The sequence below is a fragment of the Halobacteriovorax sp. RZ-2 genome (assembly GCF_043196685.1).
Classification (GTDB): domain Bacteria; phylum Bdellovibrionota; class Bacteriovoracia; order Bacteriovoracales; family Bacteriovoracaceae; genus Halobacteriovorax_A.
The window spans coordinates 518,509-566,639 of sequence record NZ_JBEBMR010000003.1 but is presented as its reverse complement, the minus strand read 5'-3'; the positions used below and the strand labels follow the sequence as shown (position 1 = coordinate 566,639).

Sequence of the window (48,131 nt, the reverse complement as noted above, 5' to 3'; positions counted from 1 at the left end):
GTGGCAATTGACGCCTCCAAAACCAGCACGCCTACGGCTTGCTTTTAACTAAGCAAGTTATGTATTAAAAAATGATATTTGGAATTTGTTTTGGAAATGGTGCCTAGAACTGGACTTGAACCAGCAAGCCTTGCGGCACACGGCCCTCAACCGTGCGTGTTTACCAATTTCACCACCTAGGCACATTGAAATCACTTGAATTCTTTAGATATATTAATCACTTAGAATTTAATTGGCAACGAAAAATCTTGCTTGATATTGACCCGCTGTGGCATTGTGCCTTAAGCTTATGATATGAGAGTTTTTCTTCTATTTGTGCTGTTTGCACTATCATCTACCGCAGCTGCGCGAGAGTACACGAAACCCGTTGATTACGCTGAGTATACAGTGGTTATCGAGGCCCCTATTGATGTGGTGTGGGACTATAATTCTAAAAATGAAAATGCCCGCCAGTGGTCGACTTATTTCTACAAAATTGTATCTTGCCCCATTTCTGAGTGTCCTTGGAATGCAAATTTAAAGGATAGTGATATTGGTTTTACTCGTCGCTGTTATCGACGAGAGAGCGAGAAGGGGACTTTCTGGGATGAAACGACCACCAAAGTCACGAAAGCTCAAGGAGAGTACTATAAGCAAATTAGGGCCTATAACTTCAATGAGTTTATGGACTTTATGAACTACGATGAAAAGGGAGAGTTTCTTGTGGAGCAATTCTATAAGAAGCTTGATGAAAATAAGACGTCTCTAACGTTTCGCTCTGGTTACATAGACCGTCTTGAGCTTGAGAGTCCGCCCTCTAAATTTGAATACTTTTTTTGGAACCAGATCTTTAATTTTATAACAAAGAGAAGTGTTACCAATACCTTTAAGTGGAACTTGATTAATATAAAGGCGCATATTGAGCAGGGAGAAAATTATAAGAGAATTCACCCGTATAGCTCAAATAATGCTGACTTCTATTAGTCTTTTAGGTGAAAGCGGTAAAACTTGTTAAGGTTTTCGTAGATCGTAGGCCTTGAGCTCGCAAGCTCTGGTGCTCTTTCAAAGTACATCAGAGAGAGCTTGGAAAAATCACCATTCATCTCTTTTAAGGCAAGCTTTCCAAAATCAATTTCAAATTGTTTTTCATTGAACTTCAACCATTTTTCAAAGGGCCACGCACTATCGATGGACTTTATGCCTGGGTAGAAATTTGTCTTTCTTTTAAAGATTGGTAGACAGGCGTAGTATGAAGTCAGAATACGTTGCTCTTCTTCGATTGATTCGTGCCACTTTTTCTCACTGTAAAAAACTAAGATTGAATTTAATATTTTATCTTTTTCTGAGTTCGTGAGCTCATTAAATAGAGAGGTTTGCGATGTAAGAAAGTCACTCCAAAATAATCGATTTTGCTCGTATTTCTTTTTCAAAAGATTTCTTCGTATTTTATGAGAATAGTGCTTATAGAAGAAATAACCAAATAGGAGAATAAAGAATATAAGAACTGGGGCGATAATCATGATGTCAGCATAACATAAAAAAGCGGCCAATTGAATTGACCGCAAGTTATTAGATAACAATTAGATTACTTTAAATACTTCATCGAAGCTAAAGCGGACTTTTTCAAGATCCTTGTACTTGTCCTCATCTGACCTGTAGCCAAGGGCCACAGTTCCAAGAGTTTTGTACTTTGTACCTTCAAGACCTAAGATTTTGTCGTACTCTTCAGGAACAATCCCTTCGATAGCGCAAGTATCAATTCCTTGAATCGCTGCTGTCATTAGAAGCTGTCCCATGGCAATATAAGTTTGGCGTTGTGACCACTCTGGAATCGTTTTTGAGCGAGGCCCATCAATAAGGGCACCTTTCATGACATCAAAGTAGCCCTGTAAACTTTCACGTTCAACATTTCTTTGCTGAGCAATTGATTGGACAAATTTTTCAACGTATTCCTCGTCGAGCTCTGTTAGGTAAGCAAGTACAACATAGTGAGAAGCATCAGTTACTTGAGATTGTCCCCAAGAATGCTCTCTTAATTTTTCGCGTGTTTCCTGATCGTTTACTAAAATAAACTTCCAAGGTTGTAGGCCAAATGAGCTGGCCGCAAGCCTTAAAGATTCATTTAATACATGTAAATCCTCATCTGAAATTTTCTTTGTTTTATCAAAAATCTTTGTAGCATAACGCCAATTAAGTGCTTTTATAATTTCTTCATTCTTCATGTGTGCTCCACTGGTTATATATCTTATCCGCTTCAGCTTTAAGTTTTTGGATCTCTTTTAGATCAACATTATTTGAACATAGAAGCTTCTGCGGGATTGTTTTTGCTTTTTTCTTTAATTTCTTCCCACTTGTCGTGGTTGTAATGTAGACAATTCTTTCATCCTCAAGACAACGTTTCTTCTCAACCATTCCTTTTTCAATAAGGCGCTTAATTAATGGAGTTAAAGTCCCGTTATCAAGGGAAAGCTTTTCACCTAGTTGAGACATATTCATCTTGTCATTTTCCCATAAGGCAAGCATGACAAGGTATTGTGGGTAGGTGAGGTTAATCTCTTCAAGATATGGCCTATACTGACTTGTAATTAACTTACTCAGTCTGTAGAGACTAAAACATACTTGATTGTCGATTAATAGAATGTCTTCACTCATTTCTTGAAACTCTTTTCAATATCTTTCTCTAAGCTTTCAGGCTTATCAATTGGGGCATATCTTTTTATTGGATGCCCTTCACTATCAACGAGAAATTTTGTGAAATTCCACTTGATTTTCTTACTGCCCAATAGACCTGGTAACTCGTCTTTAAGATATTGGTAAAGTGGGTGAGTGTTGTCTCCATTAACATCAATTTTTTCAAAAAGTGGAAACGAAGTTTTAAATGTTAAGTCGCAAAACGACTGAATATCTTCTGAGCTTCCTGGCTCTTGTTTTCCAAATTGGTTACATGGGAAGGCCAAGATCTCTAGCTTACCTTGGTACTTATCATAGAGCTTTTGTAGTCCTTCATATTGAGGTGTAAAGCCACATTTACTTGCTGTATTTACAATAAGGAGACTCTTTCCTTTAAATTCAGATAGAGATCTTTCATTTCCTCTAATATCAACTGCTTTATAATCATAGATGCTCATACATAATCTCCTGGGGATTAGTTTATATGAGTATTATATATTACAAAATTATATTGTGTGCAATATAATTGTAAAAAATAAGATACTGAAGTAAATTCAATATCTTATTTGTACTTACGATCAAATAGAGGAGGTCTGGCATGTCTTTCCATGTATTCATTCACTCTATATTCATCTTGATCTTGACCCTGATCTTGCGAAGCAGGTGTACGCTCCATTTTCTTTTCTTCCATTTTCTCTTCACGTGACTGATTACGTTCTTGACTTGCGCGCTGCTCTTCTTCACCGTGAATCAGCCTCTGAACAGATGGGTCGTTCTCATCTATAATGGCCGTATAGCGCTCACCATAAACCTCCATGCTGAATGCAAGGAGAGTCAGTGTAATTAAGATATATGTGAGGACTTTCATTTTAAACCTCTTTCCTCTCTATCAAAATACTCTTATTCGTATATGAGAAAGTGAGTATCAGTTAACGAGACACCTTTCTTACGTTCTTTTGAAGCAGGCATACGATCTCTGTCATGCTTCATTTTTGCTTTCTTATCTTTTTTCATCATTTGATGAGTTTCTGACTTCTCAGACATTTTCTTCTGCTTATCTTTACGTGCAAACGCTGGCGTAGTCAGTAGGACAACAATTAAAGTCATGGGAATTAGTTTCATATCTTACCTCTTTTTTGTGTTATAGCTCTATTAGCTCTTTGGTTTGATTATGAAACTGTACTTTGGATTTTTTATGTAATTATTGTGGATATTGATTGATAGTTTTTTACTTGTAAGGTCTCTTATATTTTTCGTCACTATCTTGAATATGACCATTTTCATCTTCAGTTGGAATGCTTGCGGGGAATCGACTTTGTTCAATTTCTTTCGGAATAATTGGGCCCATTCCATCGTCATCAATTTTGAAGAGCTTTGCTTGAGTATCGTCAATAGGCGTTGGTGAATGGATTTCATTATCCACAATGATATAAGAAAAACTATTTGAGGCCATGAGTGTACAGATCAATACAATTAAAGAGAATGCTTTCATTGGCCTTGTTACCTTTATTTGATTAAAATAGCGAAAATAGTTTTACTAATTTTAACTATCGGAATTTTATTTATATACTTTATTTAATAAATACTTTTCCGTGTAAATGTAATGGGTTACACATTGTCTAAATCAATTACTGAATTCATTCATCAGAAACGACTTTCTTCAATGCAGTCATTCTTTGATGTGGGCATTAAACGCTTTTCTCGCATCACCCTTGATGAGCTTAGAAGGGCCATGGAGCTTATTGAAGGTGAGTATAAGAAGCTCGTGAGCTGTTCAACTCAAAAACTCCTGAACCAGACCTGTTTAGTGTGGGGCCAACCGCAATCTCATTGTACGATCCATCTTCACTCAGGTGGTTATGTGACAGGACATGAGTATACAAGTGCCCAATTCTGCCAAGCACTCTTTAGTGAACATAATGAGTCTTCGTATATCATCTGCCCAGATTATCCATTATCTCCAGAGTCGAGTATTCCTGAGATTACAAGTTGGTGCCTAGCTCTTTTAAATGATCTTCATCTAAAAGGAGTGACGTCTTTTACGCTAACAGGTGTCTCTGCTGGTGCAAACCTTGCGACTCTACTTAGCTTGGCCAATAACAACTTGGGTGATAAGAGCTTTAAAATTACAGACCTTCATCTTTTAACAGGCCATTATCAAAGTGACTTTGAGACAACTTCGGCCAATAAGTATGAAAGTGGAGAAGAGAGTGGATTATCGAAATCCATGCTCTTAAAACTTTTGGATTATGCAATTTCAAATAGAGAAGTTCATATGCAGGACCCTGCGATCTTTCCACTTTATAGTGATGAACTTGAATCATTACCAAAGACTTATATCTATGCCGCTAAGTATGATGTTCTCTATGATGACAGTTTAATGTTCTATGAGAAGCTACTTAGAGAAGGAGTGGATGTGACATTCAAAGAATTTTCACATGGCTTCCATGCATGGTCCAATCATGTTCTTGAAAACGATGCACTTCTAAGCTACGCGAAGGAATATATCTTTAATGAGATTAAAGATTCGTAGATTCCTGTTGATCTAATCTTTTCCAAATAAGCTCTATGGATATGGCCACTAAATTGGCCAATATCCTCAAGTATGAAACTCTCAAATGTCGCGTAAATAGGCGTATTTAGAAGATTTCATGAGTGACGATAAAATCTAACTTGAGAGGGGTTTTATGAAGGCTCAATGGGGTTTCTATAGACGTAATTTAGCAATTGGAGAGTTATATTCTCTAAAAGGCCTTCTTAAATTAATTACTCTATTTTCATTATTCTTTTTCATCTCCCTTACAATTTTAATCCTAATTATTTTATTTGATTATATTCCCTATATTCCAAATATAAGCTTCATCCTTGTGGCATCTTTATTGATTTATCAACTTCGATTCTCTAATAAACCTGAGGAGCTATTCGGAGAGTTACTCTTTCCAAGTAAGGCCTTAAAGAAATGGTTCGAAAGAAGTTTTATGATCTGCTGCTTATCTCTTATCATTTCTTTCTTTTGTCTTTCGATGCTTAGGTATATCCGCTATTCATCTGCAAATACGCAACAGTTGTTGTCATACTTTCATATGGCCAAACCTGTATATGCTTTTGTTTTTATCAAGAATCGGCCTGATGATTTTTTAGCCTACTATGATAAAGGTATGCCTTTAGATCGCGATTTTAGATGGCTCAATGACGATATCCTTATTAAGGCAATGGTTGTTAATAACAGACACGAATTATTAGTAAAATTCTTATCTAACAAGAAAGGCCTCAATATCTCCTCGGCCCAATAATGAATTCTTATATCTTGTGTGAGTAAGTTTAATTAGTTAAAATTTATCCATGGCACGTATAAAATTATCGACACCTCAAAGAGAAGCAGATTTTAAAACAAAAATCGAGCTAACAATTAACTTCGTCAATTATGGAAATCATATGGGAAATGATGCTGTGGCAACACTTTGTCATGAAGGACGTCTGCGTTTTCTAAAGTCCCTTGGCCATGATGAACTAAATTGTTTTGGGAAGTCTCTCATTCAAGCTGACGCTGCTTACATGTACCGCGGAGAAGCTTTTCACGGAGACATTTTAGAAGTTGAAATGTTTGTCGAAGATATTAGTGAATACGGCTATGACCTTCTATATAAGTTCACTTGTGGTGATCGTCTTATTGCTTACGCTAAAAATGGACTAGTCTTCTTTGACTATGAAGAGCGAAAGCTTGCCAAGGCGCCTCAGGCCTTTCTTGACCACTTTAAGAAATAGACTGCCTATAATTTGAGGAAGTCTATTCACGCTAATTAGTTGATTTTTGTATCTGCTTGAACCACCTGTACAATTATTATTTATAATTGAATGGAGGGGATATGGGCGCTAATTCAAATAGTTCATTAGTTGAGCTTAAGAATTTGGATTATACTTTCCCTGATGGCGAAGTTATTTTTAAGAATGTTTCCTTAAAAGTTGGCGCCGGTGAATTTGTCATTTTACTTGGAAAGAATGGTTCAGGTAAAAGTACTCTTATCAATCTTGTTCTAGGTGTATATAATCCGCTAAATGGTCATGTTAATGTTTTTGATATGGCCCCAACGCATAATCGTTCAAAGATCTTTAAGAAAATGTTCTTTAACTCACATGATTTTGATTTTGATGAAAACTCTCGTGTTGGTTTCATTTTAGATAATTATCAAATTCTTTATCCTGATTATGATATCGAAAAAGAAAAAAGTCTCCTCGCTGATTTTGAGCTCGATCGAGATAAGTGTATCCATGAGCTTTCTACTGGAATGAAGGTTCGTGTTCAAATCATTGCGGCCATCGCATCTGGTACACCTCTTATCCTAATTGATGAGATAACTGCCGTTCTTGATCGAAAGGCACGTAAGTTGTTAGGTGAGCTTTTATCAAAAGAGTGTGCATCTGGGCGAAGTGTTGTGATGGCAACAAATATACCTGAAGATACGACATTAAACAGTAATAGAGTTCTTACAATTAGGTCTCATGGGATTGTCGATTATGAAGCAGCATAGTGTTCTTGGAAATCTTATTGTTAATAATATCAAAGAGAATAAGAATGTCATTTTTCTTAAAACTCTATTCTTTCTTCTTTGTCTTTTTTTATCTTGGATTGTTTATTCAAAATTTGAACTAAATATTCTACCAATTACTGCATTTTCAGTTATTTTTATTTCGATTGTTTTAAATAAGAGTCGCTCTCAGACCATTAGATCGCCTTATAAATTGACCGGGAGTCTATATAATTTAACTCTTCCAATTAGTCTGTTTCACAAAATGTTGCTTCAAGCTTTTGGATTTTTCTTCTCTTATTTTTATAGCATCATAGCAGGTCTTTACATGGCCGACTTTCTTTTATTAAATTCTTCTCAAAACGATATGAATGATGAAAAGGTTATATTATCTACTATGCTTTTATTCATTTTTTTTGCTAATTCATTTAATGTAAGAACTTTTGCCTTTCAAGAGCGACATCAATTTAATCGACTTTTTAGAAATCCTCTTATTTCTTTAACTAATATTCCTTTTTTAGTTCTAAATGTTATATTTATTGGGATTTCTCTGCTTCTCCTAGGTGTTGTTATTACTGAGGATAGTGCAATTTGGATTTTTCCACTATTTTTATGCCTTTTTATCATTCATACTTTTGTAAGAGTTTATAAAGATGATAGGCCATATAATGAGCATAAGAAGTTTCGCTTATTACAAACAAGTTTAAAGAAGCAGCTGATCCTTAACTTAAAGCTCACATCAAGTCTTGGGATAGGTGCTGTTTTACTTTTCTATTTTATCTCAAGCTTTAATCACATAAATTATAATTCATATATCGTTCATTCTGGATTTGGATTTATTAAAGAAGCTAAATTCATAACACTTTTAAAAGATAAAGATTCGAGTAAGTTTATTAAATATTATGATAGTGGAATGCCTGATGATAAGCAGTACCAATGGCTGAATGAAAAGGTCATTTTTGAATTTGCGACAAGGTTTGATCGAAAGGATATTATCCTTCATCTTCTTCCTAGTAAGATTTCTGAATATGATAGTTATATCTGTCAATTAAATGAAGACAAGAAATGTCACCCAGGAAGTTTATTAAACTTTATGGTGGTTATGAATAGCCAGAAGTTTCTAACTTATCTCTTAAAGAATAATGAGTATAAAATCGAAGATCATACTCTTAGTAATAATCTTTTATTGGCCGCAAAGGAATGTAAGGGACGGTCTATTGCATCTATTCTAGATTCAGACTTAATAAAAAATGATAAGGATAAGAGTGAGCTTTTTAATACATTAGGAGAGTCAAGTGAGCCTGAGTGTAAGAAAGCGATGAGGGATATAATTAGTAGAGCATATCTTAAAAAATAAAAAAGGCCTCAAACGAGGCCTTTTCTTTTATTTGAATTAATCGATTTTTTGAATTTGATGAATATATTCTCTGTACTCTTGAATATTGTCATTTTGAGCTTGGATATTATCTAGCTCTGGAAGATCAACGTTATCGAAGATATTTTTAACTTTCTTATCGATCTCGTGCTTAACACCAATTGATAGAAGGAAGTCATAACACTTAAGTGCTTCTTCGATCTTCTTATTCGCTTCATGCATCGTTGCTGCATTTGACGTTTCAAAAGTAGAAGGAAGTTCTAGCTTTCCTAGTTTTCCACCTGATACAACGTGAAGAAGTCCTGGCCAAAATGAAGCTTCATCGGCATCCATTGAATCATTGATTGCAAGTGCAAGGATGATATCAATACGTGCTTTTAAAAGAGCAATTGAGATTTCACGGTTGTGACCTGCAACGATATATTCCTCTGACTTACTTAGAGTTGCACCTTGAGAGTCTTTGATAAGTGCATCTTTCATAAGTGTGTACATCGACATTTCTGCAAAACCATTATTTTTTGCATTGAATGTTTGACGGTGGTGAACCTTGTGAAGTGCCGCAGCTACAGCATAGAAAGATTGCTCATAGTTACGTTTTTTAAGTGACCACTTTCCTGTATGGATAGGAGTCATCTTACCTTTCTTCATTGCTTTTTTAACGTTGAATTCACCCTTAATATCTGTTTCATAAACAGAGGCCATATTCTTATAAAATTCTTCAACTGCATCATAGAAAAGCATGTCACGAATTTCTAAGTTATCGTAAGGCTTAATTCCCGTATAAAGGTTGTACTCGAATGCCATAAAGAATTTTGCAGCATTTGTAAGCTTTTGACCCATTTCGATATTATCATTAAGGATAAGTGCGAAAGCATCACGTCTTTCAACTGAAGACTGTGCCGAACGAAGCTGTGAGTATAGCTGTGATGTTGTATCACTCATACCGTCAGTCGTCTCACCAAGTTTATCCATTTTTTGTGGCATTTTGATGGCCTCTTTAACTTCCTTACAACCTGTAAACAGAGTAAGTAGCATTAGAGGAATTAAGATCTTTTTCATGACTCTCTCCCAAATTTCCTATGTAAAAGTAGGTCTTTGTATGATGTGAGTCACTAAAATGAAAGTGTTTATCTTGACGTGTGAAAGAAGTAGCGTGTCTAACTAGCTGAATTAACACTCTGTGACGTTAACAGCGAGTCCACCACGACTTGTTTCCTTGTACTTCGTCTGCATATCGGCGCCAGTTTCTTTCATGGTTTTGATAACCTTATCAAGACTCACGTAGTGACTTCCGTCTCCACGCATGGCCATTCTAGCTGCATTGATTGCTTTGACAGCACCCATGGCATTTCTCTCGATACATGGAATTTGCACAAGGCCGCCAATAGGGTCACAAGTCAGTCCTAGGTTGTGCTCCATAGCGATTTCTGCTGCGTTTTCGATCTGCTCGTTTGTTCCGCCTAGAACTTGTGCAAGACCTGCTGCGGCCATTGAACAAGCAACGCCAACTTCACCCTGGCATCCAACTTCAGCACCTGAAATCGATGCGTTCTTTTTATAAAGAATACCAACACAGCCTGCGACTAAAAGGAAGTCCACGACTTTTTCAATTGAGGCATCCTTAACAAATTTAAGATAGTATTTAATAACTGCAGGAATAATTCCGGCCGCTCCATTTGTTGGGGCCGTCACAACTTTTCCACCAGAGGCATTTTCTTCATTTACTGAAATCGCAAAGAGATTTACCCAGTCCATAATCGTTAGAGGATCAAGATTCTTTTCGCAATCTTTCTTTAAGAGCGCTTCATGTAATTTCTTTGCGCGTTTATTTACTTTTAGGCCACCGGGAAGTTGTCCTTCAGCCTTAAGGCCCCTATTGATACAATTATCCATTGCCTGCCATATCTCTAGCAGACCTTTGTTAATCTCTTGTTCACTTCGCCATGTTGTTTCGTTTGTCTTTATTAGCTCACAAATCGAAATCTCATTCTTGTTTGCTGTCTCTAGTAATTCATCACCACAAGTGAATGGATACTTAACCTTGCTAGTGTGCTGAGAAAAAATATCGCCGTCATTATTTTCACCTTCAGCAACAATAAAGCCACCACCGATTGAATAATAGATTTTTTTGAATAGCTCTTTTCCATCTTTATCAATCGCTTGAAAGCACATTCCATTTGAATGGAAGTCTAGCGTTTGCTTGCGGTGAAATAAGATATGTTCTCGTGGAATATATGAGATTGTTTTCGCGTTTTCTTTGCCCTCAAAGAATGTAAGTTCTTCTTTATCGTGGGCAAGATCTAGGATGCGATCAATTTGATCAGGGCAAATATCTTCAGGCGTATAACCACTAAGCCCTAGGATGACGGCCTTGTCTGTACCGTGACCTTTTCCTGTTAAGGCAAGAGATCCATAGAGTGCAGTTGAGACAACTTGTGTCTCATTGTAGAGGCCCATTGAGATGAGCTTATCCATAAATTCTTTAGCGGCCCTCATAGGCCCTACCGTATGGGAACTACTTGGCCCAATACCGATTGAGTAGATATCAAATACACTTAAATTCATGAGGAATTTATATCAGATGATTATGATTTGAGCTAGCCTAGTTCCACTTATCTTCAAGATATGTATGAATTGTGTTCACTGTTGCTGCATCTGGGGGATCGTTAAAGAGCATTAGTTCCATGACGTCACCATTAAAATAGCCGCCATTTCCACTTAGGTTGCCAGTGTGAGTGTAGCTATCACTAAGGTATGAACCAAGGGAGATGGCCCCTGAGTGTGCGTATAAAAGGGAAGTTGATGTTGTTGATCCAATTGAACTTCCGTTGACATAGCAAGTAAGGTCACCGTCAGGCCCGGCCGAACCAGCATAGTTGGTGTAATCAAATACCCATGTAACGTGGTAAATGGTATTTGTTGCTATTGGCGCGCTGACAGAAGTGAAGGCCTGGCTGCCATCACCGTCATCGTTAATATTCCAAAATCCACAGTAGAGATTTCCACTTTGAATATAGATATTCATCCCACGACTGGCCCCGCCTTCTTCGTAGATAATTTGTAGGCTTGTAATATCGGCCGAAGTCTCAATAGACGCTGTGATATTTCTTTGATCAGTAGTGGCCGTATTTAATTCCGCATGATTTGCAACAGTCAGGTACTGGTTTGATCCATTAAAGACAACATGATTATCAACTCCGTCAAAAGTTGGAGCAGCGCCATTTTGATAGAAGTGATGAGTGTTGGCACTTGCAGATGTATCAAGCCAGTCTTCAACTGAACCATTGAAGGCACCATTTGAAGCATCAAGCCCGCCGCTATCTAAGATTGAACTAAGATCACTCGCATCTAAGCGCGCTACCATATTTGGTAACGATGTGGCCGGATTAAAAACTTGGAATGCTGCTGAGTTTTGAATTATTTCAAAACCGGCCTCATCGACCGCCTTTAAAGTTATATAATAATTTGTTGCTTCAGTAAGAGTGAAGCTTGCACCATTTACGCCATCTTGAATTTTATAGGATGTGACATTTCCAATATCGATCCAAGTTTGTACATCAGTTGCACCAGCAGTTGTTCCAATTGCAATCTCGTAGTGATCAAGAACGCAATTATCTGTCGCTGCTACCCATGTTGTCGTCGTTGATGACCCTGCTGTAGCATCATCTGCAGAAACATCTGGCACACCTAGACCTGTAGGAGCGCTGTTGTCCCAGTAGAAACTTGTGCTTGTTAGTGTTGTTGAGATTTGCGCTGTCGCACTTACTGCGCGCACAGAAGGGTAGTAAGCTTGGCATTGTGTTAAACCTACCAGCGCCGTGTGAGTGTAATTTGTGACAACTCCAATGTCCGTCCATGCCGTATGCTCTGTACCACCTGCAGAAGTACCGAGTGCGTATTCAATATGATCTAAACTTGCTGGATTGGTCCAAGAAATGACCGGTGAATTTTGAGGTAGAGCACCTGTAATGACAGCTTGTGCTGTTGAGATAGCAGTAGGTGCCGCCTGACCAACAGGAGCTGCTTGAATTCCCGATGCACCCTCTGCGCCTCCTGAACAAGAGGTAAGAGTAAGGCCAAGGAATGTTAATATTATTGCGCACTTAATAACATTCATTCTGGTTAAATTATAGAATGAATGAGTTTGAATTTATTTAGGAAATAATTTACCTAGTTTAAGTTGCTGTAATTATTTACCACGAGAGTCTGGGTAGATGCATCGATCCCCACAATTCTCTTCGATATCCTGCCACTTGGGATTTTGTTCAAGTTCATACTTGTACTTATAGATTTCTTCAGAGGAAGGTTGGCGAATTTTTCGATCATCAGGAATAGCTGCTTCTTCATAGGGATTAGTTGTTCCAAAGCTATCCATTCGATATGCACCGCTCTGATTTTTTGATTTTTGTGCATAAACGCCAGAAGCGAAAAACAATATAATCAATATCCTTAGGACTTTCATACGATCTATCATGATCAAAAATCATGAATCTTTGATGAAAGATTATGAAAAGAAATTCTTATTTGGCTTCTAGGGCCTGATAAAGCTTTAATGAAATCCAGGCGTCAGTTGCAGCATAGCGAATCTGGGCATCGGTTAGTTTGTTATTTTCCCAATTTGTAAGCTTTGCTTTCTTTGAAATCTTCTTCTCTAAAAGAATTCCTGTAAGGGATTGCAGGCCAAGAGTGATATAGCCTTGGGCCTTGGCGAGATCCTGAACATCAACAACACCTTTGGCATTGATATGGTATTGCTTTTTAAGATCACGACAATCGTCTTTAACGGCAACACCTGTCTTAATAAGCTTTTCGTCCTCTAAGTAATCTACTAAGTAGTCTGGGCATTGGATCTTATTCAAACGAAAAAGGAAGCACTCATCTTCAAATGAAACTTGAATAAGGCTTATTCGGAAATTATCGGTTTTTTTAAAAGAAGGCCTCGATTCAGTATCAAGGCCCGTGCAATTGTATTTTTGATTTAATTCTTGAAATCTTTTTGAAATATCTTGGGCCTTTTGTTCTGTATCAATCAGATGAATCTGGCCCGTGTAATCAATCATCTCGAAAGAGTTGATTTCTTCTTTAGTGATTCTAGCTTTAATATTCGTCTTCGTATTCTTCTTCGTATTCTTCAATGACTTCTTCCACTTCTTCTTCGCTCTTAGCGCCTTCTTCAAAGATATAAGGCCCTAAAGCTTCTTTTAATTTGTAATCAGTATAAGCAGAGACAACTTTTGTAACAGTTTCACCAGTGCCTCCAAGCGGAGATGATTGACGTTCACACTTTCCACCTTGCTTCTTACATACGTTTACTTTATAGCAACCTTTGTCAAAATCAAAGGCATAATCGATTTCACCAGCAACTAAAATTCCAATTACCTCATCTTTCTTATTTAAAACAGGAGATCCCGAGTTACCTGCAAATGTATCGAGGTCAGTGATGATCTCTTTGCTGTAAATTGGGTTTGAGATAACCTTGGCACCATCTGCAACCTTAAGAGGAAGTCCAGTAGGGTAGCCGGCCACATAAATATCTGTACCTTTTGCTGTTGCATTTGTTGACATGTTTAGAGTTAGAGGCTTTTTATCTGTCGCTTCACGCTCAAGTTCAACGACTGCGTAGTCTAGGGAACCTGTGTAAGATGCCGCTACAACGCGCTTACAACTATAGACGTCACTCTTTTTAATTTCTAATTGTCCATCTTTGTTTACTGATGTTGAGTTATAATTGAATACCCATTTATTATCTCTACACTTTGATGTCACTTGGTCAGAAACTTCTGTTCCACCAGAGATCATACAGTGTCCGGCCGTCATAAGAAGATTTTTTCCAATTAAGAATCCACTACAACTTGCAATCGTTGGCTGGTCTCTAAATCTCATGTCACCACATGTAGGGTAACCTCTATGATATTTTAAAGTAGGAAATCTTAGAAGCTTTGTGTCAGCAACTTTTCCTTTTTCATCTTTTAAAAAAGCGTAACCTGGAACCATTGCCGCAACACTATCAACTAGAAAACCTTTATTTGATTCGTGCACATCAACTCTATTATCGTTTCCATAAATAACTTTATTAATGGCCATCGAATTTGTTGAAATTAACGCTGAAAATAATACGATTTTTGTAAGATTTAACTTCAAATTTCCCTCTCTTTTGCTTTTTGTAAGTTTTTGCAGTTTTCTTTACATTTGAATATAAGAAAGTTGTGATTTGAAAAACTTACATGATGACGATTACCTAATTTCACGCTACTATCGGGACCTATGAATCAATTAAATAATGTGGATTTACAGCTATCGTCGTACGACTACGACTTGCCTAAAGAGCAGATTGCGGAGCGCCCAATTGAAGGACGTCATCACTCAAGATTATTAGTTTACAACTGTGAAACTGATACAATCTCACATCATAAATTTAATGAACTGATTAATTTTCTCCCAAGTGAGACAACTTTGGTTCTTAATCAGAGCAAGGTATTTCCTTGTCGTCTAAAAGGTCACAAAGAAAGTGGTGGAAATGCAGAGGTTTTCTTTTTAACAGTTGAGCCTAATGAGGCCGGATATTACCGCGCCCTTGTTAAGGCCCGTGGAAAAAAGAAGGCCGGTGATAAATATATCTTCGCTAATGGACTGACAATTTCAATTGTCGACAATATTGAAGGTGAGTTCTTAATTGCGCCATCTATTGTTGGAAATGATCTAATTGATTACTTAAATGCAAATGCACTCGTTCCAATTCCTCCTTATATTCGCGGGGGAGAGTCGGATGATCAAGATAAGAAAGATTATCAAACGGTTTTTGCAAATGAGCTTGGAAGTGTTGCTGCTCCAACAGCAGGGCTTCACTTTTCGGATGAACTATTAGAGCAGATCAAGGGACAAGGACATGACATTGCGAAGGTAACTTTACATGTCGGGCTTGGAACTTTTGCGCCAGTCAAGGTTGATAATCTTGAAGATCATAAAATGCACTCTGAAAATTACTTTGTTGATAAAGTAAATTTCGAAAAAATAAAAAATGCAAAAAAGCGTTTTGCTGTTGGGACAACGAGTTTAAGAACTCTTGAAACGATTTGGCAAAATGGAGTGGATGACTATACTCCAGGAGAGATGAAGGATACTTCAATCTTCTTGCACCCTGGTGTTGATGTGAAGAGTATTGATGGTTTAGTGACAAATTTTCACTTACCAAAATCAACGCTACTTATGCTTGTGAGTGCGCTAATTGGCCGTGAGAAAACATTAGAGATTTATAATATTGCAGTTAAAGAGGGATATCGTTTCTTTTCATATGGTGATGCGATGTTAATTTTAAGGTAAGAGAATATGATTAAAGTTGAAGGATATAGCGGTAAGGCCCGCGCAACAACAATTACAACTGAGCATGGTGAAATTAAAACACCTATCTTTATGCCTGTTGGAACTCGTGCATCTGTTAAGTGTATGTGGCAAGAAGATCTTTATGAGATGAATGCTCAAATTATTCTTGGAAATACTTATCACTTATACCTAAGACCTGGGCATGAGCTTATTGAAAAAGTTGGTGGAGGACTTCATGGGTTTATGAATTGGGATCGTCCAATTCTAACTGACTCTGGTGGCTTCCAAGTATTTTCTCTTTCAGACATTAATAAAATTACTGAAGAAGGTGTAACTTTCTCTTCACATATTGATGGTTCAAAACACTTAATCTCTCCTGAAAAAAGTATGGAGATTCAAAAGGGCCTAGGCTCTGATATTGTTATGGCATTTGATGAGTGTCCAAAACTTCCTGCAACAAAAGAAACTCTTCGCGAGAGTATGGAGTTGACACTTAGATGGGCCAAGCGTTGTATCGATTACAAGCTTCGCGATTATCAAAAACTATTTGGTATTGTTCAAGGTGGACTTCATAAAGATCTTCGTACGGAATGTATGCAGCGTTTAGAAGAAATGGACTTTCCAGGACTTGCTCTTGGTGGACTTTCTGTTGGTGAGAAGAATGAAGAGATGGTTGATTTCCTAAATGACTTTGTTCACACAATGCCAGATCAAAAACCAAGATACCTAATGGGTGTTGGAAAGCCTCTTGATATTCTCAATGGAATTCGTGCCGGTATTGATATGTTTGACTGCGTTCTTCCAACAAGAAACGCACGTAACGGACAATTTTTAACACACGATGGGCCACTTAATATTAAGAATCTTCGCTTTAGAGAAGACACTCTTCCGCCTGATCCAAGTTGTGATTGTAAAGTTTGTAAAACGTATTCACGTTCTTATATTAGACACCTCTATACAACTGGAGAGTTTCTTTCTGGTAACTTGATCACTTATCACAATCTTTATTTCATGATTAAGATGACTCAGGATGCACGCGAAGCGATTCTAGCGGATAGGTTTGACGATTATTACAAAGAATTTTATAACAGATACACTTCACGAAAATGGGCCTCAGGCCAATAAATTAAAATAAAAGTTAGGAGAAACAAATGTTACAACTTTTTATATCTAATGCTTATGCTCAAGGTGGTGCTGCGGCTCCAGCTAATTCAGCGATGAACTTTGTTCCAATTATTGCTGTTGTTGCTATTTTTTATTTCCTTGTTTTCAGACCACAAAAGAAACAAATGGAAGAAGAAAAGAAAATGCTTGATACACTTGAAAAAGGTAACCGTGTTTACACAAAGTCTGGTATTTTTGGTACAATTGTTGGGATGACTGAAAAAGTTGTGGACCTTGAAATTGCTGAAGGTACACGTATTAAAATCTTACGTTCACAACTTGGTGGACTTGAAGAAAGTATCCTTTCTAATAAAAAAGAGGCGTAATTATGTTTGGTGGCTTTGGTGCTGGTGAATTACTTATTGTTTTAGTTTTTGCTCTGATTTTTATCGGACCTAAAAAATTACCTGAACTGGCAAAAGGTTTAGGAAAAGGACTTCGCGAGTTTCAAAAGGCCAAAGATGATTTAATGGATCACGTCAATGATGCTGCAGAGACCAATTCTCACAAAGAGGAATCTGTGGCATCACAAATCACAGAGTCACCGGAAGCTAGCATTGCAGCGCAAGGTGATGCCGAAATTAAGAATTCTAATAATTCTGAAGAAGAAAAAGACCAAGCAATTAAGTCGGAAAAAACGAAGCAATCGTAAGTTTTTGAAATTAATATTCTCTTAATATTGTTTTTAAGTAGTTAATCTCATATAATTTTTGTAGTTTATTTAACTCTATTATTCGAGAAAACCAAAAGAAACCCAAGGATTAGGAGAATCTAATGAGAAGAGGCTGGTGGTATCGCTTCGTATTTCTACTTATCGTAGCGATCATTTCAGGTATTTCGATTGTACCTACTGCATTTAATTTTAAAGAAACTGACAATTTTCCAGTTAAGTCTAAGATCAACTTAGGACTAGACCTTCAAGGTGGTCTGTACATGATCTTAGGAATTGACTTCAAAAAGGTCTACAAAGACGAGGTTAAAGGATACGCGCGCCGTTTAGAATTTAGCTTCAAGGACAAAACTGGTAACGGTTTTGAAATTGGTGACCTAGACTCATCTGATGAGCTAGATCCACGCCAAGAAATTATCCTAGGTTCAACTACTGATGTTGAGACTTTAAAGGATATTATTCATGACCAATACAATGGTTTTCTAAGAGTAACTAAAGATACTGGTAGTACAATCTCTGTTGCCCTAACTAAGAAAGTTAAGACTGATATCGAAGATCAATCTGTAAAAAGATCGATCGAAGTTATTCGTAACCGTATTGATGAATTTGGTGTAACTGAGCCAGAGATTATCTCTCAAGGTAAGGACCGCATCGTTGTTCAGCTTCCAGGTGTTAAGGATATCGAAAGAGCAAAAGAGCTAATCGGTAAAACAGCTAAGCTAGAATTCAAAATGGTAAACTCTGAAATTGCTCCAATCACAATTCAAGGTTGGGTATCAAAAGCAAAAGAGCAAGGCGTTGAGTATAAGAAAGGTGAGAGATTTTCTGATTACGTTTCAAAGGTAAACGAAATCGTAGCTTCTGATCTTCCAAAGGGTCATATTCTTGCATTTGAAAGAGTAACTAATGCAAAAGGTGATATCCTTCAATTAGTTCCATACTTAATTGAATCAATTGCTCGTCTGACAGGTGAAGACCTTGAGGATGCTAGAGTTCAATTCAACCCACAAAATAATAACAACCCAGAAGTAGGACTTAACTTTAAGTCTCGTGGTGCAAAGATCTTCGCTGAAGTTACTGGTGAAAATGTTGGACGTTTAATGGCCATTACACTAGATGGTAACGTTTACTCAGCTCCACGTATCAACGGTAAGATTGCTGGAGGACGCGCGACGATTTCTCTAGGTGGAAAAAGTTATAATGAGCAACTTAAAGAAGCAAAAGACTTAGCTCTTGTTCTTCGTGCCGGTGCTCTTCCTGTACAACTTGATTTCCTTGAGCAAAGAACAGTTGGTCCATCACTTGGTGCTGACTCAATTGATAAAGCTAGATTTGCTGCAATCATTGGTTGTATTCTAGTATTTGGTTTCATTCTTGTTTACTATAGAATTTCTGGTGTATTCGCCGTTACAACTCTAGCTCTTAACGTTCTAATTGTTTTAGCTATGCTTGTTGGACTTGGTGCAACTCTAACTCTTCCTGGTATTGCAGGGATCGCTCTTACTGTTGGTATGGCAATTGATGCCAATATCATTATTTACGAGCGTATTCGAGAGGAAATACGAAATAATGTCGGCTTTTATAAAGCTGTTGAAAACGGATTCAACTCTGCTTTCTGGACAATTATTGATGCAAACATCACGACTGCTCTTGCTGGTATCTGTCTTCTGAACTTTGGTACAGGTCCAATTAGAGGTTTCGCTGTTACATTATTAATTGGTATTTTTGCAACTGTTTACACTTCTTACTTTGTTTCAAAGCTATTCTTTGAATTCTATATGAATAAAGTAGAAGGGCAGGACTTAAGCATTTAAGGATTGGAGTTTAAGATGTTTGAAATTATAAAAAGTAATACAAAATTCAATTTTGTTAATAAATTTGGGATTGCAGGTCTTATCTCTGCGATTCTAGTTATTGCTTCACTTGTTCTTATCGGTACTAAAATGAAATACGGGGTAGACTTCCGTGGTGGTGCTGAGATTCAAGTTAAGTTCCAAAAAACTGAAAACCTAGATGAGCTTCGTCGTGAAATGAAGTCAGCTGGTTTCACTGGGGTAACGATCCAAACAATCGGTGAGCCTCAAATGAATGAATACCTTCTTAAAGTTAGTGCAAACGAAGGTAACTTAAATGAAGTTACTGAAAAGGTTTCAAAAACACTAACGACTAAGTATGCACAAGATGGTGTTGAGATCAGAAAAGTTGATATCGTTGGTCCTAAGGCCGGTGCTGAGCTTAGAAAATCTGGTTTCCTAGCAATGCTTTGGGCACTACTTGCAATTATGATCTACGTTGGTCTACGTTTCGATTTCAAATACTCGCCAGGTGCAATTGTTGCTCTTTTCCACGATGTAACAATCATTCTAGGTGTATTTGCTCTAACTGGAACAGAGTTTACTCTGCAGACTGTTGCTGCAATCCTTGCCGTTATCGGTTACTCAGTTAACGATACCGTTATCGTTTATGACCGTGTACGTGAGCATGAAGCAAAGTTTGTTGGACGTGATATCAAAGATCACATCAATAATGCAATTAACGAAACACTTTCAAGAACAATCCTTACTTCTGGTACGACACTTTTCGTATCAGCAACAATGTTCTTCGTAGGTGGTCTTGCAATCCGTGATTTCTTTATGGCAATCACTCTTGGTGTTGTTGTTGGTACTTACTCATCTAACTTCGTTGCTGCACCAGTTGTACTTCTATTTGATAGATTTAGAGGGGAGCAGGCGAAAACTGCAGATGCAAACGCTTAATTCAAAATTAAATTTTATTAAATACTTAATTGCCCTGTGTGTACTTCTTAGTACACATGGGGTTTTTGCGTATGGTGATGAAGATTACGATAGTCGTGATAAGACTACTTCTTCTCAAGATATCGAAAACCTTCAAGAGTCAATTGAGACTCTTAACCAAGAAATCAAAAATAATGGTGGCCAGGCCGTTAATGTCGTAAATATGCCAACACAAGGTCTCGGTCTAAAAAATGGTAAGGCCGACCCTGAGATGATGAGACGTGCAATTAAGATGATTAATGCACAATTTAAAAATGTCCCTGACGCTCAAGTTGCCCAAATGATTCGCGAAAATGCCACGCAAAACCCAATCATGCAATTCTTTGTTAATAGCGATAAGCTTGTAAACTTTGCTGTAGGGATTGTAAAAGATGATAAGGCCTTACTCTACTTATTCGAGTTAACACAGGATAAGGATGTTTTAAAGCTTGCTCTAGGAGTTGTTATATTCCTATTTATTCTTAGCTTTTTTCTTAAGCGTGCATTTATTAAGAAAGACGAGTTCTTTGTTTTTCGCTACGTAAAGTCGCTAATCTTCTTTGTTTTTTCAACGGGCCTAAAAGCAGGTGTTCTTTATTTTATCTATAAAGACTACTTAGATCCAAGCGTTGATGTTTTCATTAAAAGAGTTCTCTAGCTTTAGTTACCACTCGTTACAGGAATACAACCCATCTTACGATCAAGAGGCTTGATTGTTGTAGGAATTGATGTTGTGTAACCACTGCTTGCAAGCTCACTTGAGTGCATCACTTGATAAAGTTTCTGATACCCTCGTTTTTGTACGTATGGCGCATCTTCGTCCGCTGGCCAGTAGAAGTATGTTGGTTGCGATTGTGTATCGCTCGTTGGTTTGTAGTGGATTCCATCATTTGTTAAATGAAACCAGATCTTCTTTAGCTGACCTTCTCTAATAAACATAACATCAGCAGGCTTAATCTCTTGCTTATTTCCATCACCAAGATCAATTACTTCACGTGGACCTTTGGCAAAGTATAGGCCTTCTGTTGGAGTTCCAATAATCTCACCAAGGGCCTTGAATTCAATATTAGATGAGTTGTACTCAGTGTAGCCTGGACAAATTGCGCGCCCACTATTGTCAGTAAAGAATGGAATCATAGCAAGCCCTGATTGAATTAGCCCTGATTCAGCTCCTGAACAGGCCTCTGGGAAGCCTCCGTCCTCAACGCTAACATTCGGTGCCACACAAGTTTCAAGAGGTGCAAAGTACGATTTTGTCCCGCTTACGTTGGCCCCCATTTCAATCATGCGATCTTTAATAAGGAAATCAACCTTGCGATTTTCACCATCTGCAATAAAGCGCACATCATTTACATCCCATAAAGAGAAGTGATCTGGCACTAGTTCTAGACGTGGAAATTGTGGAGCATCATCATTTTGCCCTGTCTTAATATAGTCGTGACAAAAGATAGTATCTGAAACACCCGGCGGAAGATAAGGAGTCGGGTAGTCAACAGGCATGTAGAAGTGCTTTCTCACAGTATCAAGATAGATCTGATCGCTTGGATCGTAATTTGAGCTTGTGGCCGTCGCACGAATCATACAAGTGTATTGTGAGATAAGCTTGATCTTAAGGTTACCTTCGTACTCGTCATCATCACCTGGCTCAAATAACTTAAACTGCTCGTAATCACTTTTTGCATTCTCAACACCACTTCCAGTTTCTTCAATATGGAAAGTATAAGCTTCTCCAAAGTTTACTGTTGTGGCCTCAAGGTTTGCTTCAAAAATATTTGTTCCTTGATAAGTCTTAAGATCGGCCGTGTAGCGACGTCCATCGATATCTGTAGCAACTAACTGACAAGAAGGTGGGTTTTGAGCGCCATTATCTATTGAGTTGTTACAAAAACCAAAAAGATTTTGTAGGTTAGTGTCGTCTTTAATTTTTGGCCCAACAGTTACTGTTCCGTACAGGGTAGCTACTGTGGCCGTCTTCTCTTGGCAAGTTGCTGCACAAGAGGCACCACTTGTTACCGAGGCAACTTTTTGATTCTTACAAATACAAAAATCGTCATCAATAAAAACAGAGTCACTTGGACGGGCAATCACTTCTGGTGCTGTGATACAAACACCAGCAGAGGCCTCAATATTTTCACGAGTAAAGTCATCAAGACTTTCGTCGGCCAGGATTTCTTCTAATTGTGCTTCGTCTGCAACGACTTCTCCTTCACCACATGAACTTGCACATACATTTCCTTCGTTTAGAAGAAAGAATAGATCTTCACAAGTATCGATATTATTGATGTCGTCAAAGAATCCATCTGGACGCGCAACCTGTGGAACACAGGAAGATGTGATAAATAAGAATACAATTAAATATATTACCTTCATTGGCCTATTTCCTTAATTTTCTACTTACTTAATCGCCAGTTTTCGTTGACTTCTTTAATTTTAGGTTAATTTCTTACATTTCATTGAAATTGTGTGAAAATAAACGTAATTTTAAGTAGTTATACTATTGGGAAATAAAATCTAGTGTATAATGATAGTAAAGTTTTTGTGGCACAATAAATATTCCTAATGTTTTTAGCGACTTGGACGATAAGTGAAGTAACTAAAAATCATAGGATTGAGTTTGTGCTCGAAAGAGTTCTCATATCGAGAGGAGATTAAAATGACAAAAGCAGATTTAATTGCAGCAATCGAAAAGCAAGCAAATGTAACGCACAAGCAGGCCGAGACTGTTGTTAATATTTGTTTTGATGACATGATCAATGCTTTATTCAATGATGAAAGAATCGAAATCAGAGGTTTCGGATCTTTCGCAAACCGTAATTATAAAGCGTACGAAGGTCGTAACCCAAAGACTGGTAAGGTAGTAAAAGTACCACCAAAAAAGGTTCCATTTTTCAAAGTTGGTAAAGAACTAAGAGAAATGGTTGATGAGGGTAAAGACAAGTACGTTATCCGCGAAGCTTAACGGCCACGCATCCTGTTTTTTTTATACTTAAGTATAGGCCTGCCGCATTAGTGGCAGGTCAATATTTTTAAGCATTTAAATTGACTTATTAAAAAATATCCATATTATAGGAAATCTAAAATCATTCTGCGGACGGGTGCTAGAGTGGTCTAATAGGGCAGTTTGCAAAACTGTTTTTCACCGGTTCAAATCCGGTCTCGTCCTCCAAATTCAAAAAGAAAAACCCAGGCTTGTCCTGGGTTTTCTTTTTTAACCTGAAGATAAGCTCGATTTAAACATGTATTCTCCCGGTTTGGGAGGCGTTAAATACCACGATGGTATTTAATGCCGAACTATCCAGCGACGACCAGGATGGGAGGAGTCGGGCAAATCCATCGCATATCACCTAACCCAAACCTATCTCTTTTGATCAAAATAAAATTTAGTGAACATTTTCATATCTGCGCTATAATAAATAATGCGTTTGATAATTCTCTCATTACTTTCTCAAATACTTTTAAGTTGTGCGACTATCTATACTGGTGATGAATATAAGTCTGTTGATTTAACAGGCATCGAACAAGTTAAAAGTTCAGTAACTTTTCGTTTTGTTAAATTACATGATGTTAGTGATCAAAGCTCCTGGGATAATAAGAACTGGTTTATTAAGAGTACTGTGAAAAATAGTTACGAATGTGATGTTGTTAAAAAGATCAATTTATTCAATTTTGTAAAATGTGATGTTGAGGAAAATTTTGATAAAATAGCTACAAGATATACGTCGATAGAGGAATTTGATAGAGAGCATCCTATAGAATTCGATACAGATTACTATGTAGATGTCAGGGTTCTCTCTCCATTCTATTTCCATGGCAGTGGGACTGGAATGTATGGTCTTGTATTTAGCGCTTTAACTCTTGGAGTTATTCCGTCATATTGGACATATGAAGGTGATTACGACATTCGAATCTACTCTAAAAAAGATCAAGTCAATTTTAAAAATATTCAATATACAGAAAACTACGGAGCAATCTCATCTTCGTTATTTTGGCTTTTCCCGTCTAGTCGATATGAAGGTGTTAGCCTTAGAGAGAATTATATGATTAGAAATAAGTGGGAGTATATTCTCAAAGAGATAATATCAAAAATAAAAGAAAAATAAGATTTCAAGTATTTTTTTAGGAGTCGCTCCAGGAGCTTTTTCTTTACGCATGCCCAACGAAAAGGCACCTGGAACCGAATAATAAAAAATACAACAACTAAAACGTCTCAGACCATACAAGGCCAGTCTATATATAAAGTGACTGACAAAGTCTCTGGTATTAAAAATTTGATTAAGGGAAATTACTTCTACTTAGATGGGTTACATAAGAACCATCTTGAAGTTTTTAGTGGCACTGGTCAGGTTTTGTGTGTTTTGAATTTGGACGGTACAATTAATATTAAGAAGACGGCTACTGCACTTAAAGAAGGGCGACGTATAAATATATAATGTAAGGAAAATATAATGGAAATAAATATTAAAAATGCATATAAAGTATTAGCTCAGCTTGAATTATTGTCGAAAGTTAAAAGTTTAAAGATGTCTGCTATAGAGGATGAAATTGAAACTTCAAAGGCTGATTTATACGAAGATATAAATTGCTTTAATGATGAGATAATTCAGCTTTTAAATTTATTGGATCGTGGAAAATCTGTAGAAACAATTGAGCCTCTTATAAGAATGCGTGCGAATGCACTTGATATCGTAACTCATTTTTCTAATTTAGTTGAAGAAATTGACACCTTTGTTCAAAATACTGATCTATATGATGAATATTTAAATTCATAATCAATAAATTATTCTCATATAAGGGAAGTACTCGGTAGGAAAGGGAGTTGATATTTTAATTAGTTCCGCCGGAAAAACAACTAAACAGTATCGAACATGAATGAATTTTTTTCGAGTTCTTTTGGTTCTATACTTAAAAATACAAAAACTAAAACGTCTCAGACCATACAAGGTCAGTCTATATATGAAAGTTACAGACAAAATTTCGGGATTTGATATCTTAAAAAAAGATGACTATTTATACTTAGATGGATTACATAAGATTCACTTAGAGGTTTTTAACAAAAAAGGTAATATTCAGAGTGTGCTAAATTTAGATGGTAGAATTAATATTAAAAAGACAGCTGCTTCTCTTAAAGAAGGACGACGTATAAATCTTTAATTTAAATGTTCTAAAAGACCCTACAAATATTTCTAAGTCAGATTTACCAAATGGTCGAGTGCTTAGAGAAAGCTTAATATCAGGAAAAAAAGGACATTTAAAGGTTGAATCTATTTTGGATGGAGATCAGCTAATTACTGTTATATTAAAAAGTGGATTAAAAAAGTAATCTAAATTCAAAGAATAAAGGAATTATACGATGTTCAAAATAGAGAGAAGGCTAAGTCGCTTGGATTATTTAAAAAGATTAAAGAGTGAGAGCTTAAATGAATTATCATCTCAAGATGAGTCGATATCTAATTATTCAATAGTAAAATTTGATAACTTTACTATTGGTCTAAAATATTTTAATGACGCTTATTTTCCTCCTGTCGTTGTATTTGAAACAGATAAACGCATATTTATCGGGTTAGATAAAAAACTTTTTCAATTAGATGATTTTGGTCGCTTGTTGGGAGAGGCAGATCTTGATTTCTATATATCTGAAATAATCCCTTTTAATGATGTTGGCATAATAGTCCTATTTGAGATTGGAGCTTGCTTCTATGATCTTAACTTTAGGTGTATGTGGAATATCAGCCTTGATTTTATAGAAGATTTTAAAATAAATAATGATGCACTAATTCTAGACACTAATTCAGGTCAAATTGAAATTGAAGTATGTACAGGTAAGTTGAAGAAGTAGTGTTTTTTATATACAAAGAAGTAAAGTGTTATTGTTGGTAGAGATTGTCGAATTATCGTCACGTTAGGCTGTGCTTAGAAGTGCTTAATTGAATACTTAACTTATTGATATATTGGAGAATCTATCGAATCTTCCAAATTCAAAAAGAAAAACCCAGGCTTGTCCTGGGTTTTCTTTTTTAACCTGAAGATAAGCTCGATTTAAACATGTATTCTCCCGGTTTGGGAGGCGTTAAATACCACGATGGTATTTAATGCCGAACTATCCAGCGACGACCAGGATGGGAGGAGTCGGGCAAATTCATCGCATACCAGCAGTAAATTAGTACGTCGATACTTTTGGTAGTTTCAGTTAGTTAAGAAGCTATTTTGTATGATTAATGTATGTTGGCTTTAGAATCATTAGTACTATTAATAGATAGAGTCGATGCATATAAAGTAAGCTAACAATAGAGGCCAGAAAGTCATCTTACTCCGCGAATATGACCTCGTTACATACGTTTCTTAGTGTAAGATGCTAATTTGTCGAAAAGTATCGACGTACCATATGAGTAATCTTTCCAGATGCTTTTTCTTTACGCATGGTCATGCGTAAAGACACCTGAAACTGAAGGTACTAGGGAAAACATTTGTCGACCCAGATGGTTATCACGTTGTTATTCAGAATGCTGCTTGGAAAGAATAAATCATCTTGTCGTAATTTTGCAGTAGTTAGAAGCTTAGTATTCATTTCAGTTAGTTGTACTTCATAACTTGATTTATTCATAAGTTCCTGAATATATTCATTTCTATGTCATAATATGACGATGAGTACACGTATGAAACTATATCTATTTCTTATATTCTTGTGTGCTTCGCTTAGAGCAAGTGACCTTAAGTCAAATCATAAAGATATTGATGCCGTTAAACTAAGTGACTTCCAACTTGTTAATATCGTGTGTAATGAAGAAGACACGGTTGATGTTGTTACATGTGAGTATATTGGTGACGGCTTTTTTGATGGTGCAACTGCCATTTGGAAGATAAACAAAAAAAGAGTCGAGAGGCCTAGCTTTGATGTCAGCACCTTAAAAGAGAAAAATGTTGTAGAGCTATTCAAGCAAACAGGTGATAAAGTAATTTTAAGCAAAACTTATGTTTTCTATAAAAAACATGTTGGTTTAAATCTTAAAAATGGTTTTAAAGAAATTCCAAATATAGTTTACTTTAATAACCAGTCATTTCAAGAAAGCATAGAGCTAAAATATCCGCTTGATACCTCAAAAGCTAAGATAGAAGTATACCTAGAAGAAAAAATACTAGGTGATGCTGGTTTTAGCATTCAAAGTAATCAGATTAATTTAAAGCTAAATCATCTTTATGATAAAGCTAATGTGAAGCTTGTTTACCGCGAAGGAGATTATAAGTCTGAGCTTTACATGACTTATATAAGGGGAGATGGAGTAGTCAAACTGCCAAAAAAGTTTGAAGGAAAGAATGCCTACATTAGCTTTGTTGAAGAAGAAATTGAACGATGGAAAACTGTTTCTCAGAAAATTAGTGATGGTGAGCTTCGAAACTTATTTGATGGAACCTATTTTATATTTATCGATGGTGAGGATCAGCAAGGGAAGTTTGTACAGATCAAAAATGGCAAAGCTGTTGATTTGCATAAGCTAACATTTAAGAATAACGATTACAGCGAAACGTTGAAGTATTACACCTTGGATTCGGCTCCTGCTATCCAAGGAGGTTCTTTTACTTATAAGTCGGGTACTAAGGTCATCTATGAAAAAATAAACTCTGGTGACTCTCGTGGTATATCAATACCGTTAGAGCTTAATCAGACGATAGAGAAAACGTTGCTCTTCGTTGTTGTGAAATCAAATAAAGAAGTGAAGGTCCATCCATATGACTTAAGTAAGATATATGCAGATGCTTCTGATACTGGACTCGAAGTAAATACTATCGTTGAAAAAGGTAGTGATGTGTTTATTTCTTATTGGTATTTTAAAAATTAGTAATTGATTATTTTCTTATTTTTCATCTTAGTGAGTAGGAGTAAGTAAGTGTTAAATAACTCGAATTCAATACTGAAACTATATTTTAACCCAGTTTCTTATTTTGAAGAAAATAGCAATGGCCCAAATCGCTTCATATTATATTTCTTCAATTTTATGAATTGTTTTGCAATTCTTTATTATAATAGAATGCTTGACTTTAAAACGCTTGAAATACCATTTGCTTTTAATAAAGAGAGCTTTTTTTATACGTATTACCATAATCCAAGTTGGACTGATTTATTTACATACACGCTACTTTTCAGTTTTATTTCATACTTTCTTCTGTGGTACCCCGTAACTTGGTGGTTCAAAAAGAATCTTCATTGGTCTGGGGTCAAGGAAGCTCGCTCAGATAAGATTAGATACATTCTAATTTTGTTCAGTACATATTTTACTATACCAATAATTATTACTATTCCATTTTATGTATTCATCTATAGTGAACCAAAAAGTGCTTTAGAAAGCTTGAATCTACTTTTCTGGTTGTTTATAGTTTTTGGAATTATTGAAACTTACTTTTTTTATAAAACGATAAAACGTCTTTTTGTGAACATCAATAACTGGGGGCTTTTATGGTTTGTAATAATACCTATAATATCAGTCGTGAGTGAATTCTTTAGTATATATGAGATGAATATATGAATAAAAAGTTGATTATTCTAATCTCTCCAAGATTTGAAAGGGAAATAGAGTGTCCAACTGGCCATAATCGTCAAATTTTACAAAAAGGTCCGTTTGCAAATTATTTTAAAAGCAATACGGAGCGATTTCTTTTTGTGTTATTCACTATCCTTACTTTAGGAGGATATGCTTATTATTTGATAAAGAATGGCAACAATATCAGGATTAGAAAGCTCCTTGATAGTGGTTATCGTTTAAAGTTCGATTCTGATATTTTTTATGTGAAAAAACATGTTGGTTATCGGTTTATTGATTCAAAGGAAGGAGATAAGGTTCGTTTCGCAAGGACAGGTAGTGCGGATGACACTTTAAAACTATAGATGAAGGTTTTTTAGGAAGATATTTATATGAGAATTAATTATAAAAAATCTATAATGTTAAAGTGGTCCATATACTTCGTCTTTGTGTTACCGATGTGCATGACATTGCTACTCTTTTGTTTTCTAATTGTAGATGATGAGAGCTTAAGTAGAATTCAACAAACTGCTGTCATTGCCTTAGCGCTTCTTTCTTTAACTACAATGCTAGGAACAGCTTTTCATATCTTTTTATATGGAAAAAAAGAAATTTATATCGAAGTGGATGATCTTCGTATTACATTTTTTAATGGCCTATTTTTTAAAAAACATACTTTCTTGTTAGAGGAACTAGAGTCTTTTTTTATTAAAAGTATTTACGGTAATAAAGCTTTAGTGTTTCAAACTATACATAACAGAAAATATGATTTCCCATTTGCCCATATTGATAGTTACGATGAAAAGAAATTGCTAGAGCTTTTAAGTAAATATAAGAAATTATAATAAACAGTACGTCGTTACTTTTGGTAGTTTCAGTTAGTTAAGAAGCTATTTTGTATGATTAATGTATGTTGGCTTTAGTATCATTAGTACTATTAATAGATAGAGTCGATGCATATAAAGTAAGCTAACAATAGAGGCCAGTAGGTCATCTTACTCTGCGAATATGACCTCGTTACATACGTTTCTTAGTGTAAGATGTTAATTTGTCGAAAAGTATCGACGTACCATACTATAGACTTATGAGAATTAAAACGAAGTGGCCATTCTATTTCCTAATTCCGCCAGCTCTATTTGTCGCTATCTATTTTGTGATGACAGTGGCAGGTTTCTATATTGGTCATCAAAGAGATGTTCAAGGTGAAGCCGTTCATCGTATTTATATTGTGGAGGGAGCAATACACACTGGCATACTACTTCCTATGCATCTAATAAGTCCGCAGTTGAGGTCATTTATAGTAGAGGAAGGATTGAATTTTAATTATGTTGAATTTGGGTGGGGGGATCGTGAATTCTTTTTGAATGTGCCAGAAATGAAAGATCTTACGCTTCCTATTTTTACAACGTCTTTATTTCTCCCTAGCTCATCTGTCATGCACGTGACTCAATATCAAAATTTACCGAAGAATACTTATAAACTATCTGATGTAAAAGTCTCGCCAATGCAATTGAATATTATATTAAACTTTGTAGAAGATTCTTTTAAGTTAGAAAAATCACGTCCTATTAAAATTCAAGTAAAGGGATACTATAATTCTACCCAAGTTAAGGATAGCTTTTATGAAGCTAATGGAAGCTACCATATGTTTAATACTTGTAATATGTGGACGGCCAGAGTCCTCTTTGAGGCAGGGGTTAAGACATCCGTATTTACTCCGTTTAAATACTCAGTTTCAAGGTTTATTAATAAAGATTAAGATCTTCTTATCCATAATGTGACCTATGTCATATTCGAGTACTATTGTATAAAGAGATAATATCGATATAAGAACATAAGGAGGTTCCATGAGTAAGCTAATGATTTGTGTTGATATAACTGATGAGTCTATCAATGCCTATAAGAATCAATTAAAAGATTTCGACTGGAATCGTTGGGATGAGGTTCATCTCGTGCACGGATTTGAAACTCAGGTCTATGCCGATACTTTCTACTTCGCTTCTTATCCGCTTGAAGGGCAAATGGGAGATATCGAAAAATCAGTTTCAGATCTCTTGTTGGGGCTTTCTAATGAAATCGTCGCTGAAGACTATAAGGGAAAGGTATTTGGAAAATGTCTCTTTGCTAGTTCTGCTAAGGTTGCTCTAAAAGAGTATGCCGAAGAAAATAAAATTGATGAAATGATCATTGAAACAAGAGGTAAGCATGGAATAGCTGCGCTATTTTCAAGTTCGTTTGCCGAGTATATGGTGGGCCATGCTCCTTGTCGTCTTATGATCTTACGTGAAGTTAAATAAGAGGTGATTGTGAGGAATTTGATATTACTTTTTACGCTATTTCTAGCTTACTCTTCATGCTCAAGCGTTAACACTGAATCTCGCCAGCATTTTGAGAATAAGAGCATGAGGCATGGAGTTGTACCAGTGGCCGAGAGTGAGGATAAGACTCCTGTGACACGTATTTATAGTGCCGAATCAGTTCTTAGAGGCAGGCGCATTTATATGAATAAGTGTTCTCAGTGTCATGGTGAAAATGGTAGGGGTGTTGATAAGGTTGATCTTCAAGAATTATCTAAAGAAATTCCTAATTTTAATTTCTACTTACTTGTTTCTAGTTATAAACAGAAAATGCCTGGATGGAAGAATGTTTTAACTGAAAATGAAATTAAAGACCTTGAGAATTATATTTATTCGCTTGCTAAGAAATAAGAAAGGCCCCAGTTTAAAGTGGGGCCAATATATTAGTTTAATTATCTATTTGAGTGACCTTGGTGTCTAGGACGATAACCTAGGGCCTTAAATTCTTCTTTTAGTACCTTTTTGAGTTCCTTCTTATCGATTACTTGTCCAAAAGTCGTATAATCAAAGTAAGTGTAACGGTATAAAAACCATTCTTTGTATTCTTTTGTTAAAACTGAATCAACACCATCAATTGTTAGAAGATCCATCCAATTAAGCTTAACTCCTACCTCGACACTTTTTCTTTCAAGCTCTCTAAGTCCTGCTTCCGATATTTTGTGAACTCTATCACGAAAACCTGGCCCATTACAAAGACTTCCATCTTCATCCATCTTAGTTAGAATAGACATTAAGTCTTCATTTGAAACATGCTTATAGGCCGGAAGATAATTCTTAATTAACCATAGATCTCTTGTGTTACCTGAAAGTACACTGTAGAGACGCTTACTTAATTTAAGTTGGCGCTTGTGATCAATTCCTGAAATTCCATTCTTATCTTTATTTCCGTTTTCCATCACAAGAACGAATCCTGCAAAAATTGGTGCAAGAATTGGTAAACCAGCACCTAGTGAGACTCCAATAATCGCTCCCGGGATATAGGCAGCAAAACCACAATAAATAAGATTCTCTTTTAAATTCTTCTGCTTTGAGAAACATTCTTTAATCATCTCTCCAGGGATTTTTGATGGAAGATAGCTTGTTGATTTAGTTCTAATTTGAATATCTCTTGCTAGTTCATTTTTACAGTTAAAGGCAAAAGTTTGAGTTGCCAGTAGTAGCGATAAAGTAAGTGCTAATTTTTTCATTTCTCATCTCCATTTTTATTTGTTTATTTTGTTTTTTGTTATGGAGGCAAGGTAATGGATATCAGAATTTATCTCATTTACATGAGGTGACGTTTTTGAAAATCGTGAATTTATTTCTTACTTAATGGTGATGATAAGAGCTAAGTTAATGAAAACACATTGCTTTCAATTAACTTATTCAACACGATGGCGCTTTCTCTTCTTGTTTCTGTCTGTCATTTCAAAGTCAAGCTGTATCCATTTAGTAATTGTATCGAATAGGCTGATTGTCTCTTTTACATCCAGATTATTTTGGAAGTGAAAAGGATACTTTTTCTCTAATGAAACTTCATTTCCTAGGGTCATTTTTGAATCATTTAAATATTGCCATGTAAGGTACTCTAGAATCTCTGCATCTCCATCAAAATAGATATGCTCCCATGTCGTCTTTATTTCTTGATTGGCAACTTGAGCAATGTCCAGATCAGATAGAGTAAGGCCTGCTTTGTTAAAATAGAACTCTAGCTTTGTGTCTTTGAGCCAGTATTTCTTGGATTGGATTATTGAAAAGAGCTTTTTAAGCTCTTCTTGTGTTAGGGCCTTTTTTAGATCATTAAAAAGAGAAAGGGCATGATGTCTGGCAAATACTTGTCCAAGGCGCATATTTGGCCTGTGGTCGGCCTGCGAGTGTTCTCTGTGGTCAAAGTATTCTTTCGTGGCAACTCTGAATGGGAATGGAGCACCTTCGCGTTTAATCTTTCTTCTTACTGCCTCGCCGCGAGACTCTGAACTCTTTAAAAAGTTACTCACATATTTACGATCTCTAATACCCATTAAGTCATTTCGTTGGCCAATAAAACCGTTCCATGTCGGATATTCTCCCCATAGTGGCTTTGGGCGCTGTCCGTGACACTCTAGACACTTCGCTTGATTGATAAGCCATTTCTTATTCTCTAGATCAAGGACGAGAAGCTCATAGCGAAGCTCTTCTTGATTCCAAGCGATGGCCTCAATTGAATCTTCTTCGTGTTGATCTGCTTCAAATGTTGAAAAGGTAATAACAAATGAATTTTTCTCATTCCAAATCACAGGCCTTAGCTTATTTGGTGCTGCTGGTAGAAGCGCCCCTGACTTATAGGCCAATGTCATATTTTGATAGTCTTCCTCCGGGATACTTTCAATAACTTGTGTAAGTGTTTGAAAGTCATTTGATTTGACCCAGTTGAGAAAAGCATCTTTGTCGAGGACCGTGGCCCTCGACATTGATGTGATAAATATCGTTAGAATGATATATTTAAGCATTGTGACTACTATCTTCTGTCGTTATAAGAATCGTAATCAAAGTTTTCAAAAAGTACGTCAATTTCTTCTTGTGTCCCGTAGCGAACTTCTGATTCGATGCTACAACGAGTAACATAAGTTGTTTCTTTATTGTAAATTGATGAGATTTTAAGTGTTCCTCTAAGATCATAGCTCTCCCAATCTGGGTTGTAGAGGTGAGCATCTAAGCTTGATGCAATTAGGCTCAGTGTCGAAGACTTGTCGGCCGACTGATGACTTAGTTCTAGAAGATATCCTGCTTTTGATAAGTTAGTTAATGGGTCGACAAAGTTCTTTGCTTCGAATTTGTAGTCAATTTTTTCAAGTGCTTTACCGTCAATTGAAATTTCGTTAAATAGAGCTTCTCCAGATACATCTGAGTACACTTTTTTAACGACAAGTTTTTTGTTGAAATTACCGTAGTGACAAGAAGTTATCGTTTCGACAACTGTGTTAATGTCTTCGCCATAGTAATCATCGTATCCGTCATAAGATGCGAATGATGTGTTAGATGTAAATACAAGTGAAATAAGTAGAAGTAGGGAATTCTTCATTTGGTTCTCCAAGAAAAAAGTTTTGCTTGGAGAATTATTTAGTACGGATTTCTAAGCAGTCTGTCAAAATAAAACTATGTGAAGCATTTAACTTTTTTCTTGGATTTATATAATTACAGTTATTTATACTAGTTAATTATTTTTGCTTTAAAGTCATTTCAAATTTCCTCAGTTCTAGAATAGTGACAAAGCGATCGGCCAACTCTGCCAATGCTGAATCTCTGATCGTTTTTGCTGGTATGACTTCACCTTTTACTCTCAAGTCACGAGTTGTTGTTGTCTGGACGAAGGTGAAGGATTGATAGCCTAAGTCGAGGGCCGCTCTGATTGTTGAACTTAAACACATATGGGTCATATAACCTATGAAGATTACTTTTTTTATGCCCAATTTTGTCAAATAATTATGAAGGTCTGTTTTTGCAAATGAATTTGGTAGGCTTTTTTGAATGACTTTTTCGTTATGAACTGGAGCTAACCTTGGAATAAAGTCCATTTCTTTTGTACCAATTCTAAATAATTCAGAGGTCTCGCTACCTTTGTGCTGAATATGGATAATGGGAATATGATAATTCCTTGCTATATTGAGCGCTTTTTCAGAAGCCTTTATTGATTTTTCCATTTCCCATAATTTCAATTTTCCAATAGAGTATTCTCTTTGAGCATCGATGATAACGAGTGCCACCTTATCTTTTGCTGTAATAGTAGGTTTCTTTGGTTTTGATGTGAATTCAACAAGTCTCTTTGGTATATTCTTCGAGAAGTCTGCCTTTGCTTGAGTTGCCATATATAATACTCCGATAGTTAAAATAATAATTTTCATAATTCTCCTTTTTTATAATAAATTAGCATGGGATTAGTTGAAGGAGGCTTGCATCTGTGCAAATTAATATTGTATAAATACAAGTATGGAAAATTGGAACGATTTAAAACTTATTTTATCTGTGGCCAAGAACGGTACTTTGACTGCTGCCTCTGTTGATTTAAATGTTGATATTTCAACGATTTCGAGACGACTTACAGGTCTCGAAAAAGAGATTGGTAAATCACTATTCACTCGAAAAGATCGAAAAATGATGCCAACACAATATTGTTTGAAGATAACAGAGGTCGCTCAGCAAATGAGTCGTGATATTAATTCGCTAATTAACGATAACTCAGAGGGCATTATTCAATTTAATCTTACAACAGTGGAGAGTTTAGCGTTTTCACTCATTAATAGTGACTTCCTTAAACGCCTTTCTCATAACGAAAAGATTAATTGTTCGATCAATATTTCGAATGAGAATAAAAGTTTATTTGATAGGCAGGCCGATATCGCATTAAGGCTAGGGAGGCCATCTTCTGAAAATAGTCTTATATCAAAAAAAGTTGGCTCTATGAAATACGGTATATTCTCTAAGTCAAAAAGACTAAGCGAAAATTCGCCTTTTGTTGATTTTTCAGCTGATATTGCTGAGAGTTTTTATAGTTTTGAGCAAAGAGAATATTTAAATACTCATTTTTCTAATAAGTACGTAAGTTCAAATAGTGTTAATTTTATCCGAGATTTAATATGTAATCAAAGTGCTCATGGTATTTTGCCTGTTTTTATCGGTGACTCAATGGGCCTTTTCAGACAACACCCTCGCTTTAATGTCGAAAAAGATATCTTTATGATCTATCATTCAAAATGGAGATATCATAAGGGGTTTCATGCTTTTAAAGATTCAATCATTCGAGCTTTAATGACATCTCTTTGATATAATGATTTCTCTATACTGATATTGTTTAAGGAACAAATAAATTAGACCGATATAGTGTTGTCATTACAATTCAATAGAGGTCATCATAAAAGCAATTCTTTTTGTCATTTTAATTCTTTGTCTATCATGCCAATCTGGCCAGGAGTCTAATATTAATACAGAAAAATTAGATAAGTTCTTTGCAGTCTTAGAAAATAAGAAAGTCGCTTCGGGAAGCGCTATTTTAGTTAAAGCTGGTAAGACTGTTTATGAAAGAAATTATCATTTTGATAAAAAGTTAGAAGAACCTATTTTCCGCATCGGTTCTGTTTCAAAAATATATACAGCTGTAATAATGTTGAAGTTAGAAGAAGAGGGGAAATTAAAGCTATCTGATAAGCTTTCTCTTTATTATCCAAAGATAGATAAGGCAGATAAGATTACTATTGAGGACTTGCTTCGCCATCGTACCGGTATTCCAAATATGACAGATCTTGCTGATTACAAGGAATACTCTCAAACTCCCCAATCTGAAAGTCAGATGATGGAGCGTTTCTATCGCTATCAGTTGGAGTTTATGCCTGGTGAAAAGTATGAGTATTCAAATACTGGTTATGTCATCTTAAGCTATATTGCTCAAAAGGCGGGAAATGATACTTATGCAAACTTACTAACTAGTTATATTGTTAAGCCTCTTTCTTTGCAGGAGACCTTTGTCTATGATGCTAAAAGTTGTCGATCTAATGAAGTCACTAGTTACTTCAAAAGAGCTAACTGGGAAGAAGCAACCAATACTCATCAGAGTGTTCCTCTTGGTGCTGGTGCCATTGCTTCCACACCACTAGAAGTTGCAACATTTCTTAGAGGATTATTTAGAGAAAAAATAATCAATTCAAGTTCTCTTAAGAAAATGAAAGAATTTATCGGCGAGGGAGAGTATGGATTAGGTTTAATGAAGTTTCCATATGCTGACAAATACTTCTTTGGACATACAGGTGGCGTCGATGGTTATGCATCTATCGCTGCCTATAATATTGAAGATGATATTGCTATGGTAAACCTAACAAATGCCTTGTCATTTAATTTTAACGATATGTCTCTTGCTCTTTTGGCCGGATTTTATGGCGACGATTTTGATATTCCTGTCATTCAAGAGTCAATCCTAGTTAAGAAAGAAATACTTGATCAGTATAATGGAACATATGGAAGTAATGATTTTCCAATTAAGCTTACTTTTAGAAATGAGAATGGAATTCTTCTAGGGGAAGCATCAAGTGATGCTCAGAATGAGATTCCTTTTGAAGCTTTTTCTAATACAATATTTAAATTTCAACGTGCCCATATCAAACTCGAATTCAAAGATAATGGGAAGACTCTTATCTTTACGCAAGGTCAGGAATTTGAATTAAAGAAGCTTTAGGGGCTACTCTAATAAGAGAAAATTTAGCGCAGCTTCTGTCACAAATGCTTCGGCAGAGTTTAAATCGTATTCATTGTTATAATTGTCTGGGTTATATGCAATTACTTGCTTATTTTTTTGAATTTCGCGCCAACTTTGAACAATTTGTTCAATTCTCTCGTGTTCCAATAAGTTCTTATCTTGAGCAATTTTTGAAAGTAGCATGATCTCGTGTATCGCCTTTGTATCCATAATGATTTCATTTGTTTCTTCTCGCTCATCTTCTAGTGATTTATAGAGGGCGTCTACGTGATGCTTTAATAAAAGTTCTACAATTTGAATATTTTTTAAGCTCTCATCAAAGTTGAGTATTTCAGGTATTTTATAAAAGTCTAAATCATAAACGTTAGAAGGCTTATTTCTTAGTTTAACAATCTCATATGACACTGAAATCAGAGCTTTTAAGTATTCTTCTCTTTCTCTATCTTCAAGGCCTTCTTCTTTTTGAATCTTGTACAATTTCATGGAGTTTAATAGATTCTTCATATCCAATGAAATATCGTAACTTGGTGTATTCGATATTATAGATGACCTCGGACGCTTCTGCTTTGAGACGCTTGCTACCGAGTTTGTGAGATCAATTGCATGATTTATTTCTTCTAGCTTTGTGGCATACGTTGAAGTCGTAAATAATAATACTAAAGGAATAAATACTTTTTTCATTTAACCAATCTCCATCTTATTTGATACTAATATAGCAAAGCGGAGTCCAATATTTTTCATGTAAATACAGTGGGTTACGTTTTCTATATGTTCAAATATTTAACAGGTGTTTAAAAATAGAATCCAATTATGTCTTAATTGGAGAAAAAGGAATTCACCTTAAGTAATTTTCTATTTAGAGATAAAATTCTCTGCTTTGTAAATCCCCATAAAGCTAATTCCTGTTGAAAAGTATTTGACCTTAGCGTTGTCTAGAAAAACTGTTGTAGGCGTGGCCTGAATTACTAGATCATGGCCAAGATCATTATCTTCGATAAAGGTAAAAGGATAGGGATTCTTTTTTAGAAACTTCTTTATCTGGGCAGTGCTTTCAAAGGGATTGACGGCATAGATTGAGCCTTTGGATATTTTTCCACTTTCAATTGACTTCTTTAATCGTAGCATTTCAATTTTACAAGGAGTACATGTTGTCATCCAAAAGAATGTAACCACCTTCTTGTCTGGTGGGAATTGTATGCTTTTAGGGTTAGCTTCAATTGTTTTGACAGGTCTTTTTGAAATATTCTTTTCTTTTAGTCTGAAGCTATTTGCGATACTAGGGCCTTGCTTAAAGGCAAATAGAGTTAATGCAATTATGAGAGCTAAATTTTGTAAAGAGATATACTTTTTCATATGCTATTAATTTTATCATTAGACGGCCGAAGCGCAAAATAGTCATCCAGTATCATAAAGATAAAAACTTTAGTATGTCAGTGAAGAATCACTAGTTAATCTTTATGTTCTACTAACAAAAATTTTTCCTAATTACCTTTTGTTTGATATTTCAAATTTATGTGATTTATTTTACAGCACTTAATTCTTAAACTATCATTTATACGATTGTTTTTTTAAGGTCGTTGAATTGTTGATAAACACTAATATTTTTAAGAAGAAGTTATTTCTGGCATCTGTTTTGGCCTTTATTCTTCTTAGTATTAGTTGTGCTTATTACTTCTCTAATAAGAATCGCAAGGCCGTCGTTGAGTTAAATCAGCGTATTGATCTCTTTGTGTCTGTTGTTGGAAATTTTGGCTATAACGGTCTAATTCATAATTTTAAAAATTATGTCGTTAGATATGATGAGAGCTACTATAAAAAGGCCGTCTCAAAGTTCAATGAGATTGAAATCGCATATAATCGCTCCAAAGAATATAACCTATCACATGAGGAATTAAAGTCTCTTGATAATCTATTTTCAACGGCCAAGGAATATCGAGATAATTTAGAGATATTAAAAAACCTTGATGCTTCTCTTACGGCGGAACAAAGAGATAATTTTGTAAGAGTTGATGATACCCAGGCAGACCTTGCAGCTAAAGAAGTTATTAGAATATTAGAGAGTAAGGAAGCTCAATTAAATGAAATATCTAAGAATATTTCGCGTTTTGGTGTTATTGCAATTGTTCTGCTTATTTTGGCGATGGCGGCCATGTACTATTTTGATTTATTAGTTCTTGATCGTACAAATAAAAAGCTCTCCCAGACAAATGAAGAGCTTCTGCAGTTTTCTTATCGTACATCACATGACTTAAGGTCTCCATTAACAACAATTAGCATTTTATGTGACTTGATCATTAGAAATATCGAAACAAAGCGATTTAATGAAGATGAGATAAAAATAAAAGTCGAAAAGATTAGAAGTCGAGTCATGCATTTGGCCGAGCTCATTTCAAGCCTTTTAGATTTAGCAAGATTAGATGTCTCTACCCATAAAGATGAAGAACTTGATTTTGAAACAATGATTTCAGATATTGTTATTTCAAATGAGTACTTAATTGAGAAAAATAATATCAAATTCTCTACCGATGTTGATCTCTCACGTGGACACTCTTCTCAGAGAGTAAGGGTCTTTCAGATCTTAAGTAATATTATAGTTAATGCTGTTAAATACTATGATGTTAATAAGAGTGCTCCATTTGTTAATGTTGAAATGCATGATGACTATAATAATCTCTATATAAAGGTTGCTGACAATGGGGTAGGGATTCCATGCAATGATAAGTCTGAAGTTTATGAGCAATTTGTGCGCTTTAATGAAGACAAGTCAATTGGTACTGGAATTGGAATGTACATCGTTAAAAAGTCTGTGGATTACTTAGGTGGAACAATTGACTTTACTACTTCAAATGAAGGCACAACTTTTAAAATTGTTATTCCTACTACTGTTGTTAATTCTAATCATGATTTAGTGACAAAAGATACGTCAAATAATCTGCTACATTAGTATCTAGCTTGATATTGAATAGATTACATCTGGTGAAATAGTTATTTCGCCGTCTATCTTCTTTTTAAATCGGTAAAGAAGTGATTTAAAGCTTGTTTCTGCCTTGAGATAGTCGCAATCCTCTCCATAGATCATTAAAATAAGCTCTTGTCTGTTAAATCTTGCTTCTTCTAGAGCATTAAAAAGTATACTTTCTTTCTTACTAAGTTTTCCCTTTATTTTTGACGGGCCCTGGTTAGGTTTTTTCTGAATTAACTCTGAAACGAAATTATAAAAGGGGTCCTTCATTGAAGAATTCACATCTGCTTCTATTATTTTCGAGTAGTCCTCACGATAAAGTTTCTCTGAAAGAAGATAGAAAAGCGTACGATTTAATAAATTATTCTTCTCACCTTTTAATAGGTCATGAGTAGTCTTTAGTTGCTCTTGTGACAGACTCTCTATATCAATGTGTTCTAATAGATCCTTATCTATTTCTTTTAAAAGGGCCTTTATCACTTGATTGACTCCTTACTGGCAAACTCTATCTTTTCATTATTAGATAGGGTATATGTTTGCGCCTCTTGATCAAATTGAATTAATCCATCATCTTTTTTATTAATTCTTGAAATTAGTGTTGTTAAGCGATTCTTTGCATCGATTTCATCTATATTTGGATACAATTGATCGATAAGTTCGCTAAAGTGATAAGGCCTGTGTGCAAGGAGGAGGATGAGTTGATCGCTTAGCTCTCCTAACAGATTCACTGCTGTCGTCCTGTTTAGTCTGATTCTCCAGGCCGTTGTTAGAGAGTCATTATTTATTTTATTCTTACCATTGAGGTAGAGGTTTTCAATTGCTTTAGTCGATTCTTTTATTTCTTTAAATTCATAACGATGAAGCTCTTCAAGCGTCTTCATTGCATTAAATTTCTGGTTAAGACAGAATTGAGTCTCACAAAGGTGTGTCAGCGCCTGGGCGTATTGAAGAGTATTATTTTGATCCTCAAGAAGCTTAAGAGCTTTTTCGAGGTAGCGAAAAGCGCTTCGTTGTGCACCTACTTTATGAAATTCATCTGCAATATTAACACAGATATTTGCAGCACTTGTGAACGACCCTCTTTTTATCAGTATATCAAGAGCTTCAATATAATTTGAAAGTAGTCGCTTTCGTATATCGATATTTCCTTCTGCTGTAATGGTATTCATTTGTGCATTTAGGGCCTTCTTTTGTGCTCCAATTTTCATATATGAATGATGGGCCATGAGAAAATTATCTTTGACTGCTAAATGATCCTCTTTTTGAGCAGCGATAAGTGCCATTGCAAAAAAGAGGTCACCTAGATAAGGTGAGTCTCTAAAATTATCGATGCTCTTAATTTGATATGATCTGTTCTCTAATATTGCGATACGGGCCTTCAAGAATACATCGAAGAACGAATCCTTTGTAAGTGTATCTTGCATACGCTTAAGCTTTGCTAAGTCATTAAGGTAGTACGACATCATGATCTGAATATAGATGAAGTCTTCACTGTGGTATTCAACTTCAAAGAAAAGCTTTGTTAACTGGCCGATGTCGGCGTCAATCAAATGTAAAGGCTTGATCGAGTTTCTCATTAGTCCCAAGTATTTATAAGTGGAATGCTTCCTTTTGTACTATCTGATTTTTTTAGACTATAGAATACTCTGGCCTTAGAGTCTCTATGTATAGCATCAGCAAGTCTTTGGTTTCTACTACGTCTTGAAATACTTAACATATCTGTGAAGAATAATTCCTTTATATCTGCAATGATCGAATACTGATCATCGAGCCTTATTTCTAACCTTGGACTAAAGTCTTGGAGCGCATTATTAATTTTAACAGTCTTTCGAAATTTATTCTTAAGATATTTCCCCTTAATTGTAAGTAGAATCGTATCTTTTTTAATTTTAAGAGATGATCTTATTGAGAAGGTCTCTTCCGTGTTTTCAGTTTTGTTGCTACTCTTGCTACTTTTTAATCTTTTCTTTAAGAGTGAAATTAGGTCGATAGAGTCATTCTTATCTATTTCTTCACATTGGTTAATTTCGCTATAAGAGAGACCTTCCCAATTTGCAAAAATATAATCATGAGCTTTCTTATCTGCTTGTCCCTTACATTTGAAGCCGATAACAAGCTTTTTGTTGATTGCCATTCCAGTTGGGATATTTATTCTTTCTCTAAAATTTATAGAGCTTGTCGTAATTGGGCCTCCGCCATTTCCATATCCGTTTCCACCTCTGATGATGGTTTGATCTTTGCTGTCATTCTTGAAGCTTCTTATGACCTCAATTGTCTTAAGATTGAACTTGTTATCATTATCTATCTTTATCTCTTTCTTCGTTAGGTATAGGTCATAGAGTTCCTTAATTTGAGAATCTGTTAAGTCCCCATTTGCCTTACCATGTGAATTTGGTATTTCTTCGATGAGGTTTTGTGACGATTTTTGTCGATAAGTTGATTGATAGTCTTTTGAGTACTTAAATCGAACATTATCTAAGTGGCCACGCTTACCTTGAATATAGTTATTAAGACACTCTTTGATATTTGAATGAGAAGAAAAAATTGATTTTTGCATGATACGATCATAGGAAGTTGCAATACCAACGATTTCATATTTACTTTGATTTAAATCATTATTTTGTAATAGAGGAGAACCACTCATACCAGGTACGATACTTGATGGAGTTATAATCGAACGACTGATGAATGATTGACGACTCTTTTCATGATCCTTTTCTTTTGAGTCTAAGTTAATTGTACACTTATTGTGAGAGATCAAATCCATAATTGAGTTCATTGTACCAATTTGATTGTGATGATTTTGCTTGTAAGGAATTGGTTCTGTCGTTATGGCCTTAATTGCTTCAGAAATGGGAACAAAGAGTGCGTTACCTTTATAAGGCTCAGGAGAGCTTGGATAAAAATTACAAGAAAGGTCGTACATATTACCAATTTGTACATATGAAAGTGTTTCACCAGTCTTTAAATTTTCAAATAGTGGCCTATTATTATAGTTTGTTGATTTCTTTTCTCCAAAAGTAAACTCGTCTTTAATTAGACTCCTTGGAGAGTTATTCATTCCATGCGTATAAAGACTATTATTCTTTGAGTTATAAATACCAAAGGTCTCTTGTATTGTATTGTTGACTTCTATGATGGCAATATCATGGTTGGCACAAGAGAGGGTTTTATTTTCTTCAATAGGGTGTAGCTCCCCACGGTAGATGAAAAACTTATTATCACCATCTACTAAGTGAGAGTTTGTGATGATGAATTTTTGGCCTTCACTTTGTACTGTAAAACCAGTTCCTGCAATAGGCATGTCACTATCGATATAGTGTGAGCCAATAACAACAAGAGATTCCTTATCTTGGATGTGATGCCTTTTGTAGTATTTGTAGATCGATAAATTATCGACATCTTTACCAAGTAAGATTTTAGTATAGGGGTCTGCTTGTGTAACAAGTGATAGGCCCATCAATGTCGTTAATATTGCTCTATATATACTTCTAGACATAGCTATATATAGAGCAAAGTATATGCCATTATTTCCCTTTGAAAATGAGTTAGTTACTAGTTGAATTGTTTAAATAACAACCCCCTTGTCTAGACTTTAGTCAGTTTTTAGAAGAAATAACGATAAATATGCATGATTTATTGGCACTTTATTTGCTTAGTTAAATATATGATGAAATCTCTAAGAAACTTAACGATTATAAGTACGCTATTTCTATGCTCAAGCACAACCTCTGTTGTGGCCAACGATTTATACGGCGTTGAGGCCGGGGTGAAAACAAATCTTGGTAATTGGTATAAAGACGCAAGTCTAGATGAAGGCCCTGTTACTCTTACCTTTAGGGCCGATAGTAATGGGGAGTTAGAGCTCTCCGAATTGGACTGGATGCAGTTTGAAAAAAGATATCAAAGAGAAGAGTTTGGTGGAGTTGAGATTGCTCTAAGGGCCTTAGGGGCGAGGTATGAGAAACTTCATCAATCTATCGGTCAGCATGGGAGTATTCAATATGCTCACTTAGTTATCAGAAAAGCTTTTGTTCTCGATGATGGCGCAACAATTATTCTCTCTGGTGTTGCTAAGGCCAGTGATACATGGAGTATTCATCAGTTCAACGAAGAAGATGAGCGCAACCTAGGACGCTCTTATAAGCGAATGTATAATCAAGACTCAATTAACTTAGATATAGAAGCAACAGGGGAGATCCACTTTAAAATAGGAGATGGGCGTGCTAGGGCCTATGGCTACTATAAGCAAGGTGATGAAAGAAGCTTTAAAACAGAAGATAAGAAATTTAGTTATACCTATCAAAGAAATGAATATGGTGCCGGTATTGAGTACAGGCCAAGTGAGAAATCAAAGCATACCTTTGGATTTAAAGTTAAGCGCAATGAATTTGATGAAAATTATGGAAAGGGAAATCGCCAAGTTGATGAGACTCAATTCATGTTAACTTACCAATACCGCTTTGATATGGAGGAATTCTTCTTTGGGAAGTCGTATGAAGTTGATACGAAGAAAGGTGATCAAGAATATGATGAATATGTAGAAGAAGAATTAGATCTTCCAGAATTTTACTAATTTTAAATAGGCCATATATGAAGAAAGTATTATTATCAGTTTTATTATTTAGCTCTTATGTTTTTGGGGAAAACCTAAATATCAATCATGCTCACTTAAATGAAATTGTTGGGGATAGCGATGCTATCTTTAAGCCAATTGATATTAAAGAGCTTGAATTAGATGATGAGTCATTACTGGATGGTATTCGAAAACGATTTGTTATTTCTTATTCACAGCTCAATCGATCTGAAATGGACACCTCGTATAATGTTTCGCGAGATGGTGAATCCGTCTATGACGTTTACGATGAAGACTTTAATCACTACCTTGAAGAGAACTTAAAATTTAAAGAAGGCCATAAAGTCACAATTGAATACTTAGTTACACAAAATTTTAGTATTGAATTAGCTGATACTTATCGCCGCTATAATATGTCAGGTCGACATGTTGGCGTAACAGAAGGTGGCCTTTTAGAAGATGACCGCTATGATGTCTATGAAGCAAAGAATGTAACAATATTAAATGATATTCAGCTTGGGATGAAATATGCGATTCGTTTAGTTGATACACCTAGCTTTCGTTTTGAAATAAGCCCTGGGGCCAGTGTCGGACTTGTGCACGTCTACTCAGATACGAAGACATATTATAATGGTGAAAAATACGAAGAGAACCACTTTAATGATATTGGTGGTTACTCTTATGGTGTCTCACTTGAGGCCAAGGCCGTCTTCTGGGATAACTTCTTTCTTCAAATAGGTGTTGAGCAAAGAGATTATGTCCTCGCTCCGATGTCACATGAAAGTGGCGTTTCCCAACAAATTGATCAAAGTGGATATAATTTCTATATTGGGGCCGGAATTAGATTTTAATGACATTTTCATTGATAAAAAAAGGGATCCTATGGATCCCTTCTATATTCTACTTTCTAAGGTCACTTAAACGACATTTATATGATTTGAAAACTAATCTTGATTTTTCTTCACAAGTTACATTGTAGAAGTGAGTTCCACAAGTTTTTCTATCCGAAGAACAAGTCGCTTCATTGATATCATATAAGGCATCAAAAATATCTTGGGCCTCATTTCCTTTTACTGTTTTTACAAGAATATCACCATTTGAAAATGCACCAACTGTACACTTCGTTCTTTTGAATATGTCCGTACATAGGATTTGGTCAAGCTCGATAAGACACTTTTTTCCACTACAATCTGGTGCTACAGTTGATTCAAGAGAAAGAAATAAGTTCTTTGCAAGATCTTTTTCAACCTTGAAGTCACCAGCATTGGCCATTAGTGCGACGAGTGTTATAATTAAATACTTCATCTATTCCTCACTTTCTTCTAGATTGTGATAAACTGTTACGACATCGTCATCTTCTTCAAGTAGATCAATTAATCTTTCAAATTGCTTTAATGTGTCTTCATCATCAATTGCTTTGTGATTAAGTGGAACTCTCTCAAGCCTTGCTTCTTCAGGTGTGATTCCAATCTCTTGAAGTTTCTTTTGGATATCTCCAAATGACTCTACTGGTGCAATAATCTCAAATACACCATCTTCAAGTGTAATATCTTCTGCTCCAGCATCGATTACTTCAAGTTCAAATTCATCGTGGTCAGATACATTTTCTTCATTAACTAAGAAATTTGCTTCTCTTTTGAAAACGAACTCTAGTGATCCAGTTTGCCCAAGTGATCCTTGAACTTTATTGAAGTAACTTCTTACACTTGCTACTGTTCTTGTATTATTATCTGTTGAAGCTTCAACGAATACGGCAACGCCACCAGGGCCATAGCCTTCATAATTAATATCTGTATAACCGACACCATCTCCACCTTGACCTTTTTTGATCGCACGGTCGATATTGTCTTTTGGAACGTTAAACTTCTTACAACGATCAATCGCAACCTTTAGAAGAAAGTTTGTTTCTGGATCGCCACTTCCACTTTTAGAAGCTAAGAATACATCTTTTAGTGCTCTCGTGAATACCTGTCCACGGGCCTTGTCTGCTGCGCCTTTTTTGGCCGCAATTTTTGCTGATTTTCTTCCCATAAATCTCTCTTACGTTAAATTATTATTCTATAGTTTTAGTCAAATCATCATAATTCGTCTAGTTTTAGGCCTGTTTATTTAAGCTAAGTATCCGAAATATGTATAACTAATAGTCAGCAATGAAGTATATTCAAAATATGACACTCTGTGTTTTTTAGGTGTTAATCTGTGCTCAAAGGAAGAATATTATGGGTAAATACTTTGCATTAACACTAATCAACTTGAATCTCTTTGCTTCGTTTGGAGGCCTAGGTGGCATGGGGGGATTTGGCCCTGATATCGATCATAATCCTACATATCGCCATCGTTCTCAAAATCAAAAGCTAGAGGTTGCAAAGTGTTCCATCAGACGTGGAGACCGTAATTTCGACTTAAATAAAACAAATTACCAACTAGATGATTTGTTCGCATTAGTGTCGACGACTAGCAAGGGTAAGGATGTTATCAATAAGATCAAGCCTCTTTTAGAAACAGGTGAGCTAAAGATCAAAAATCTCTCGCAATATGAAAGGCAACGTCGAGGACTATCTCAAAGAACTTCAGCACTCTTTGATTTCACAATGGAGACTCCAACAATTTTCATTGGCCTTGAAGATGAGCTGGGCCTTGTTGCGCACTTCTTTGTTCATGAAGCAACTCATGCTCTAGACGAGCTAATTCCACAAGAATACGAAGTTGATATGATTTATTATAATACATTTAAAGACTTTCAACGATTATTTGGCCTTGATATAGAGCCAATGAAAGAGCTATCACCTTATGAGACTTCTAAAATGTATGAAATCTATGAATTAAAAGAAAGAAACCGCGCCCAACACGCATATCGTGCTGAGCGCTTCGCTTTTGATCAACAGGGCATATTCACGAATCAAGTTTTAGAAGCTAATGATTGTTACGAAGAATATATTTCGCAACATCGAGAGAGAAATAAGCTTAAACTCTATCGTCATACTCCTGATGATCATATTTTCAATGCCTATGGCATTAACAAGGACTATCTTTAAAACTCATA

56 protein-coding genes and 2 tRNA genes (1 of these 58 running past the window's edge) are annotated in these 48,131 nt (G+C 35.8%); 31 read left to right on the top strand and 27 right to left on the bottom strand.

What is annotated here, in order from left to right; all coding sequences use genetic code 11:
* Positions 1–97: 97 nt before the first annotated feature.
* Positions 98–182 (bottom strand) — tRNA-Leu (locus ABMA78_RS14295).
* Between the two features lie 112 nt (positions 183–294).
* Here ABMA78_RS14295 and ABMA78_RS14290 point away from each other — a divergent pair.
* Positions 295–963: a hypothetical protein gene (locus tag ABMA78_RS14290; RefSeq protein WP_392861014.1), complete on the top strand. Its 669-nt coding sequence runs from the start codon at positions 295–297 to the stop codon at positions 961–963.
* Here ABMA78_RS14290 and ABMA78_RS14285 read toward each other — a convergent pair.
* The 7 genes from ABMA78_RS14285 to ABMA78_RS14255 form a co-directional block, all read right to left on the bottom strand.
* On the bottom strand, positions 960–1,499 hold the full coding sequence (locus ABMA78_RS14285) for a zinc-dependent peptidase (protein WP_392861012.1): 540 nt from the start codon (positions 1,497–1,499) through the stop codon (positions 960–962). The genes ABMA78_RS14290 and ABMA78_RS14285 overlap by 4 nt on opposite strands.
* Before the next feature lie 60 nt (positions 1,500–1,559).
* Positions 1,560–2,201, bottom strand: coding sequence for an NAD(P)H-dependent oxidoreductase (locus tag ABMA78_RS14280; protein ID WP_392861010.1), 642 nt, complete (start codon positions 2,199–2,201; stop codon positions 1,560–1,562).
* Positions 2,191–2,631: a MarR family winged helix-turn-helix transcriptional regulator gene (locus ABMA78_RS14275; protein ID WP_392861008.1), complete on the bottom strand. Its 441-nt coding sequence runs from the start codon at positions 2,629–2,631 to the stop codon at positions 2,191–2,193. Before ABMA78_RS14275 ends, ABMA78_RS14280 begins: the two co-directional genes overlap by 11 nt.
* Positions 2,628–3,107 carry a glutathione peroxidase gene (locus ABMA78_RS14270; RefSeq protein ID WP_392861006.1) on the bottom strand — a complete coding sequence of 160 codons (480 nt, stop codon included), beginning with the start codon at positions 3,105–3,107 and terminating at the stop codon, positions 2,628–2,630. Before ABMA78_RS14270 ends, ABMA78_RS14275 begins: the two co-directional genes overlap by 4 nt.
* 104 nt (positions 3,108–3,211) lie before the next feature.
* Positions 3,212–3,517 (bottom strand): hypothetical protein, encoded by a 306-nt coding sequence (locus ABMA78_RS14265; protein ID WP_392861004.1) that lies wholly within the window; start codon positions 3,515–3,517, stop codon positions 3,212–3,214.
* A gap of 32 nt (positions 3,518–3,549) precedes the next feature.
* Positions 3,550–3,771 carry a hypothetical protein gene (locus ABMA78_RS14260; protein ID WP_392861002.1) on the bottom strand — a complete coding sequence of 74 codons (222 nt, stop codon included), beginning with the start codon at positions 3,769–3,771 and terminating at the stop codon, positions 3,550–3,552.
* A 106-nt stretch (positions 3,772–3,877) separates the two neighbouring features.
* Complete coding sequence (locus tag ABMA78_RS14255; protein WP_392861000.1) at positions 3,878–4,141, bottom strand: hypothetical protein; 264 nt, start codon at positions 4,139–4,141, stop codon at positions 3,878–3,880.
* A 123-nt stretch (positions 4,142–4,264) separates the two neighbouring features.
* Between ABMA78_RS14255 and ABMA78_RS14250 the strand changes: the two genes are divergently transcribed.
* The 5 genes from ABMA78_RS14250 to ABMA78_RS14230 all read left to right on the top strand — a co-directional run bounded on the left by ABMA78_RS14250 (position 4,265) and on the right by ABMA78_RS14230 (position 8,532).
* Positions 4,265–5,182, top strand: a complete 918-nt coding sequence (locus ABMA78_RS14250; protein WP_392860998.1) for an alpha/beta hydrolase fold domain-containing protein — start codon at positions 4,265–4,267, stop codon at positions 5,180–5,182.
* 154 nt (positions 5,183–5,336) lie between these two features.
* Positions 5,337–5,942 (top strand): hypothetical protein, encoded by a 606-nt coding sequence (locus tag ABMA78_RS14245; protein ID WP_392860996.1) that lies wholly within the window; start codon positions 5,337–5,339, stop codon positions 5,940–5,942.
* 49 nt (positions 5,943–5,991) lie between these two features.
* Positions 5,992–6,414, top strand: coding sequence for a thioesterase family protein (locus tag ABMA78_RS14240; protein WP_392860994.1), 423 nt, complete (start codon positions 5,992–5,994; stop codon positions 6,412–6,414).
* Positions 6,415–6,515: 101 nt separating this feature from the next.
* A complete protein-coding gene (locus ABMA78_RS14235; RefSeq protein ID WP_392860992.1) occupies positions 6,516–7,178 on the top strand; it encodes an ATP-binding cassette domain-containing protein in 663 nt (220 codons plus the stop codon).
* Positions 7,165–8,532 (top strand): hypothetical protein, encoded by a 1,368-nt coding sequence (locus tag ABMA78_RS14230; RefSeq protein WP_392860990.1) that lies wholly within the window; start codon positions 7,165–7,167, stop codon positions 8,530–8,532. Before ABMA78_RS14235 ends, ABMA78_RS14230 begins: the two co-directional genes overlap by 14 nt.
* Positions 8,533–8,568: 36 nt before the next feature.
* Here ABMA78_RS14230 and ABMA78_RS14225 read toward each other — a convergent pair whose 3' ends face one another.
* The 6 genes from ABMA78_RS14225 to ABMA78_RS14200 form a co-directional block, all read right to left on the bottom strand.
* A complete protein-coding gene (locus ABMA78_RS14225; RefSeq protein ID WP_392860988.1) occupies positions 8,569–9,609 on the bottom strand; it encodes a hypothetical protein in 1,041 nt (346 codons plus the stop codon).
* Between the two features lie 111 nt (positions 9,610–9,720).
* The gene (locus ABMA78_RS14220; RefSeq protein WP_392860986.1) at positions 9,721–11,115 is read right to left on the bottom strand and encodes an L-serine ammonia-lyase; all 1,395 of its coding nucleotides are present in this window, start codon (positions 11,113–11,115) and stop codon (positions 9,721–9,723) included.
* A gap of 37 nt (positions 11,116–11,152) precedes the next feature.
* Positions 11,153–12,667 (bottom strand): hypothetical protein, encoded by a 1,515-nt coding sequence (locus ABMA78_RS14215; RefSeq protein ID WP_392860984.1) that lies wholly within the window; start codon positions 12,665–12,667, stop codon positions 11,153–11,155.
* A 72-nt stretch (positions 12,668–12,739) separates the two neighbouring features.
* Complete coding sequence (locus ABMA78_RS14210; protein WP_392860983.1) at positions 12,740–12,994, bottom strand: hypothetical protein; 255 nt, start codon at positions 12,992–12,994, stop codon at positions 12,740–12,742.
* Positions 12,995–13,070: 76 nt separating this feature from the next.
* The gene (locus ABMA78_RS14205) at positions 13,071–13,685 is read right to left on the bottom strand and encodes a 3'-5' exonuclease (protein WP_392860981.1); all 615 of its coding nucleotides are present in this window, start codon (positions 13,683–13,685) and stop codon (positions 13,071–13,073) included.
* A complete protein-coding gene (locus ABMA78_RS14200) occupies positions 13,648–14,691 on the bottom strand; it encodes a trypsin-like serine peptidase (protein ID WP_392860979.1) in 1,044 nt (347 codons plus the stop codon). The genes ABMA78_RS14205 and ABMA78_RS14200 overlap by 38 nt, the downstream gene beginning before the upstream one ends.
* Before the next feature lie 123 nt (positions 14,692–14,814).
* On the opposite strand from ABMA78_RS14200, the gene queA reads away from it, so the two are divergent.
* The 7 genes from queA (at position 14,815) to ABMA78_RS14165 (ending at position 21,136) form a co-directional block, all read left to right on the top strand.
* A complete protein-coding gene (queA, locus tag ABMA78_RS14195; protein WP_392860977.1) occupies positions 14,815–15,870 on the top strand; it encodes a tRNA preQ1(34) S-adenosylmethionine ribosyltransferase-isomerase QueA in 1,056 nt (351 codons plus the stop codon).
* A 6-nt stretch (positions 15,871–15,876) separates the two neighbouring features.
* Positions 15,877–16,995: a tRNA guanosine(34) transglycosylase Tgt gene (gene tgt, locus ABMA78_RS14190; RefSeq protein WP_392860975.1), complete on the top strand. Its 1,119-nt coding sequence runs from the start codon at positions 15,877–15,879 to the stop codon at positions 16,993–16,995.
* A gap of 26 nt (positions 16,996–17,021) precedes the next feature.
* Positions 17,022–17,360 carry a preprotein translocase subunit YajC gene (yajC, locus tag ABMA78_RS14185; RefSeq protein WP_021267106.1) on the top strand — a complete coding sequence of 113 codons (339 nt, stop codon included), beginning with the start codon at positions 17,022–17,024 and terminating at the stop codon, positions 17,358–17,360.
* Positions 17,361–17,362: 2 nt separating this feature from the next.
* Entirely contained in the window at positions 17,363–17,686 is a 324-nt protein-coding gene (locus tag ABMA78_RS14180; protein ID WP_392860973.1) for a twin-arginine translocase TatA/TatE family subunit, read from the top strand.
* A 122-nt stretch (positions 17,687–17,808) separates the two neighbouring features.
* On the top strand, positions 17,809–19,518 hold the full coding sequence (gene secD, locus ABMA78_RS14175) for a protein translocase subunit SecD (protein ID WP_392860971.1): 1,710 nt from the start codon (positions 17,809–17,811) through the stop codon (positions 19,516–19,518).
* A gap of 15 nt (positions 19,519–19,533) precedes the next feature.
* Positions 19,534–20,460 (top strand): protein translocase subunit SecF, encoded by a 927-nt coding sequence (secF, locus tag ABMA78_RS14170; protein ID WP_392860970.1) that lies wholly within the window; start codon positions 19,534–19,536, stop codon positions 20,458–20,460.
* The gene (locus ABMA78_RS14165) at positions 20,447–21,136 is read left to right on the top strand and encodes a hypothetical protein (RefSeq protein WP_392860969.1); all 690 of its coding nucleotides are present in this window, start codon (positions 20,447–20,449) and stop codon (positions 21,134–21,136) included. Before secF ends, ABMA78_RS14165 begins: the two co-directional genes overlap by 14 nt.
* Before the next feature lie 2 nt (positions 21,137–21,138).
* On the opposite strand, the gene ABMA78_RS14160 is transcribed toward ABMA78_RS14165, so the two are convergent.
* Positions 21,139–22,848, bottom strand: coding sequence for a hypothetical protein (locus ABMA78_RS14160; RefSeq protein ID WP_392860967.1), 1,710 nt, complete (start codon positions 22,846–22,848; stop codon positions 21,139–21,141).
* A gap of 283 nt (positions 22,849–23,131) precedes the next feature.
* On the opposite strand from ABMA78_RS14160, the gene ABMA78_RS14155 reads away from it, so the two are divergent.
* The 12 genes from ABMA78_RS14155 to ABMA78_RS14100 all read left to right on the top strand — a co-directional run bounded on the left by ABMA78_RS14155 (position 23,132) and on the right by ABMA78_RS14100 (position 31,699).
* The gene (locus ABMA78_RS14155; RefSeq protein ID WP_021266755.1) at positions 23,132–23,437 is read left to right on the top strand and encodes an HU family DNA-binding protein; all 306 of its coding nucleotides are present in this window, start codon (positions 23,132–23,134) and stop codon (positions 23,435–23,437) included.
* Between the two features lie 130 nt (positions 23,438–23,567).
* Positions 23,568–23,644, top strand: a tRNA-Cys gene (locus ABMA78_RS14150).
* A 250-nt stretch (positions 23,645–23,894) separates the two neighbouring features.
* Complete coding sequence (locus tag ABMA78_RS14145; protein WP_392860966.1) at positions 23,895–24,578, top strand: hypothetical protein; 684 nt, start codon at positions 23,895–23,897, stop codon at positions 24,576–24,578.
* 345 nt (positions 24,579–24,923) lie between these two features.
* Entirely contained in the window at positions 24,924–25,247 is a 324-nt protein-coding gene (locus ABMA78_RS14140; RefSeq protein WP_392860964.1) for a hypothetical protein, read from the top strand.
* A gap of 184 nt (positions 25,248–25,431) precedes the next feature.
* Complete coding sequence (locus ABMA78_RS14135; RefSeq protein WP_392860962.1) at positions 25,432–25,629, top strand: hypothetical protein; 198 nt, start codon at positions 25,432–25,434, stop codon at positions 25,627–25,629.
* A gap of 199 nt (positions 25,630–25,828) precedes the next feature.
* Positions 25,829–26,314: a hypothetical protein gene (locus tag ABMA78_RS14130; RefSeq protein WP_392860960.1), complete on the top strand. Its 486-nt coding sequence runs from the start codon at positions 25,829–25,831 to the stop codon at positions 26,312–26,314.
* Positions 26,315–27,131: 817 nt separating this feature from the next.
* On the top strand, positions 27,132–28,313 hold the full coding sequence (locus ABMA78_RS14125; protein WP_392860958.1) for a hypothetical protein: 1,182 nt from the start codon (positions 27,132–27,134) through the stop codon (positions 28,311–28,313).
* A gap of 680 nt (positions 28,314–28,993) precedes the next feature.
* Positions 28,994–29,356 carry a hypothetical protein gene (locus tag ABMA78_RS14120; RefSeq protein WP_392860957.1) on the top strand — a complete coding sequence of 121 codons (363 nt, stop codon included), beginning with the start codon at positions 28,994–28,996 and terminating at the stop codon, positions 29,354–29,356.
* 99 nt (positions 29,357–29,455) lie between these two features.
* Positions 29,456–29,836 carry a hypothetical protein gene (locus tag ABMA78_RS14115; protein ID WP_392860955.1) on the top strand — a complete coding sequence of 127 codons (381 nt, stop codon included), beginning with the start codon at positions 29,456–29,458 and terminating at the stop codon, positions 29,834–29,836.
* A gap of 203 nt (positions 29,837–30,039) precedes the next feature.
* Positions 30,040–30,750, top strand: coding sequence for a DUF2459 domain-containing protein (locus ABMA78_RS14110; RefSeq protein WP_392860953.1), 711 nt, complete (start codon positions 30,040–30,042; stop codon positions 30,748–30,750).
* A gap of 88 nt (positions 30,751–30,838) precedes the next feature.
* Positions 30,839–31,288, top strand: a complete 450-nt coding sequence (locus ABMA78_RS14105) for a universal stress protein (protein ID WP_392860951.1) — start codon at positions 30,839–30,841, stop codon at positions 31,286–31,288.
* Positions 31,289–31,297: 9 nt separating this feature from the next.
* Positions 31,298–31,699, top strand: a complete 402-nt coding sequence (locus ABMA78_RS14100; RefSeq protein WP_392860950.1) for a c-type cytochrome — start codon at positions 31,298–31,300, stop codon at positions 31,697–31,699.
* Between the two features lie 41 nt (positions 31,700–31,740).
* Here ABMA78_RS14100 and ABMA78_RS14095 read toward each other — a convergent pair whose 3' ends face one another.
* The 4 genes from ABMA78_RS14095 to ABMA78_RS14080 form a co-directional block, all read right to left on the bottom strand.
* Positions 31,741–32,535 carry a hypothetical protein gene (locus tag ABMA78_RS14095; protein WP_392860948.1) on the bottom strand — a complete coding sequence of 265 codons (795 nt, stop codon included), beginning with the start codon at positions 32,533–32,535 and terminating at the stop codon, positions 31,741–31,743.
* A gap of 174 nt (positions 32,536–32,709) precedes the next feature.
* Positions 32,710–33,816, bottom strand: a complete 1,107-nt coding sequence (locus tag ABMA78_RS14090) for a hypothetical protein (RefSeq protein ID WP_392860947.1) — start codon at positions 33,814–33,816, stop codon at positions 32,710–32,712.
* A gap of 8 nt (positions 33,817–33,824) precedes the next feature.
* Positions 33,825–34,388, bottom strand: a complete 564-nt coding sequence (locus ABMA78_RS14085) for a hypothetical protein (RefSeq protein ID WP_392860945.1) — start codon at positions 34,386–34,388, stop codon at positions 33,825–33,827.
* A 136-nt stretch (positions 34,389–34,524) separates the two neighbouring features.
* A complete protein-coding gene (locus ABMA78_RS14080) occupies positions 34,525–35,208 on the bottom strand; it encodes a cysteine hydrolase family protein (protein WP_392860943.1) in 684 nt (227 codons plus the stop codon).
* Positions 35,209–35,293: 85 nt separating this feature from the next.
* Here ABMA78_RS14080 and ABMA78_RS14075 point away from each other — a divergent pair, with 85 nt between their 5' ends.
* The gene (locus tag ABMA78_RS14075) at positions 35,294–36,127 is read left to right on the top strand and encodes a LysR family transcriptional regulator (protein ID WP_392860942.1); all 834 of its coding nucleotides are present in this window, start codon (positions 35,294–35,296) and stop codon (positions 36,125–36,127) included.
* A gap of 76 nt (positions 36,128–36,203) precedes the next feature.
* Entirely contained in the window at positions 36,204–37,529 is a 1,326-nt protein-coding gene (locus ABMA78_RS14070) for a serine hydrolase domain-containing protein (RefSeq protein WP_392861022.1), read from the top strand.
* Positions 37,530–37,532: 3 nt separating this feature from the next.
* Here the strand turns inward: ABMA78_RS14070 and ABMA78_RS14065 are convergent, their stop codons facing one another.
* Positions 37,533–38,231 carry a hypothetical protein gene (locus ABMA78_RS14065; RefSeq protein ID WP_392860940.1) on the bottom strand — a complete coding sequence of 233 codons (699 nt, stop codon included), beginning with the start codon at positions 38,229–38,231 and terminating at the stop codon, positions 37,533–37,535.
* A gap of 171 nt (positions 38,232–38,402) precedes the next feature.
* Entirely contained in the window at positions 38,403–38,903 is a 501-nt protein-coding gene (locus tag ABMA78_RS14060) for a TlpA disulfide reductase family protein (RefSeq protein ID WP_392860938.1), read from the bottom strand.
* 229 nt (positions 38,904–39,132) lie between these two features.
* Here ABMA78_RS14060 and ABMA78_RS14055 point away from each other — a divergent pair, with 229 nt between their 5' ends.
* A complete protein-coding gene (locus ABMA78_RS14055; protein WP_392860937.1) occupies positions 39,133–40,494 on the top strand; it encodes a sensor histidine kinase in 1,362 nt (453 codons plus the stop codon).
* Positions 40,495–40,497: 3 nt separating this feature from the next.
* Here ABMA78_RS14055 and ABMA78_RS14050 read toward each other — a convergent pair whose 3' ends face one another.
* The 3 genes from ABMA78_RS14050 to ABMA78_RS14040 are packed head-to-tail and all read right to left on the bottom strand — an operon-like array spanning position 40,498 to position 44,011.
* Entirely contained in the window at positions 40,498–40,992 is a 495-nt protein-coding gene (locus ABMA78_RS14050) for a hypothetical protein (protein ID WP_392860935.1), read from the bottom strand.
* The gene (locus tag ABMA78_RS14045; RefSeq protein ID WP_392860934.1) at positions 40,989–42,089 is read right to left on the bottom strand and encodes a hypothetical protein; all 1,101 of its coding nucleotides are present in this window, start codon (positions 42,087–42,089) and stop codon (positions 40,989–40,991) included. The genes ABMA78_RS14050 and ABMA78_RS14045 overlap by 4 nt, the downstream gene beginning before the upstream one ends.
* The gene (locus ABMA78_RS14040) at positions 42,089–44,011 is read right to left on the bottom strand and encodes a hypothetical protein (RefSeq protein WP_392860932.1); all 1,923 of its coding nucleotides are present in this window, start codon (positions 44,009–44,011) and stop codon (positions 42,089–42,091) included. The genes ABMA78_RS14045 and ABMA78_RS14040 overlap by 1 nt, the downstream gene beginning before the upstream one ends.
* Positions 44,012–44,179: 168 nt before the next feature.
* Here ABMA78_RS14040 and ABMA78_RS14035 point away from each other — a divergent pair, with 168 nt between their 5' ends.
* Both ABMA78_RS14035 and ABMA78_RS14030 read left to right on the top strand, forming a co-directional pair.
* Positions 44,180–45,088 carry a hypothetical protein gene (locus ABMA78_RS14035; RefSeq protein WP_392860930.1) on the top strand — a complete coding sequence of 303 codons (909 nt, stop codon included), beginning with the start codon at positions 44,180–44,182 and terminating at the stop codon, positions 45,086–45,088.
* Positions 45,089–45,105: 17 nt separating this feature from the next.
* The gene (locus ABMA78_RS14030; RefSeq protein ID WP_392860929.1) at positions 45,106–45,939 is read left to right on the top strand and encodes a hypothetical protein; all 834 of its coding nucleotides are present in this window, start codon (positions 45,106–45,108) and stop codon (positions 45,937–45,939) included.
* A 49-nt stretch (positions 45,940–45,988) separates the two neighbouring features.
* On the opposite strand, the gene ABMA78_RS14025 is transcribed toward ABMA78_RS14030, so the two are convergent.
* On the bottom strand, positions 45,989–46,393 hold the full coding sequence (locus tag ABMA78_RS14025; RefSeq protein ID WP_392860927.1) for a hypothetical protein: 405 nt from the start codon (positions 46,391–46,393) through the stop codon (positions 45,989–45,991).
* Positions 46,394–47,119, bottom strand: coding sequence for a YebC/PmpR family DNA-binding transcriptional regulator (locus ABMA78_RS14020; RefSeq protein ID WP_021266654.1), 726 nt, complete (start codon positions 47,117–47,119; stop codon positions 46,394–46,396).
* A 188-nt stretch (positions 47,120–47,307) separates the two neighbouring features.
* Here ABMA78_RS14020 and ABMA78_RS14015 point away from each other — a divergent pair, with 188 nt between their 5' ends.
* Positions 47,308–48,123, top strand: coding sequence for a hypothetical protein (locus tag ABMA78_RS14015; protein WP_392860925.1), 816 nt, complete (start codon positions 47,308–47,310; stop codon positions 48,121–48,123).
* Here ABMA78_RS14015 and ABMA78_RS14010 read toward each other — a convergent pair.
* Positions 48,120–48,131, bottom strand: the 3' end of a protein-coding gene (locus ABMA78_RS14010; protein WP_392860923.1) for a TonB-dependent receptor. The gene runs 2,037 nt beyond the window's last position; only the last 12 of its 2,049 coding nucleotides appear in the window; the start codon falls outside the window, past its right edge — the gene reads right to left on this strand; its stop codon occupies positions 48,120–48,122. The two genes, ABMA78_RS14015 and ABMA78_RS14010, sit on opposite strands and share 4 nt — an antisense overlap.

Bases quoted from the DNA above. Each gene is read 5' to 3' on its own strand.
- ABMA78_RS14135 (WP_392860962.1), top strand. From the start codon at position 25,432: ATGAAAGTTACAGACAAAATTTCGGGATTTGATATCTTAAAAAAAGAT.
- ABMA78_RS14140 (WP_392860964.1), top strand. From the start codon at position 24,924: ATGGAAATAAATATTAAAAATGCATATAAAGTATTAGCTCAGCTTGAA.
- ABMA78_RS14080 (WP_392860943.1), bottom strand. From the start codon at position 35,208: ATGAAAATTATTATTTTAACTATCGGAGTATTATATATGGCAACTCAA.
- ABMA78_RS14240 (WP_392860994.1), top strand. From the start codon at position 5,992: ATGGCACGTATAAAATTATCGACACCTCAAAGAGAAGCAGATTTTAAA.
- ABMA78_RS14265 (WP_392861004.1), bottom strand. From the start codon at position 3,517: ATGAAAGTCCTCACATATATCTTAATTACACTGACTCTCCTTGCATTC.
- ABMA78_RS14290 (WP_392861014.1), top strand. From the start codon at position 295: ATGAGAGTTTTTCTTCTATTTGTGCTGTTTGCACTATCATCTACCGCA.
- ABMA78_RS14235 (WP_392860992.1), top strand. From the start codon at position 6,516: ATGGGCGCTAATTCAAATAGTTCATTAGTTGAGCTTAAGAATTTGGAT.
- ABMA78_RS14075 (WP_392860942.1), top strand. From the start codon at position 35,294: ATGGAAAATTGGAACGATTTAAAACTTATTTTATCTGTGGCCAAGAAC.
- ABMA78_RS14180 (WP_392860973.1), top strand. From the start codon at position 17,363: ATGTTTGGTGGCTTTGGTGCTGGTGAATTACTTATTGTTTTAGTTTTT.
- ABMA78_RS14275 (WP_392861008.1), bottom strand. From the start codon at position 2,631: ATGAGTGAAGACATTCTATTAATCGACAATCAAGTATGTTTTAGTCTC.
- ABMA78_RS14045 (WP_392860934.1), bottom strand. From the start codon at position 42,089: ATGAGAAACTCGATCAAGCCTTTACATTTGATTGACGCCGACATCGGC.
- ABMA78_RS14245 (WP_392860996.1), top strand. From the start codon at position 5,337: ATGAAGGCTCAATGGGGTTTCTATAGACGTAATTTAGCAATTGGAGAG.
- ABMA78_RS14215 (WP_392860984.1), bottom strand. From the start codon at position 12,667: ATGAATGTTATTAAGTGCGCAATAATATTAACATTCCTTGGCCTTACT.
- ABMA78_RS14025 (WP_392860927.1), bottom strand. From the start codon at position 46,393: ATGAAGTATTTAATTATAACACTCGTCGCACTAATGGCCAATGCTGGT.
- ABMA78_RS14095 (WP_392860948.1), bottom strand. From the start codon at position 32,535: ATGAAAAAATTAGCACTTACTTTATCGCTACTACTGGCAACTCAAACT.
- tgt (WP_392860975.1), top strand. From the start codon at position 15,877: ATGATTAAAGTTGAAGGATATAGCGGTAAGGCCCGCGCAACAACAATT.
- ABMA78_RS14145 (WP_392860966.1), top strand. From the start codon at position 23,895: ATGCGTTTGATAATTCTCTCATTACTTTCTCAAATACTTTTAAGTTGT.
- ABMA78_RS14120 (WP_392860957.1), top strand. From the start codon at position 28,994: ATGAATAAAAAGTTGATTATTCTAATCTCTCCAAGATTTGAAAGGGAA.
- ABMA78_RS14115 (WP_392860955.1), top strand. From the start codon at position 29,456: ATGACATTGCTACTCTTTTGTTTTCTAATTGTAGATGATGAGAGCTTA.
- ABMA78_RS14225 (WP_392860988.1), bottom strand. From the start codon at position 9,609: ATGAAAAAGATCTTAATTCCTCTAATGCTACTTACTCTGTTTACAGGT.
- yajC (WP_021267106.1), top strand. From the start codon at position 17,022: ATGTTACAACTTTTTATATCTAATGCTTATGCTCAAGGTGGTGCTGCG.
- ABMA78_RS14220 (WP_392860986.1), bottom strand. From the start codon at position 11,115: ATGAATTTAAGTGTATTTGATATCTACTCAATCGGTATTGGGCCAAGT.
- ABMA78_RS14155 (WP_021266755.1), top strand. From the start codon at position 23,132: ATGACAAAAGCAGATTTAATTGCAGCAATCGAAAAGCAAGCAAATGTA.
- ABMA78_RS14090 (WP_392860947.1), bottom strand. From the start codon at position 33,816: ATGCTTAAATATATCATTCTAACGATATTTATCACATCAATGTCGAGG.
- queA (WP_392860977.1), top strand. From the start codon at position 14,815: ATGAATCAATTAAATAATGTGGATTTACAGCTATCGTCGTACGACTAC.
- ABMA78_RS14035 (WP_392860930.1), top strand. From the start codon at position 44,180: ATGATGAAATCTCTAAGAAACTTAACGATTATAAGTACGCTATTTCTA.
- ABMA78_RS14165 (WP_392860969.1), top strand. From the start codon at position 20,447: ATGCAAACGCTTAATTCAAAATTAAATTTTATTAAATACTTAATTGCC.
- secD (WP_392860971.1), top strand. From the start codon at position 17,809: ATGAGAAGAGGCTGGTGGTATCGCTTCGTATTTCTACTTATCGTAGCG.
- ABMA78_RS14125 (WP_392860958.1), top strand. From the start codon at position 27,132: ATGAAACTATATCTATTTCTTATATTCTTGTGTGCTTCGCTTAGAGCA.
- ABMA78_RS14160 (WP_392860967.1), bottom strand. From the start codon at position 22,848: ATGAAGGTAATATATTTAATTGTATTCTTATTTATCACATCTTCCTGT.
- ABMA78_RS14015 (WP_392860925.1), top strand. From the start codon at position 47,308: ATGGGTAAATACTTTGCATTAACACTAATCAACTTGAATCTCTTTGCT.
- ABMA78_RS14040 (WP_392860932.1), bottom strand. From the start codon at position 44,011: ATGTCTAGAAGTATATATAGAGCAATATTAACGACATTGATGGGCCTA.
- ABMA78_RS14255 (WP_392861000.1), bottom strand. From the start codon at position 4,141: ATGAAAGCATTCTCTTTAATTGTATTGATCTGTACACTCATGGCCTCA.
- ABMA78_RS14060 (WP_392860938.1), bottom strand. From the start codon at position 38,903: ATGAAAAAGTATATCTCTTTACAAAATTTAGCTCTCATAATTGCATTA.
- ABMA78_RS14020 (WP_021266654.1), bottom strand. From the start codon at position 47,119: ATGGGAAGAAAATCAGCAAAAATTGCGGCCAAAAAAGGCGCAGCAGAC.
- ABMA78_RS14230 (WP_392860990.1), top strand. From the start codon at position 7,165: ATGAAGCAGCATAGTGTTCTTGGAAATCTTATTGTTAATAATATCAAA.
- ABMA78_RS14105 (WP_392860951.1), top strand. From the start codon at position 30,839: ATGAGTAAGCTAATGATTTGTGTTGATATAACTGATGAGTCTATCAAT.
- ABMA78_RS14280 (WP_392861010.1), bottom strand. From the start codon at position 2,201: ATGAAGAATGAAGAAATTATAAAAGCACTTAATTGGCGTTATGCTACA.
- ABMA78_RS14260 (WP_392861002.1), bottom strand. From the start codon at position 3,771: ATGAAACTAATTCCCATGACTTTAATTGTTGTCCTACTGACTACGCCA.
- ABMA78_RS14270 (WP_392861006.1), bottom strand. From the start codon at position 3,107: ATGAGCATCTATGATTATAAAGCAGTTGATATTAGAGGAAATGAAAGA.
- ABMA78_RS14030 (WP_392860929.1), top strand. From the start codon at position 45,106: ATGAAGAAAGTATTATTATCAGTTTTATTATTTAGCTCTTATGTTTTT.
- ABMA78_RS14065 (WP_392860940.1), bottom strand. From the start codon at position 38,231: ATGAAAAAAGTATTTATTCCTTTAGTATTATTATTTACGACTTCAACG.
- ABMA78_RS14285 (WP_392861012.1), bottom strand. From the start codon at position 1,499: ATGATTATCGCCCCAGTTCTTATATTCTTTATTCTCCTATTTGGTTAT.
- ABMA78_RS14130 (WP_392860960.1), top strand. From the start codon at position 25,829: ATGTTCAAAATAGAGAGAAGGCTAAGTCGCTTGGATTATTTAAAAAGA.
- ABMA78_RS14085 (WP_392860945.1), bottom strand. From the start codon at position 34,388: ATGAAGAATTCCCTACTTCTACTTATTTCACTTGTATTTACATCTAAC.
- secF (WP_392860970.1), top strand. From the start codon at position 19,534: ATGTTTGAAATTATAAAAAGTAATACAAAATTCAATTTTGTTAATAAA.